The organism is Bacillus sp. 2B09 (assembly GCF_003946835.1).
Taxonomy (GTDB): Bacteria; Bacillota; Bacilli; order Bacillales; family Bacillaceae; genus Bacillus; species Bacillus altitudinis.
This window is the reverse complement of sequence record NZ_RPSG01000003.1, coordinates 1-57,671: the sequence shown is the minus strand read 5'-3', so window position 1 is coordinate 57,671 and position 57,671 is coordinate 1. Positions and strand designations below refer to the sequence as shown.

Genomic DNA, 57,671 nt, shown 5'->3' with positions numbered 1-57,671 from the left:
AAAGATCAGCATACCGCAAAGCTTGAAAATGAGATTGATCTATATAAACAAATGCTCGATTTAATTGATGTTGGGGTTCACGCCATTGACGAAAATGGCAATACCATTGTTTATAATAAAAAAATGATGGAGATCGAATCTTTAAAACGTTCTGATGTCCTTTATAAAAATGTCTTAGACCTCTTTGTGTTTCAGGATGAGATGCACAGTACACTTGTCCAAGCGCTGCGAACCGGGAAACAGACGGTTCATGCAAAGCAGACGTATCACAACTACAATGGTAAAGAAATCACAACGATTAACCATACATACCCGCTCGTACGAGACGGTCTGATTCAAGGAGCGGTTGAAATTTCGAATGATGTCACGAAACTGGAACGGCTCATTCATCACAATATGAAGAAAAAAGGAAACACACGCTTTACATTTGATTCAATCATTGGGGAAAATCCTGCCTTTTTAGAAGTGATTGAACATGCGAAACGAGCCACACGTACCTCTTCTTATGTGCTGATTGTTGGTGAGACAGGCACGGGGAAAGAGCTATTTGCACAAAGCATTCATAATGGCAGCAGCCGTTCATCTGGACCATTTATTACGCAGAATTGTGCAGCACTGCCTGATAACCTCATTGAAAGTCTGCTTTTTGGAACACAAAAAGGGGCTTTTACAGGGGCAACAGATCAGCCCGGTCTATTCGAACAAGCACAAGGAGGTACACTGCTTTTAGATGAGATCAACTCATTACACCCAGCTCTTCAAGCAAAACTATTGCGCGTCTTGCAGGAGAAACGTGTGAGAAGGTTAGGTAGTACAAAGGAAATCGCCATTGATGTGAGAGTGATTGCTAATATGAATGAGGACCCTGTAGATGCGATCGCAGGTGGACGGATGCGAAAGGATTTATTTTACCGGCTTGGCATTGTCACCTTGTTTATCCCGCCACTCTCTGAGCGAAAAGAAGACATCCCCACATTTGTCATGCATTTTATTCAAAAATATAATGAACTGTTTCAAATGAATGTGAAGGCGGCTGATGAAGAGGTACTTGCCCTGTTCCAAACGTATCATTGGCCGGGCAATGTAAGAGAACTGGAGCATGTGATTGAAGCCGGAATGAATATGATGATGGACGAAACATACTTAAGCATGCATCACCTTCCTTACCATTTCCGTTTCAAGCAAGGAGAAGGACGTCCTAGTGAACACATGCAGATGAGTCCGCTTAATCTAGCAGCTGCAGCTGATACGTTTGTCTACACGAGCTCAGATCATACAACTGATTTCCAAACCCAAATGGAACGATTTGAAAAACAATACATCGTCCATTACTTAAATAAAATGGACGACAATATTTCACAGACTGCAAAGATATTGGGCATGAGCAGGCAAAGTCTGCAATATCGAATGAAAAAGCTGCATATTTCTCTTCAATAATAGAGCTGTGCCGTTATGCGGCACAGCTTATTGTATATCTGGCTTTCCTTCCTGTTCTTGCAGCACCTCACCAAGAAGTTGTTCTACTTTTTCCAAATGTGTAAGCATCGCCCTCTCCGCTTCTTCTGGCTGCTTGTCCATGACAGCTTGATAAATACGTTCATGGTCTTTATAAAGCTGACGTATGGACGCTTTTCTTGAAAATAACACGATTTTTCTCGTTTCCCGCATCGTTTCCATTAATAAGGATGAGACCTGATTCATTAACGCCGCCAGTAAATGATTCTTTGAGGCTTTAGCGATGGCAAGATGAAATGTGAGGTCTGCCTCCTCACCAATTTCTTTATGCGCTTCTGCACGCTTCATTTGTTCTAGTGCCTCCTGCAGTCGATGGAGGTCATCGTCTGTCCGCAGCAATGCTGCCTTTTTGACAGCACCTGATTCAATGATTGATCTCACTTCAAGAAGCTGCACGATATCCTGCTGCTTCATCAAAAAAGCAGGAGATAAACAAAATGTGAGCTGCTCAGGATCGAACTGCTTCACATATGTGCCTTCTCCTTGCTTCATCTCTATTAATCCGATCGCTTTCAGAGCGGACAGCGCCTCTCTCACAGCGGAACGGCTGACTTGAAAATTTTCAGAAAGTGCTTGAACCGAGTCTAATTTTTCGCCTGGAAGAAGCTCCCCCGTTCGAATGGATTCGACTAATGCGTCCGCAATTTCTTCATATATTTTTTTCGTTTTGATTTGTTTATATTTCAATTGGTCTCACCTCATCACTGTTGTCTACCCTATCGGCTCATGCCCTATCTTATACTTTACCCCAAAATTCAGATCACACGTCTTCCCTTTTTTCAATTCTCAAGAAATCTTCTATCACTCTTCCACTCATCAAAAAAGAAGCACATGCCATTGTTTCTGGCATGTGCTTCTTTTTAATCATATCGCTTCCGCAGCGTGGAAGACGGAAGGTTCATTTGTTCACGATATTTGGCAATGGTTCTGCGAGAGACGCGGATACCAAAGGTTTGCTGAAGCTGCGTCATGATTTGCTGATCCGAATACGGTTTTTTCTTATTTTCTGATTGAATCAGCTCCGCAATGTGGGTCTTCACTGTGTAGCTGGATGCTTCTTCGAGCGAATGCCCTTCTAGTTTCGCTTGGAAAAACTGTTTCATTTCCATTAATCCGTAAGGGGTCTGCACCATTTTCCCTTTGACTGTTCGACTCACTGTCGACTCATGCACTTGTAATATATCTGCAATCCGCTTCATCGTAAGCGGTTTCATTTTATGCTTCCCTGTCAGGAAAAAATCAGTCTGTTGTAAGATAATCTCACGAACGACATTTGTCATCGTTTGTTTTCTCTGCTTCAGCGCTTGAACAAGCCAATTGTACTGCTGCTGCTTTTCCTTTAAATACGTGTATGCTTCATGCCGCTTTTGATCTTGAATCATGGCGAAATACCCTTCATTCATTTCAATGTCCGGAAAAGCACGCTGGTTCAGCTCGAATGTGATGTGACCTCCCGTAGCTGTAATCAACACATCTGGTTCTATATACACATCCTCTTCTTCATAAGAGAAATGAAGGCCTGGTCTTGGTTCGAGAAGCGACACCTCATCTTGTATGGCCTGCAAGGTTTTCAAAGGTATACCTGTTTTTGCCGCGATTTCCTTCCAAGCCTTCCTTGCGAAAAGAAAGAAATGCCCTTCGATGATCAGCTCTGCTTCATACCAACGTTCCTTTTTTCGTCTAAGCTGGAGCAGGATACATTCTTGCAATGATCTAGCGCCAATACCGGCAGGCTCTAATGATTGAAGCTGATGAAGAACAGCTTCAACTTCTTCTGCCGAAGCCTGTAAAACAGCGGCCATTTGATCAACCGGTTCATTTAAATAGCCATTGGAATCAATGGACTCAATCATGAATTGAAAAATCCTTTGATTCTTTTCACTTAAATTCAAATCAATGGCCTGTCTCTTTAAATACATTTGCAGGCTTTCTTTTTGATGCGTACGATACGGCTCTGTCATTCGATCTTGCGTTCTTTTATGATAAACTGGTTGATAGCTGTCCGTGTCTTTCCGCTCAATCAGAGGGTTCTCAAGCGCTAACTGATCAAGATACTCACCCAGCTCTGCACAATTCAATTGCAGCAGCGTAATCGCCTGCCTGAGTTCTTGCGTGAGTACCTGCTTTAATACTAGTTCTTGTTGCAGTTTAAGGCTCATTGTCTCCCCTCCCTCTCATCATTTTACATGAAGATTGACGGACCGTATATACGAAATAGGAGTGATTTCCATGTCTGAACTTTTTTCCGTTCCATACTTTATCGACAACTTAAAACAGCACATTGCCATGAATCAACATGAAGACAAGATTCATGCCATGAACGCTTATTATCGTTCGGTGGTTTCTACACTTGTGCAGGACCAATTGACGAAAAATGCTGTTGTCTTGAAGCGAATTCAGCATCTCGATGAAGCGTACCAAAAGGTGAAAAAAGAAGGCGAATAAATGGACGACAAACAACACCCTTTCTCATGATTGCAAAGGGTGTTTTTCATGCAGGAAAAGCTTTTGATCCAGCTTTGATTTGTACATCATCAAAAAGCCTGACCGTCCTAAAGTATAAATGATAAAGGCAAACCATAGTCCGTGATTGTGCCATATCGGAATGACTGCCGCCTGAACAGCCACAAACAAAATCATCGCAAACAGCATTGAATTCCTAACAGGAGCAATTTCTGTCGCACCTGTGAATACACCATAAATCACCAAACCAAAACAAGCAGCGAACGGATAAAGAACGAGCCAATCGGCATATTGCAGTGTCACATCAAGAAGCTGAGGCAAATTTGTAAACAGGCTCAAAATCGGTACTTTAAAGAAAAAGTAACCTGCCGCAATGACACATGCCATCACAACTGCCCATTGTCTCGAAAGGGTTAATGTTTTATCATAAAGCGCTCGGTCGTTCGCACCTACTGATCTACCGACAAGGATGCTGGATGCATTGGCAAATCCATCGAACAAATAGGCCATGATGTAGTGAATTTGAAATAAAATGGCATTCGCCGCCAATTGCTCCGTTCCGAAAGACGCTCCCTTCGCTGTAAACATGTTGATCACGACAAGCAGACAGATCGTTCGGATAAACAAGTCTTTATTCACATGAAACATTTTCTTTACTGCACGTGTGTCCATCACCTGCTGAAGAGACGGCATCCGAAAACCGTTTGATGTATGCTTCAAGATGATCCAGGCCCCTAACACAAAAGCAGTGAGTTCAGAGATCAATGTCGCCGCTGCCACACCTTTGACGGCAAAAGAAAACGCATGAACTAAGATCAATGCCAAGATCATATTCATGACATTGATCAAAATTTGTAAAGAAAGGGCTTCTTTCATTTTTGCCATTCCCATCAGCCAGCCGAGTATGACGTAATTCATCAAGGTAAATGGCGCTCCCCAGATCCGAATATGAAAATAGTCCGCTGCATATTCGCGCACATCAGCAGCAGGAGAGATGATCCATAATGCGGATTGAATAATGGGCCATTGAAGAGCAATAAAACAAAGCCCGACGATAATAGCCAGCAAAAAAGGCCTTAGAAAAGCAAGAACACCCTGCTCCTCGTTCTGCGCTCCGTTTGCTTGGGCAGCAAAAGCAGAAGTACTTACCCGCAGAAAACCAAACAGCCAGTACAATGTACTAAAAATGAGACTGCCGACTGCGACGCCTCCTATATAAGCGGGGTTGGCAAGCTGGCCAACAACTGCTGTATCGACAGCTCCAAGTAATGGCGTGGTCATCGTTGAAATGGTTAAAGGGATCGCCAAAGCTAAATATGCTCGATGGTTCACGATGCCACCTGCCTTTCATGAAAAATAGCCTCTCTTAAAAGAGGCATTGAGGGAATGAAAAAGTTAACGAACCGGCCTGCCAATCGTTCGAGACAAAGGGTGGCTGGCGAGCGTTGCCTCCTTCATTTTCAGCACAGCTTCGTGCTCTGATATAAAGAAATCATCCTTCGATTGAAACTGAGCCACAAGCTCACCCTGATCAAGAATCGCTAATTGATCACTTAAATGATAGGCCGCTGTCAAATCATGTGTAATAAATAAGTATGCAAACTTCAGCTCTTTCTTTAATTCGACTAACAAATCTAAAATGACTGCCTGCGTAACCATATCTAAGCTACTGACTGATTCATCCAGCACAATGAGCTTTGGCTGAAGCACCAGTGCTCTGGCGATGTTGATCCGCTGTAGCTGGCCGCCGCTAAATTGGTATGGGTACTTGGACAAATCCTGCTCACTGAGCCCTACTCTTTCTAACCAGTGAATGAGTATATGCTGACGTTTTTTTCGGGTCATTGGTTCATAGTTTTCAAGCGGCTCAGATAAGATTTGTTCCACTGTCCACCTTGGATTCACCGCTGAATATGAATCTTGAAATACCGCTTGTACATGTCGGCGGAAATGCTGATGTGTCCGCTGATCTGCACGAATGATATCCTGACCTTCAAACAGAACTTGTCCGCTACTCGGCTTCTCTAGTCCAAGGATGATGCGGCCGAGTGTACTTTTCCCTGCACCACTTTGACCTAATAACCCAAGACAAGTGCCTTCTTCAATGGTCAAATGAACGTTTTTCAGGACAGGGGTTCTCCCTTTTGTCCTCATCAGAAACGATCGGTTGCCATAGGAATGACTCACTGCTTTCACTTTTATTAAATGCAACGGTCTTTTCACCTCAAATCGGGCAAACAGCTGGAATGGATGGACGAGCTGCTAAAAGTTTCTTTGTATAATCATGCTTTGGGTGTTCAAAAAGCTCAAGAACTTCAGCCTTTTCAACGATTTTTCCTTGTTTCATCACCACGACCTCGTCTGCCATTTCTGCAATCACACTAAGATCGTGGGTAATGAGCAAAATCGCCGTTCCGTATTCATGACGAATTTGATTCAAGTGCTCAAGCACCAGCTTCTGATTGTGTACATCTAATGCGGTTGTCGGTTCATCTGCGATGATCAGAGGCGGATGCATACAGGCAGCCATAGCAATCATGACACGCTGGAGCATCCCCCCGCTTAATTCAAAAGGGTACTTACTCAGTAATTGATCTGGATGCGGCAGGTTCATTTTCTCTAAGGCTTTAATTGCCTGGACCCGTGCCTGCCTTTTACTGACAGCTGTATGCCGGCGGATTGTTTCAATCAATTGATGTCCAATCGTCCATACAGGCGTAAAGCTATTCATTGGATTTTGCATGATATATGAGAGATCTTTGCCACGAATAGACCGCATATGCTGTTCACTCAAACCGATCAATTCTCGACCTTGTAGAGTGATACTGCCAGTCACTTCCGTTGTTTTTCGATCAAGCATGTTTAAGATCGACATACTTGTCACCGTTTTTCCGCATCCGCTCTCACCAATTAATCCAACAATTTGACCGTGCTTTACCTCAAATGCTATTTCCTGAACGAGAGAAATGGTTCCTTGCGGCGTTTTCGTATGCACATGCAGGTTCTCTATGTTTAAAATAGACTCTTCCATCTGACTCATTCCTTTACACACGACGTTTGATGCCATATTTCTCTGAAAGGGCTTCTCCCAGTAAGTTGAATAGAATGACCACAGCCATAATCACAAGACCCGGATAAAGCATCAGCTGAGGATTTGTTTGAATATAAGATTTTCCTTCATGGATCATCGCTCCCCATTCAGGCATAGGGGGCTGAACCCCTAAGCCTAGAAAAGACATGGCGGAAATGTCCATAATCGCCCAGCCCATTTCAAGTGTGCCCACAACTGCGAGTGGCGGCAGTACATTCGGAATCATATGCTTTCTCATGATATTCCAATGGGAAGTACCACTAATCTTCGCAGCTGCAATAAAGTTTTGTTCCTTTAAACTAAGCACCATCCCTCGAAAGACGCGGGCGTAATACACCCACTGCACAAGCATCAAAGCCAGCACCACTTGAGAAAGCCCTGGTCCAAAAATACCGACTAATCCGAGGATCAGCACCAAATTTGGAAATGCCATGACCCCGTCGCACAATCTCATCAATACGTGATCGATCCAGCCGCCTTTATATCCAGAAATCAGCCCTACGATTAAACCGATAGATAGAGAGGAAACAAAGATTAACAACGCACATCCTAGTGAAATACGAGCACCATATAGAATACGAGATAAATTGCATCTTCCCAATTGGTCGGTGCCTAGAGGATACTCCCATGAAGAACCCTTTAGCTTCATTGCAAGATTAACCGCCGCCGGGTCATGCGGAGCGATCCATGGTGCACATATCGTCACAATGAGCAGGAGACCGAGCAGCACCACACAGATCGAGATCATCTTTTGATGATAGAAGAGGTGTTTTACTTTTGTCATCATGGCTGGCGGCCTTCCTTTCTAGAAATACGGGGGTCAATGAGCAGCTGAAGAAGATCCACTATCAAACTGCTTAAGATAAAGATACACGCCGCCATCAACACATAAAATTGAATGACCGGCAGATCCCGGTTAAAGATCGCTTCAATAAAAAATCGTCCAAATCCAGGCCATGAAAAAACAGCCTCTACAATAATGGTCCCTGTGAGCAGCTTGCCAAGATTCACGCCAAGTCCTGTCAGCATCGGTGATATCGCCATTTTGAAGACATGTTTGAACATAATCGATTGTTCCTTTAACCCTCTCATTCTCGCATATTGAACAAAAGGCTCGTGAAGCGTCTCACTCACACTCGCTCGCAATAATCTCGTATACATCGCAATTAACGGCACAGCCAGTGTAATGGATGGCAGTACAAGATGTTCCCATGTACCAACACCTTCAACAGGTAAAAGATCGAGTTTCACTGAAAAAAAGAAGATGAGCAAATACCCCAAAACAAAGGTCGGGATAGATGCTCCTAGGAAAGAAATCATCCGGCTCACATGATCTACAACGCCATTTTTTCTCACCCCGCTGAAAAAGCCTAGTGGAATACTGACACAAATTGCGATCAGCAGACTAGTGAACGCCAATTGAATCGTCGCAGGTATTCGATAGATTACCTCATCAAGCACAGGCTGATTGGTCATATACGACCGCCCAAAATCAAGACGGACGACTTTTTCAATCGTATGAAGGTACTGTATGTAAAAAGGTTCATCTAAACCAAATTCACTTCGTTTTTGGGCTAATACCTCATCAGTAGGCTGAATATGAGCCGCTGCTAAATATGCCTCCGCTGGATCAACTGGTGACAGATGAATCATGCCAGTTGTGAACAGTGTGGCTAGTAGAAATACAGGAATGATAGATAACATTCGTTTGATGATATAGCGGCTCATTTGCTTACCTTCCTTCTGTTACTTCAGCTTGATGCCTGTGAAAGGGTGTTCATCTCGATTCGCAGGGAAATCAAAGTCCTTCACATCTTTTTGATAAACAGCTGTCTTTTTAAAATAAGAGATTGGCACAATCGCCCCTTGATCTTGCAAGGAAGATAAGACGGACGAATAAAGTGCTTTGCGTTTGTTTTCATTTGTTGTCGATGGAATCTCCGTCATTTCTTTGATCAGCTTATCTTTATTCGGATACGCTGAGATCGCCTCTTTGAATCCAAAACCATCTGATGAGACAACGTTCATAAATGTATGCGGATCATACGGCGCTCCGTAATTGCTAAAGAAGTTCATATCAAATTTGTTCGCTTTAAACCGCTGAACCTGCGTCGCCAGCTCGACACCTTCAAGTTTGACGCCAACGCCAATGGCTGCCCATTCTGCCTGCAGTGTTTCAGCCATTGTTTTTTGAATCGATTCTGCTGAGTCATACATCATACTAAACTCAAGCGTTTTTCCGTCTTTTTCGCGTATGGTTTTTCCTTTTGGAAGCGTCCAGCCCGCTTCATCCAGTAAAGCCTTCGCTTTGTCCACATCATACTGGAAAGATTTCACCCGGATGCCTGACGTATATGGCATGTTTGTCGGCAAGATGTGATCTGCTACATCCTCTAAGCCAGAGGTCACACCTTCCACCAATGATGTTTTATTGATCGCATACTGAAGGGCGTGACGCACTTTCTCATCTGACAGCTGATCGACTTTTGTGTTCATGACAAGCTGTCTTGTGGCTACAGGCTCTGACATCTTCGTTTCATACTTGCCGCTCGCCTCTAGTTGTTTAAAAGCATCAAGGCTAATCGTTCCTTCTCCGTAAAGTAGATCTACATCGCCTTTTTCAAATGCCATCACTCTTGTTTCGGCATCTGGAATGACCTTCACTTTGATTTCTTTGACCTTTGGTTTCTCTCCCCAGTAGTGGTCATTTCGTTCAAAAATCGCGTAATCATCTTTTTTGTACGTCTTTAATACCCAAGGACCTGTTCCCACTGGTTTTTCGATTCCTTTTGATGTATCTCCGTTTTTCGGAAAACCTGCTTCTCCTAGGAAACGAACGGGGCGCACAACAGCTAACTCTTGAACAGTTGGATAATAAGGCTCAATTAATGTGAGTTTAAACGTTTGCTTGTCCACTGCTTCTGTCTTTTTGATTTTCTTTATGACACCTAACCAGCTATGTACTTCTTTGTTTTTTAAAATCGTATCAAAATTCTTTTTCACAATGTTCGCATTAAATTTAGATCCATCTGAGAACGTGACATTGTCTCTAAGATGGAACGTATACACCTTGCCATCCTTTGAAACATCCCATGATTTTGCTAATTCAGGTTTAAGCTTTCCATTTTTTTGATAGCTCACCAATGGTTCGTAAATCATGGATTGGGCAAACAATTGTGATGGATTGTATATGTGTGGATTCATTTCGCCAATATCTCTTGGCCATGCCATAGTGATCATATCAGGATGATCCTTGTCTCCACCTGCTCCATTATTTGCTTGAGAACAGCCTACTAGTAAGAAGATCAGTAGGATAGGTAATATTGTATTTATTTTAATTTTCGGAAAATTACTCCAAATAGACATAAGTTGCTCCTCCTAATTGATGCTGATAATCATTTTCATTTTAAGGAGGAAGGACTCTGTTGTCAATATCATATTTGAAACGAAATGACAATATATATTCCTTATTATTCCACAAATTAAGGGATTTGTTAAAAAGAGAGGCAGGCTGCTGATGAACGAGCAGCCTATGAGGAGGGTAATGCTTTCTTTTGCAGGGCGTTGTACAGTGTATCAATGACAAGCTCCTGTTCCGCGTCTGTCATGCTTGTACCAGATGGCAGGCAAAGACCTGTCTCAAATAACAACTCAGATGCAGGGACTTCATCGGCTGTTGTATAAAAAGGATAACCATGAAAGAGCGGCTGCTGGTGCAGTGGCTTCCATACACGCCTTGCTTCGATCTGCTTTTGTTCTAAAGCATCTATCATCTCTACTGGAGACATCTGTGCATGATGATCCATGGTGAATGTGGTCAGCCAGCGGTTTGATGTGGTTTCTTGATATTCTGGCATAAATTGAAGGCCTTCAATATCGGCTAAAGCATCTTGATAACGCTCGAAAATGCGGCGTTTTTGCTGAACACGCTCCTCTAACACTTCCATTTGTGCAATTCCTACACCTGCGAGCAGGTTGCTCATCCGATAGTTATATCCCTCCTCTTGATGTTCATAGTGTAGGGCATGTTCTCTTGCCTGTGACGCGAGAAATCGGCAGCGGTCGATGGCTGCTTCATCATCACTGACAAGCATTCCGCCTCCTGATGTTGTAATGATTTTATTTCCGTTAAAAGAGTACACACCGAACCTGCCCATTGAACCGCTTTTTCTTCCTTTATATATACTGCCTAACGATTCAGCCGCATCTTCAATGATTGGCACATCATATGCCTCACACACCGCTATGATTTCATCCATTTTCGCACTTTGTCCGTATAAATGAACGACAATAACCGCTCGGGGTCTTTTCCCAAGTCGTTTTGTTTCAGCGAGGGCTTTCTCTAACGCCAGCGGACACATATTCCATGTCTCTTTTTCTGAATCAATAAAAACAGGCGTCGCTTGTTCATATAAAATAGGATTTGCACTGGCAACAAATGTGAGAGTGGAGCAAAAGACCATATCTCCCTTTTGAACGCCAATGAGTTTTAAGGCAAGGTGAATGGCTGCTGTCCCAGAAGATAATGCTGCGCCCCTCTTCACCCCTGCATAATCCGCGACCACTTGCTCAAATTCATTTACAAGCGGTCCTAATGGTGCAATCCAATTGCTTTTAAATGCCTCCTCTATTTTCATCTGTTCTTTTCCACTCATATGAGGAGGAGATAAGTAGATTCGTTTCCTGTCTCTCATGATTTCCCACCTTCTCTTCGATCTTTGATCTCAATTGCAGGAACGCCTACAGCGACTTTCTGATCATGTATATCTCGGGTCACTGCCGCTCCTGCGCCGATTACTGCCCAGCTTCCAATGGTTCTGCCAGGTATGACAGCAGCCCCAGCTCCAATATGAGCACCCTCTCGCACAGAGACACAGCCGGTGAGCACAGCTCCCGGGGATAGGTGCGTAAAGGATTCGAGAAAGCAGTCATGCTCCACGATAGAACCGGTGTTGATAATGGCATGCTCACCAATCACTGCATCTGCTTGCACAACAGCCCTTGCCATCACAACCGTTCCCCGGCCAACCTTCGTTGACGAGCTCACAACTGCCTCTGGATGAATCAGTGTGGCAAATGCCCTCTCTTCAAATGCGAGACGTTCTTTGACCCTCTGTCTGATTTCGTTTTGCCCAATGGCAACCAGCCATTGCATATCAGGTATTTCATCTCTTACCTTTTGACTGATAGAAATCGGACCATGCAGAATGCCGGTTTGAGTGTCAGCTTCCTCAAATCGATCGTCTAATACCGCACACAATGAGTAATCAGGATGCAAAAAAATCAACTCCTGAATGACCTTGCTGTGTCCGCCAGCCCCTATTAAGCCAATGGGCTGCTCTTTACGTATCGGTTCCTTTGAATTTTTCAGCTGTTGCATGATTTGGCTGCTGCACCCCTTCTGTTTTGATGACTTTCAGCAAGGTCATCCATAAGATTTTCATATCGAGCCAAAACGATTGGTGCTCTACATACCAGAGGTCATAGATGAATTTCTCCTCCCAAGAGAGAGTATTTCTCCCATTCACCTGGGCCCATCCAGTGATACCAGGCTTCACAAGATGACGCTTCGCTTGCTCCTCTGTGTACATTTGTAAATACTCCATTAAAAGCGGTCTTGGTCCAACGAGACTGATTTCCCCTTTGAGTACATTGACAAGCTGCGGCAATTCATCAAGACTGAGCTTGCGAATAAAGGCGCCGGTTTTTGTTAATCGAAGATGGTCTGGAAGCAGTACGCCATGTTCATCGCGTTCCTCGGTCATCGTTCGAAATTTATAAAGCATAAACGGCTGTCCGTACAGACCAGGCCGCTTTTGTCGAAACACCACAGGCGCTCCGATTTTCCACCGAATGAGTCCATAGATGAGAAGGAAAAGAGGACTCCCTGCGATGAGCAGTGTCAGTGCCACGACCACATCTATTATTCTTTTCATCATTGCTTCTCCTTTCCACACTAGCGGGAGACAGCTCGTTCAATAGCAGCTTGTTTCACCTTACGCATGAGCTGTATCCGCTCTTGTTTTGTTCCTGCAAATTGATACAAATAGCCTAAGTAGAGAACGAAACATATTCCGCCAATACAAAATAGCTCCCACCATCTCGTCACATCATACACAGCCTGAATGCCGGCACAGATCCCCCATATGAACAGAGCCCCAAACAGCGGAACGACTGTATGTTTGTAAAAGATGGTACTTGTCTGTTTCGTGATCTTGGCTGTATACAATGGGAGAAAGACGATATTTTTCATCAATAAAACAACGGCCCCTGCTGATGCAATGCCATATAACCCAAGCTGAAGTAGGTGAGTCAGTCCATAGGCGAACAGGACATTGGAACCGCCTAATATGAGTGTCACAACCGCCGGCACTTTAAATCGGTTAAAGGCAGTCGGTACATAGGTCAGCGGTAAAAACATCAACGTGAAACACAAATAAGCCGCATGAATCATCAGCAGCCATTTCAGCTCCTCAAAGGCTGGTCCAAGCCATAACAGCATGAGCGGACCGGCAAGACCTCCTAACAGAGCCGCGGGGAATGCCACAAATAAACCACTCCATTTCATGGCTTTGGCAGCGTATTGAATGAGCCCCTGCTCGTCTTGATTTGAATATAATTTTGTGATCGTTGGCGCAAACACAACCGCAAGTGTCCCTGCAAGGGTGCGCAATAATAATGGAAATTGTAAAATGGCGGCATACTGTCCAGTCGCTTCTGCCCCAATCAGTAAGTTGGTCATCAATAAATCGATTTGTAAAAACAACAAAATGCCCATTTGTTCAAATGAATGCCACACCCCTGATCGAACCAGCGTGAGACTTGAAGATAAAGAAACGTACCGCCACTTAAACGAAAACCAAGGAATGAGTTTCTTAAAATAATAGAGACCCATTCCCAAAGCGGCGAGACTCCCTATAACGGCTGCAAGCGGAATATGCCAAATGGCTGGTGTTGTCACGGTAAATAACAGAACAATCACAAGCGCCCTGCCAAACATCTGAATGGCCTGTCCAACACTCGATACATATAATTTGTTCGCATAAAATGGTGCCGCCCCAATACCAGACATGACGAAATTGAGCATAAATAAAAGACCCCCTAACACAAAGGCGATCTGTGTATCTTTTGCAAGATGAGCAGGCACATGGAGCCAGTCAACCAGCTGCTGAGACATGAATAGACAAAGTAAAAAAAGACAGATGGATAAAAAAAGAGAACTGACAAAATAGGAAGCGAGATAGCGCTGCGCTTGTTCCATCTCTCCTTTATGAGCGGCAACAGAAAAAAAACGCACCACCACAGCACTTAATGAAGCCGTAATGACCGATAAATAATTGATCATATTTTGCGTCAGATGAATCAGACCAAACGCTTCCACTCCAAGTGTATGAACAATGTAAGGCGTTAAACAAACAGACATCAGCATCATCAAGATAAACGTCATCACATTTGCACTAACATTGTAAAGAAACGCACGGTTCATGGTGATTTCACGCAGTGTTTAAGGGCCTTCATCCAGCTTCCTCTCCCTTTTGTCCGCTTGTTTTCATATGCTGATGAACGGCCTTTTTCACCGCTTCCTCCGTTGGTTCCTTCAACAGGGTCATAAACGGCAAGTGCGCTACCCATTCATATCCTTCCATGACTTTATGATCAAATGACCTGATGACAACACACGGTGTATGTGTGATCGCACAAAAGATCATGCCATGCAGTCGATCTGTCACGACGACTTGTGCCTGTCTCAACTGCGTCCATAACGTGGATAATTCCTCTAAACGAGTCGTTCGATTCACTCGCTTACCAATGGTCGTTGTGATAAAACCAACTTGATCATACGTTTCTTTGATATGCTCCTGCAGTTGTTCTCGTTTCTCTTTCGTGAGATATGCCTCCTTATCCTCACGCAGACAAAGCAGCACACCTTCACGGGTTTGACTCTTTGATGTTTCGTCTAATGTCAGGACCATATCAGGCTGTTTCCACACCTCTTTATTAGGAAAATGCTGCTTCATCCATTGATAGGTGGTTTGATCTCTTGCCATCAAAAGAAGCCTCGGGTGTTGCTGATATGCTTGAATAGCGCGGCGTTCTTCTCTTTTCCCTCTCTTTGTTTCTGTAAAATGAGCAGTAGCGGGCAGCTGAATGACGGAATAGGACTTAAAGGCATTCATGATAAATTGTCTTGTCCATTCTTCATATCGGTATAAATCGCCCATGTTGCCCCCGCCGATGATACAGACAATGTCCTCTGGGTGCCGCGCGTGCTTCAGCGGACGTGCTAGACGATACATCTCCTGCATGTCTACTTCTATGATTTGATAGTCTGGAAAGTGCTTTTGTAAAAAACAGCAGCTGGCATAGGCAATCGCATGATCACCTAAGTTGTCATGTGCCGGCAGCAGCGTGAGAATGATTTTCTTCTGATGACGCAGCTCTGGCAGTCTTTGGCGGCTCAACCTATATTGAAGTGGATACTTGACCTTTAAGAGCAGCCACTCTGCGGCATGTGCTTTTAATTGCTGCAATGTCACACTCATCACCCCGATTTTCTCGTTTGATATTCAATCCATTTTTGATAGCTTGAAGCTGCGGCAGAGAGCGGATACACCCACTGCAGCCTAGCAAGGAATAAGATCATTCGCTTTCGCACAGTCAGCTTCGATGGTTCCACTTGTTTCACAGCCTTCCGAAAAGCTTCATGTGTCACCATTTCACGCATATGACCAAGCTTTTTTTGAAAGGACAGGGAATTTTGGCTCTTCCATTCATTGAGCATACAATGCAGCGTATGATTCACGATAAAAAAATAAAAAGCCTTCTCATATGGTGTCAGCTCATCATGCTCTTTTAAAAACAAACGTTGCGCGTCATAAAACGCCAGTCCATGCTGAAAATACTGCTTTTGATATCGCTGGACAATGGATGACAAATGAACCCGGTAATAATAAAGCGGCTCATGAACAAAGGCAATGACACGTGATAAAGAAAAACAGCGCAGCGTGACATATTGGTCTTCAATATTCTCAAGCTCACTTCTCAACGGAAAACGGATATGATGCTTTTCGATAAATGCCCGCCGATACAGCTTATTCCATGAGAATCCCGTGATCTCACCATGTAATAACGATTCTATTAAACTTGTCTTATCGGCTTTCTGCTGAGCTAACAGCGTCGTCGGTATGATCCTTTTTGACTGTTCAAACTGAATCCAATATTCACTAACAACAAGATCGGCACCAGTGTTTTCGGCTTCTTGATATAAAGCCTTACAGTATTGAGGAGCGAGAACATCGTCTGAATCAACAAAGGCAAGATACGTTCCTGTTGCTTCTTCTATGCCCCTGTTCCTCACCGCTCCCAGCCCTTGATTGGTTTGGTGAATCACCCGAAATCGCTCATCACGCGCAGCAAACGCTTCAAGGATGTCTCCACTGTGATCGGTAGATCCATCGTTAATGAGGATGACCTCTATATCTGAAAAGCTTTGGTCTGCAATCGATTGAAGACACTGCTCCACATATTGACTAGTGTTATAGACTGCGACCAATAGACTGATAGCTGGCATGACAGCAAGCCCCACCTTTCTTCAAATCTACTTTGTAAAAATCGTTCGGTACGGTAAAACAGAAGAATCAAACGGCATCAGCATGATGCTGTACAAAATATAGCAAACCGCAATTCCGATATACATAAAGAAATTGGTTCGCTGATCAAAAATCCGTGTGAAATAAGGCAGTAAAATGAGCTGATACAGACCAAAGTAAATATGAAATCTTGCATAAATGACATCCTTCGTTGCAAGGATGCCAAACAAAAATCCAAGCAAGCAAAAATTCACAATATAATCACTCTCTGGCGTCAGCTCACGAAGTCGTTTTCGACAAAAGAACGCAAGCAATAACGGCAAAATCAAGACACCAATTTTCGTCACATTCATTCCATTCGTATTCGTTGTCAGCCACTCCTCGTAATGACCATAAGAACTCCCTTGCAGCATCACCACAAACACGGAGACAAAGCGGTCATACAGAGCGGTTAAGCCTAGAAAAATCATACATAACACAAGCATCATCCAAGACCATGCCTTTGTTCTGACGATGAAATAGACTGGAATCATAATGAGTGCCGATGAATGAAACAGCGCACATACAAGCACGAGCGGAAAATACCATTTCCACTGACCTTCGATGACAAATCGGATGGCATAAAAAAGAATCGCCGCCACCATATACTGCCGCATGCCATTAAACGAAGCGTAATAATGAAATGTGCCGAGAAATAGCAGCATACTAAGCTCAAATGGCCGTCCATATCGCACAAGTGTTTTGATAATAAAAAAATAGGTGATGATCCCAACTGTGATATACATGATTTGCGGCTCATGTGACAGTTGATTGAGCATCCACAAGATCAATGTAAAGCCCGGATCAGTGGCGGCCTTGTCTACACCGAATCCGAAAATATGCCAAGGCTTGTCATAGTTGACGGAGAACTCATACATTTGTCCATAGGTGACGAAATCAGTTCCTACTTTGTAGCGTATGCCCGCCACAATACAAAGAAATAAAAATGGAAAAAACACCAGAAGCTTGTTCGGCCGCCAGCCGCTTTGTATGGTATCATCACGTCTGCCATAAAATGCAGCAAAGCTCGACCATAAATAGACCATGATCATGTTCACCAAATAAACCGCCATCTGCCAATCCTTCCTTATAATCCATACACATTCATCACACGGGTGATGTTCTGTTTCACATCAAATCCTCTAATGCCAAGCTGAGAAATAATCGTCTCCTGAAGAGGAGGGTCTGCATGGTAAGCTTCTAGTATGGCTTTCATCCACTCATGTGCTGAATCTTGCAAGGATTTCCTTTTCACAAGCCCACAGCCTAAATCGACTTCCTTTGTGATATGATCTGAAATCACACATGGGAGTCCAGATGCCTGCGCTTCCACTAATACGAGCGGAAGACCTTCAAACAAAGACGGCATCACAAACACATCAAATGCTTTCATATACTGCGGAACCTCTGAGACAACGCCCGTAAACACAATGTCTTCCATTAATCCTGCTTTCTCTGCATACGATTCAACCACTGCCCGGAGCGGCCCATCTCCTATGAGAACTAGCTGAAAGGAGACCCCTTGTTTTTTCAGTGTCTGCGCTAATTCGATGAAAAAAACATGATTTTTCTGCTCATGAAATCGGCCAATATGTCCAATGATCAGTTTTCTCTCATGAAGATGGAGGTCTTTTTTCATCATCACCTTCGCTTCTGGCTCCAACTGAAAAAAAAGGTCCAAATCAATCCCATTTGGTAAAATGTCCACTCGTCCATCGTGCATTCTTTTTTGTCCAAATAAAAAGACACCGGCATCTTCACCGCATGCAACGAGCTTCGTAGAAAAGGCAAAGATCAGCTGACGAAATCCTTTGAGCATCAAATGATCCACCCGGCTAGGAGACTGTTTCCAAGCCGTATTATGTGAATGGCAAATGCGTATCTTCACACCTGCCAGTTTCGCAGCAAGGGCAGAAAAGCCCGTTTGAAAATCTGTATGTGCATGCACCGCCTGATAAGGTCCCGTTTGCTTAATCGTCTTCGTCAACGTTTTGACAAATGTCCATGGAGAGGACGCTCCAATACTTGGGACATAAAAAATCCGCCCGCCAAGCTGACGAATTTCCTCATCGTAATCACAGACATCCTCTCGGTGGGTAATGAAATCAAATTGAAGAACATTTCGGTCGATTGCACGATAGATGTTCATGATCATCGTTTCTGCACCGCCTCTGTTCATTCCGCCCACAACATGAAGTACACGCTTTGGCTCACTCATCCCGAATCGTCCTCCTTTTCACCATAGATCCTCCAAGTTTCCGCTGATGATAAAACCTCATGATCTTTGGTGACATACAGGCACGGATGACCGGCTTAAGCGCAAAGAGATAATCAAACGGCGACAATTTTAATTGCTTGCATGCTTTTAACACAAGCCAGGCATTGTCCATTGAGTATCGGAATTTCCGGCGCTGAAAGGCCGCTTCATCCTCCCTTACAAGGTATAAGGGCTCTTGCAGATTAAAGCCTTTTCTCCCCGCAGCAAAAAAACGAATCCAAAGATCGATATCTTCCATCCGTCTGGTTGTTTTGACAGAACGATAGCCATTTAAAGCCTTGTAGGCAGACGCTCTCATCATAATCGTCCCATGACAAAAAGGCGTTCCTCTTGCTAGCACCCTTCGATCAGGCTCTGAGACAAGTGCTCGAACGCCCTTCGTCCCTGACTCATCAAACACCGTCATCGCCGTACCAACTACATCATATTCCGGATGTGCATCAAGGAAACGAACCTGTTTTTCTAATCGTGTAGACACCGATATATCGTCGCCATCCTGTCTTGCAATCAGTTCTCCATTCGTTTCAGTGAGACAACGATTTAAACTGGCGGCAAGTCTTTGATTGTGTTCATTTCGGATGAGGCGAATTCTATCGGGTTCACGCATGGTATAGTGCAGCACTTTTTCATAGGTGCCATCTGTTGATGCATCATCACATATGATGAGCTCCCAGTTTTCATAGGTTTGACGGAGAATCGATTCAATGCTTTCTTCTACTGTCTCTTGGCAATTGTAAACACCCATGATAATCGATACTTTCGGCTGACGCATGCTCACATCACCTTCTCTTTTTGGTCCATATACGTTGTGTAAATTTCCTCCATTGCACTTACCGTCTGCTCCTGTGCAAATGCGTGAGCCATAGAACGTCCCGCTTTCCCCATTAGGTGAAGCTGGTCCTTTTTATGATAGAGCTGCTGTAAATAAACGGCTAAACCATTCACATCATGCGGTTTGACTAAAAAGCCGTTCACTCCATGTTTGACGAGCTCACAATGCCCTCTATTTTCTGTTGCAATCACCGGCTTTTCAGCAGACATCGCTTCAAGAAGATTCATCCCAAGTCCTTCTCTCAAGCTGGTTGATACACATACATCGCTCAGATGCATCCACTCTTCGATGTGTTTGCAAAATCCCGCAAACTGTACATGTTCCTCAAGATTCAGCTGACAGACCAGCTTTTCATAGGACGACCGACTCGTCCCTTCTCCAGCAAATACAATTTTCACATGTGGTATATTCCGATACACCTGCGCGCAAGCTTTTATGAGCATTCCTTGATTTTTATTGTCATTTAATTCACCCGCACACAGCACGATAAAATCTTGCGTGGTAAAACCATATGCTTTGCGAAGGCGGTCTTTTTCTGTGTCATCAACTGGTGCAAATCGCTTCATATCGACACCCATACCGGGAACATAATGCACAGCCGCCTTCTCTTTTGACAGACGATCGGCTCTTTCATAGTCTTCTCCATTAATGGTGATGAGTGCATCTGTATATTGAACGAGCCATCTCTCAACTGGATAATAAAGCAGCCAATTTTGAAGCGGTGCCCCCTTCCAAAAGTGAAAGCCATGCGCTGTGTAAAGAACTTTCGTCCCTTTTTTGCGTGTTGTTTTCGCCGCTAGCCTGCCAATGACACTCCCCATCGGTGTGTGACAATGGATGAACTGATAATGCTCTTTTTCTAACAGCTTTTTCAGCTCCACATAAGCAAGCCGGTTTTGCAAATGAAAAGGGGAACGCTGAATCGGAATGGAATGCGCTTGATCCACATACGGCAGCTCCAGCTGGCCATTTGCCGCTGTATGCACTTCCCATCCTTGTTCCTGAAACCACCTGAAATACGGGAGATGGAACGCCTTAAAATGATAATCAACCGTTGCGCAAAACAAGACTTTTTTCTTCATTGGCAAGTGGCTCCTCCTCTCGTTCCATCGGTTCAGGCAATACATCATGCGACTCAATGGCGGCAAACAAGGCCTGTCTTAATTGATCGTCACTCATCATGTTAAATTCGTGAATAAAGCGGTTCAGCACATACGGATCTCCATCCAAGGCATGCCCGATATGGATTTTCGGGAAAATTTGCTCCTGTGCTTTTTCATGCTGGTTGAGTAACTCCTCGTACATTTTCTCTCCGGGACGAATCCCCGTAAATGTGATGGGAATCTGGTCTGTGGTGTAGCCTGAGAGGTGAATGAGGTTTTCTGCGAGGTCGACAATTTTGACTGGCTCCCCCATATCTAAAACAAAAATCTGCCTTCCTTCTGCTAGTGCACCAGCTTGAATAACAAGCCTTGATGCTTCTGGTATCGTCATAAAATACCTTGTCATGGCTGGGTGCGTGACAGTCACTGGTCCACCTTTTTCAATTTGTTTTTTAAAGATTGGAATGACGCTCCCCCTGCTTCCGAGTACATTCCCAAACCGGACGGCGACAAATTTCGTTTCACTGCTTGCCCCCATTTGCATAATCACCATTTCAGCAAACCGCTTTGTCGCTCCCATCACATTGGCAGGATTGACCGCTTTGTCAGATGAGATGAGGACAAATGTTTCAACTCCGTGCTCATGTGCAGCTTCTGCCACATTTTTTGTCCCGATAATATTGTTTTTCACCGCTTCTTTCGGGCTAATTTCCATGAGCGGGACATGTTTATGCGCGGCGGCATGATAAATCATATCCGGCTGAAAATGACCAACGATTTCACTCATTTTTTGTTTATCTTGAATATCCGCAATTTGTGGATATAGGCTAATGCTATCTCCATACAATTCTTTCAGCTCTAGTAAAATAGAATGAATGCTAAATTCTCCATGTCCCACAAGCACAATCGCCCGAGGGGCAAATACACAAATTTGACGACAGATTTCTGACCCGATAGACCCGCCAGCTCCTGTCACCATAATCGTTTTTCCTTTTAGGTGAACGGATAGACGGCTTGTATCTAATTGAATCGGCTCTCTTCCAAGCAAATCCTCTGGCTGTACATCCCGCAATTGATTCAGCGCATGGGTTCCTTTTAAAATCTGTTCCATTTCCGGCATAATCTGTGTTTTGATTCCAGTCGCTACACATTCCTTATACAGTCCTTTTAATGTGTGACTGCTTTTGGATGGAATGGCGATAATGATTTTTTGAATATCCATCATCGCAACAGCCGTTTGAATATGTTCTTTTCCCCCAAGAACAGGCAGCCCCATAATTTCAAGCTTATGCTTTGTTTTGTCATCATCAATGAAAGCGACCGGCTCAATATGTACATCACTCGACTGCTGAAGCTGACGAACGATAATGGTCCCGGCTGATCCAGCGCCAATGATTAGTGCCCGCTCCTTTTCAACTTGATACCGCTTCGCACCATCATGAAACAGCCTGGATGCCATACGAGATGTACCGATGAATAACACATGGAAAAGCCAGACAATGAATAAAAAGCGAAATGGCCATGTCTGCACAAAAATGTACAGCATTGTCATGGAAAATAAAAATGAACACGCAAAGGTCTTCATTAAAGAAAATAGCTCTCTAACCCCTGTATAGGCCCATACTTGCTTGTACACGTGAAAAATATACGAAAACAAATGGTGCCCGATCAGTAGACTGAGCGAAGAAATGACGAGCATTTCAAATGTATATACGGTTAACGCTGCCTCTTGGACAAATTGAAAGCCAAAAAAGACGGCAACTAAAATGAGATATGAATCTAGTGCCACGATGATTGATAATCTTTGGGCGTAAGTCAACGCTCCTCCCCCTTTTTAAAGCATCACTATTCTTACATAAAATGGGCATCAAACCCGTCCTCACATCCCACTACCGATGACGAGCATCTAAGGCATATGTCATGCCCACAGCAGGATCGAGTGCCTCCGTTGTTAAAGATTAGGAGACATCACCTATCAATCTCTTTAATACATATAGTGCCTTCCCTTTTTCACTTTCTTGCCATTTAGCATCGCTCCAAGCAGTTTCCCTGTCGTACCCTCTAATACTTCTTTTGATTTCTTCACAGCGGCAATCTTCGTTTTACCGCTTAACACCACAAGAATGCTTCCATCCGTCCGGTTCGCTAATATTTTTGCATCGGCTACAGGCAGAAGCGGTGTGGAATCCACAATCACCATGTCATACTGCTGCTCAATCTCGTAAAATAGCTGCTTCATCACAGAGGAGGAAAGCAGCTCAGCGGGATTTGGCGGAATGGTCCCACTCGGAAGCAGCTCTAAATGCTCAATCGGAGTAGGCAAAATAGCTTCCTCCAAAGTGCAATTATTTAATAGCACATTGGTCAATCCGGTGTGCGGACTCAGATCAAAATATTCATGAATAGCTGGTTTACGTAAATCAGCATCCATGAGCAAAACCCGTTTATTCTGCTGAGCAAAAACAGCTGCCAAGTTTGCAGCCGTAAATGATTTTCCTTCCTTCGGCAAGGAGGATGTAACCAATATCGACTTCAGCCTCGTTTGAATCGACGTGAATTCGATGTTCGTTCGGATCGTTCGGAATTGTTCCGCAATGACAGAGTGAGGATTTAATACAGAAATACAGGATAAATCTCTTTTTTCTCGTTTTTTCCTCTTAAAAATCAATGTTCTGTCCTCCCGTTATGACGGACTGCTTGTCTTTTTTTGCCCTCCTGTCTGCATGCATCTGATAGACACTGCCGAGCGACGGCAATCCGATCTCTTCTCTTATTTGATGTGTTCGTTTCACCGTATCATCGAGTAAATTCATTAAGAAAATGAGTGTCATTCCCCCTAATACAGAGGCGCCTAGTGCCAGAACAATGTGAACGAATTTACGTGAGTTCATCAGTATCGTGTTGGACAGCTTGGCTTCAGACAAAACATTAATGCGATCCATATTCATGGTTTTTTTGATTTCTTCTTGCAGCACCTCTGTGGCTGTATTCGCAATGGCTACTGCCTTCGCGCGGTCCTCATCTTGTACAGAAATATTTATGACCTCTGACTCATTTTCTGTACTTGTGGCAATTTTGTGTTTTAATCCTTCAGCCGATTCTGTAAGATTGAGTGTTTCTTTTACTTTTTCAATAACGATTGGACTTTTTAATAGGACTTGAAAGGTACGTGTATATTGAAGGTTCATCTGAATATCGTTTAAATTCGCTTGTGCATCACTGCTTCGTTTATGAACAAGAATTTGAGTGGTTGCCTGATATACAGGAGTCGAGACATAGAACTGATAGTAGGCTGAAATGCCCGTTACGATCAGGACAATCAGGATCAGAAGGGCCATTTTCTCTTTTATGACAGAAAACAGCTGCTTAAAACCTATATTCTCATTCATAGATACCTCCCGATTTCATCATAAAAAGGTTATATATGGTTTCTTTTTGTTAATGATTGGATTATAAAAGATAATACCCGCAAAGAAAAATGTCATAATAGGTCTTATAGTTCTTTTTAAAGAACGAAATCGTTCGTTTTCTTTTGTTTACTTCCTGTTTCTTACGTTTTTGAATTTTATAAAGAACAATTTATTTCTTATAATGAACGAAAAGGTCGCAGAACGATTCGCCGGGGAGAAGGGAGATCATATATCGAATGATAGGCAAGGTGATACGAATTTACCGAAAGAGGAAAGGATACTCAATTCAGCAGTTGGCAGAAGATGCCCATGTCTCTAAATCGTATTTGAGTAAAATTGAGCGTGGTGTCCATCGTAATCCATCTGTCCAGTTTTTAAAAAAGGTATCCTCATCACTAGACATTGATTTACAAGAGCTGTTTGATGCAGAAACGATGATGTTTCATTACGCTGAGGGCGGTGAACAGGAGTGGCGGGATCATATCGTTCATGCCGTCCAATCCGGCATGCCTAAAGAAGAACTGTATCAGCTGCTCCAAACCTACAGAAAGGAGCAGGAAGGAAAGACGTTGCATGTCAATCAGAGAAAGCTGACCGACTCAAATATGTCAGAATGGAAACGTCTCATGAGTGAAGCAAAGGCCATTGGCTTAACCATCGAGGAAGTGAAAGCGTTTCTTACCAATATGGGAGAACACCGGGCGTAAGCCACTGAGATAAAACCAATTTGCGGGGAGAAGCGCTTGTCGCTTCGATGAAATAGAGCCTTTTTGCATGAAAAGGCTCTATTCAGTTTATGGACAAAAAGCTAAAATGAACTTGATTTTAGCCCTTTGTCTTCTTTTCAGCGTGATAGAAAACCTTTGCAGTCTAGGAAGGACGAGCACCGGAGCGGAGCGAATTTGACATTCGTGAGCACCGAAGCGCAGGACTGACACCGAATGCGAGGGTTTTTCTACACGCTGATAGCCTTTTTGCATGAAAAGGCTCTGTTTTCTGTTATTCTTCTTTTTTGGTTCGTGCTTTTTTCGTAATATCATTGTTCTTCCAATAGGCCCATAGTGATGTGATGCCAAGAAAAGCTAACGTAATGAATTGCTGCACACCTTCTTCATCAATTGGAATTGGGCTTTTTCCTGCAGCGGTGAGAGCGCTGTTCACAAGTGCCAATAAAAGCAGCACAAGCCTCGCAATAGTGCCTGCACTAATTTTTTGAACCTTCAACTGTAACCCCTCCCCTTGGACGATACTGCTCGTTCCCTCTCATATGTATGCAAAAAGCGAATGAATAGAAGAATGAATCAAAAAAAGAGACATCATTCCTAGATGCGGAATGATGCCTTGATTTATGTGCTGATTATTTAGAGAACATCTTTTTTGCTTCATCCATTGCCATTTTGTTGCCTAGAGCTGAATAATCTAGCCAGGGCTGATCGGCAATCGGATACACTTGGTTTTTCTTCACAGCTTTTAGGCCTTTCCAAATCGGCGTCTGCTCTAACTGTTTGAATGCCTGTTGCGCCTTATCATCACGATTCACGACGACAAAAATAGCATCTGCATCAAAGTCAGGAAGCACTTCTTGAGAAATGACTTCAAATGGACGTTTGCTGTCCAGTTTTTTCACACCATCTACAGGTGTCAGTCCTAAATCATCGTATAAAATTGGCCCCATCGGACGTTTCATACTAAATACTCGAAGCTCTTTTGCTGTTACACGAATCGCCATCACTTTTCCATTTCCAATCTTTTTCTGGATGAGTGATTTGACTTCTTTTGCTTCTTGATTGTAGTCCTTAATATATTGATCGGCTTCTTTTTCTTTATTGACGAGCTTGCCGATTTTTTTCAAATGATCACGCCATGTGCCATCATTTAAATTAAACACTTCGGTTTTGGCGATTTTCTTGTATTTTGATAAGTCTTGTCCAGCCAGTTCTTCATCGACGTAAATGACATCTGGTTTTAAAGCAAGCAATGACTCCATATCAGGATCTGCTGCGATGCCCAGCTTTTTCGTTTGGCTAAGCTGCTTTTTCGCATGTGGAAGGAAATCTTTTAAGTCTCCCCCTACAACAGAGCCAGCAGGTTTTATCCCGAGTGCTAATAAGTCATTTGTTAAATGAATCGACAAGGACGCAATCTTAGGTGTTCCGTTTTCATCTTGATTTGTTGTCTTCTTTGTTTCCTGTTGACCACAAGCGGCCAGAATCAAGAAACAGAGCGTTAAACCAAACACAAGTACTTTTTTCATGATGAGTTCCTCTTTCTTATTTTGTTTTTGTTAGTAAATAGAGAAAATAAGGTGCTCCGATAAAAGCCACAACCACACCCGCTGGGATGGCATTTGGGGCAAATATGGAACGTCCGAGTGTATCAGCACTGACCAAAATCAACAATCCGAGCAAGGCGCTCACTGGTAAAAAATATTGGTGCAGTGAGCCGACAAGACGCCTTGCCAAATGAGGTGCAACAAGGCCAATAAAACCAATTCCGCCTGTCATCGATACACTTGCACTCGCTAGACCAACAGCTAAGGTGAGTAGCAACAGACGTTTACGCTGTACACGTACGCCAACACTTGAGGCGACGGCATCACCTAACGTTAACGCATTGAGTGTGCTGGACTGCATGAGCGTAAGCGGGACAAGACATACGATCCAAGGCAGGAGCGCAAGTACATGAATCCAGTCTCTTCCCCATACATTTCCCACAAGCCACCTTGAAGCGAAGGTATATGTATCTTCATCCAGTTTCAATGACAAATATAACGTCAATGCACTAAACCCCGCAGCTACGGCAATTCCAACAAGGATCAGCCGGATAGGCACAAGCCCTTCATGCCTGTCGTACGCAAGAAGAACGATGACTGCCGCCGCAAGTAGGCCTCCACCAAACGTAAAGAGCGGAATGAGTAAAGATGGATTTCCTTCTAGTACGTGAAAATACGTCACAAAGATGATTAAGCCGAATGCGGCTCCTGCATTCAGACCGATAATCCCAGGATCGGCAAGTGGATTGCGGGATAAACTCTGCAAAATGCCACCTGCGATACCTAGACCTATTCCAGCTAGTATCGTCACGACGATTCGAGGCAGACGATAATCAAACAGCACCGTCTCACTTTGGAAATCTCCAAAGCCAAATAACGTTTTGACAACAACGAGAGGACTGAGTTTCAGCGTGCCGGTATTTAAACTATACAGCACGACAGCCGCACTCAGACAAAGCAAAACGGCTGTCACGACAAGAGCACGCCGTTTCTCTTTCATGACAGGTTCCTCCCTTCTTTTCTGGCAATATATAAGAAGAAAGGAACACCAACAAGTGCCACCATGACGCCAATGGCAAGCTCTCTTGGCGGATTTACTGTCCGGCTGGCAAGATCAGCGAAGACGAGAAGTATTGCGCCTAAAATCGCTGACATCGGAATGACGAAACGATAATTGACCCCAACCAGCTTTCGTGCAATATGCGGAATGACAAGCCCGACAAACCCAATAGACCCAACCGCCGATACAGACACGCCTGCCAGCAGAACCGCAGCAGCCATACCTAGTATTCGCACTTGCCTGGTTTTCACCCCTAAATTCGCAGCTACATCTTCACCAAGTGATAATAACGAGAGGGATCGTCCTAATAACATCGCCCAAACGATGACAATGAGAATGACTGGAGCAAGGATCATCAGCTGCGGCCATTTGACACCTGCCACACCCCCTGCATACCAAAAAGCCAGATCCTGACTGAGATCAAAGTAAATGGCGATACCCGAGCTTAGCGCATGCAGCAATGCGGCAACAACAGCTCCAGCTACAGTGAGCCGAAGTGGGGTCAGCACGCCGCCAGCCGCCCCAATGGCAAAGATCAGCAGCGTACTGAGAACGGCCCCAAAAAAAGAAAATAACATCAATGCGGAATAAGGCATTCCTGGAAAAAAAGCAAAACAGAGAGCGACTACAAACATCGCACCGCCGTTAATGCCTAATATCCCGGCATCTGCCAGCGGATTTCTTGTAATGCCTTGCATAAGCGCACCTGCCACAGCAAAGGCCGCTCCAACAAGTGCAGCTCCTAGCACACGCGGAAGCCTTATTTCATGAATGATCTGCTGCTCTGTCACATGAGACTGATAGTCAAACACAGCTGTCCAGACCGTTTGCAAAGACAATGACTTTGCACCGTAGGAAACAGCCAAAAACATAGCCGCCAATAAACCAATGACAGCGAGAAAAAACAATAAAAAGAACAAAATAGGTGATGATCGTTTTTGTTGAGATGTTCGCTTATCCGGCAAAATCGGTGTCATCCTTTTCTTCATTAAAAGTCAGTTTGAAAATGAGAATCATAATCATCAAAATTATAGCCGTCAGCCTCTGAAAAATCAATGTACGGCTCATTTTTTTTATTATTGAAGGTATTGGTAGACGGCAAATAAGAGAATTCTTTCCTTCTGCTTTTTCTCGTTGTGAAAGACCTATCAATTTTTACAGTATTTTAATAGGAAAATAGTTGACATTCCGCATGAAAATCCCCTAAAATTACAAAAGTAAGTCAATTGTTATAAAAATATTACAAACAGATGTCAAAGGAATAAAGAATGACCCGTCATGAGAGGAGAATTGAAAGTTGTGTCAGTAAAGGGAAAATGGAGTATCATCCTATTTGCGCTTGCCATCGTCATTGGAGCAGTTGCATTCTTTCAAAATCAGCAAGCAAGCGGTACAGAGAAGAAAAATGTGAAGCAGGATACGAATTATAAAAATGTTGAAATTGTCACTCTTGTAAATGACGGGAAGTTTATGAGATATGCGGTGAACTATCCACTTTTTCATCAAAAAAAGCTAGATGACAAGATTCAAAGCTATGCGAATTCAGCATTAGAACATTTCAAAAAGACATTTAGTGAAGCAAAGGACATTGATGAAAACAAACGGTTTGAACTGAATATTGACTATGACATGGTGCACTATGCAAAACAATCTGCGGCCATTTATTTTACGACCTACACATATACAGGTCAGCAAAATGGGACCACTCATCACGTCACAATCAATTTTGATTTTCAGAAAAAAGACTTTCTTGACACAAAAGATTTATTTCAACCCAAAAAGGACTATTTGAAAAAATTATCCTATATTACATACACGGAGCTTAAAAAAGATAAAACCTTGTCTAAGGATCTATCACTCCTTCAAAAAGGAACAGCCCCTACTGATCAAAACTTCAGTCAATTCGCCTTAAAAGAGAAATATATAGAGTTCTATTTCCCAGCTTCTCAAGTAGCTGCAAAGGACTTAGGTCCGCAAACGCTGGCGATCAAAAAGACGCTGCTAAAAGATATCTTGAAGCCGGAATACATGAATAAGACCAAAAATCAGAATGAAATCAAAGAACCGAATCCAAAAAGAAAAGCCGTCAAGCTGCCGCAAAAGCCAAAGCTTGATCCGAATAAAAAAGCCATCGCACTCACATTTGATGACGGTCCAAACCCAGCCACAACTTCAACCATTTTAGCAGCGCTGAAGGAAAATAAAGGACACGCCACCTTTTTCGTATTAGGAAGCAGGGTTCAGTATTATCCTGGAATGCTTGCCGACATTTTAAAGGGCGGAAATGAGATCGGAAACCATTCATATAACCATCCTTTATTAACGAGACTCCCTCTAAAAGAAGCGGTCAAACAAGTAAAAGACACGCAGAAGCTGATTAAAAAGGCTAGCGGTTATACTCCTACGCACTTTAGACCGCCATATGGAGGAACAAATCCCGACATCAATCAAGCGGTTGGCATGAACGTTTCATTGTGGGATGTCGATCCTGAGGACTGGAAAATTCGCAACAGCCAGCAGATCACAAACCATGTTCTCTCACATGCAGCAGATGGCAAAACCGTACTCATGCACGATATTTATGACAGCTCTGCTCGAGCAGCAGTGAAGATCATACATGAACTCACCAAACAAGGCTACCAGCTTGTCACAGTCAGCGAACTTGAACAATTGAAAAAAGAACGAAACGAACAAACCCCTGTGCAGTAAACACAGGGGCTTTTTTTATGACTCTAACAACTTCTTTCTTTTTAACAATGCTTGAAACGTCTCTTCAAGCTCCCGAGAAGGCTCGATGCTTAAACGACTGAGCACTTCAGACAGCTGCATATCAATCAGCAGGAGCTCTTCTTCTTTCTTTGTAGCAGCTGGCTTTTCTTCCTTTTGTTTATATTCTTCATAGGTGCCATCAAAGCGTTCAATGGTTCCCTCGTGCACATGAAGAATACGAGTAGCCACCTGCTCAATGAGCCTCCTGTCGTGGGAGACAAACACGACTGTGCCCGGGTAATCTTTTAAAAGTTCTTCAAGCGCTTCTACTGCCGCAAGGTCTAAAAAGTTCGTCGGTTCATCAAGCATCAGAACATTGGCATCACTGACGAGCAGCTTTGCAAGCATCGTCTTCACCCGTTCCCCGCCGCTTAATACGTTCGTCAGCTTGTACACATCGTCTCCCCGAAACCCAAGTCTCGCTAAAACGGTGCGAACGACAGTCTCATCTTGAATCGCCTGTTCCAGTGCATTTTGTAAGATCGATTCATCTAGATTCAGTTCTGAAAGATCTTGGCTGAAATAACCGATCTTCACGGCTTCTGAACGAAAAATCCCGGGATTTCCGTTTACAAGCATTCGGAGAAATGTCGTTTTACCGCTCCCATTCTTCCCAATGATCGCGACTTTGTCTCCGCCTCTTACTTCTACATTCGCCTTTTTCCAAAGGACTTTATCTCCTGCCATGCCATCTACATGTTCGACACGAAAAATGGTGCGGCTTGCCACTTCCTTCATGGTGTGCTGCGTCATTTGAAGAGGCTGGGCTTCCTTTACCTTCTCCACCTTTTCTAATTTTTCCATTCTTGTTTCAATAGATTTGGCTGTTTTTTGAAGCTTTTTTTGCTTGTTTGCATAATAAGGCTTTGCAATTTTAGGCCCTGAGGATTTCAGCTTTGGAGATGGCTTTGTCGCTTTGTCGGCTTTTTTCATTTTCTTTTGCAGTGCATGTTCTAACTGTTTTTTCTTCTGGGTATACGCCTCGTACGCCTCCACTTGCTGACGATGTTCGAGTTCTTTTTGCCGGGCAAAATCGCTGTAGTTGCCTTTGTATGGTTTGAGTTTCCCATCCTCCAATTCCCAAATGTCTGTACATAACGCATCTAAAAAAGCACGGTCATGCGAGACGACAATCAGAGCACCTTGATGATAACGAAGCTTTTCTTCTAGCCACTCAATATGCTCCGTATCTAAGTGAGTCGTGGGTTCATCGGCTAATAAAAGGGCAGAAGGCCGGCTTAAAGCTCTTTCAATATAAGCTTGTGTCATCTCTCCGCCACTTTGTCTGCCATCTCCTGTCTTTAGTTGAGGAAGCAGGGTACAAGTTGTAGTGTGTGCAAATGTGCCGCTGTCTGGTTTTTCCCTCCCCGCCAGTACATGGAGCAATGTCGTTTTCCCACTGCCATTTGTCCCTACAAGGCCGATTCGGTCCCCTTGATGAATGGCAAGCTCCTCTATATCAAATAACAAACGATCCTTTCGAAATACTTTTAATTGGTGGGCTCTCAGTAACATCCAACCCTCTCCTTTCGTATCAGGAGACATGAAAAAGCCTCCCATTCTCAGAATAGGAGGCAAAATGGTGTACAAAAATAAGCGTATCGATACAGAATGACATGCGGTTCATCAAATGAGCACACATCTCCCCCGTATCCATCACTTCAATCTTTGATTCCCAAGCTGTACCATCCTATTCCGAAGCTAAAAAATGAAAACGCAGCAAACATAGCAACACATATCGTTTGCTCACTGCCTTCGTTCTTTCATTTTGCTTACAGGTCATAGGATTAGTACTTCATTGCATTGGGTCACCCTTCCGTCATTTGTTACGTATACGATAAAAGATTGGTTATTTTTTGTCAAGCTGAAAAGGCATGAGTGAGTCTATTAGCTTGAGCGTAAATGGATGAGTCGCTTCAAACAGCTGGTCATTTTTACATTCTTCCACAAGTTTTCCCTCATGTAAAAAAAGAAGTCGATCACATAAATAAACGGCTGCCTCTAGATCATGGGTAATCATGAGAATGGTCATATCTAACTCTTGCTTTAATGTCTCAAGAAGCTCCAATATTTGAACTTGGACAGAAACGTCAAGTGAGCTAAGGACTTCATCTAAGATGAGAATGGCTGGATTCGTCGATATGGCCCTTGCTATGCATACACGCTGGAGCTGACCGCCGCTTAGTTGGTGAGCATATTGATTTAGCAAAGACGATGGAAGTCTTACTTGCTTGAGCAGGGACAACACTTTTTGGTTCACATCCATGTTTCGCTTTATTATTTGCATGGGTTCTGCTATGATCTCTTTCACTGTAAAGGAAGGATGGACAGAAGAAAGATAATCCTGAAAAACAACACTCATTTTCCCCCGGTTCATCTTACGCCATGTATGAGCTGGCCATCCACCTATCTTTATCTCTCCGCCGTCTAATGTTTCTAAACCAAGCAGCGTACGTGCTATTGTACTTTTACCACTGCCGCTCTCACCGACTAACCCGACACATTCACCCTCTCCAATCTGAAATGAAACCTGAGCTATGCGTGCTATGGATTCCTCTTTATGAAAAAAGCGCCCTTTACCTTCTCCATGTTTAAGTAGTTGATTTGCTGTGATCAGCATGGGAATGCCCTCACTCTCTTCTGCTGCCTCAGTGCTTCAAGGGGGGCCGATAAGCGAAGCCTCGTTTCTAGTAAATGCCTCGTTTGAGGATGCTCAGGTGATGTAAATATCTCTTTTGCATGACGATGCTCAAGCATCTTCCCTTGGTGCATCACCAACAATTCATCAGCGATTGCCTGAACGACGCCTAAATCATGCGAAATGATGATCAAGGCAGCTCCTGTTTCTTCTTTCAGCGTCTGTAATTGCGTGATGACTTCACGCCGGTTATATGCATCTAATGACGCTGTAGGCTCATCGGCAATGATCACGTCAGGAGAAAGCATGATCGTAATGGCAATCATGACACGTTGAAGCATCCCTCCCGACAGCTCATGAGGATATTTTTTCATTAACATATGCGGATTGTTTAAATGGACACGTTCTAGCCCAGTGATCGCATGTGCTGTCCCTTCTTTTCCACGTAAACCCAAATGCCGCTGGAACGTTTCAAGTATTTGATGACCAATTGTTTCAATTGGATTGAACGCATTCATAGCATCTTGTGGAATGTAGCCAATTCGCTTTCCTCTCCACTGCTGTGAAGTCTGACTTGTCAATTTTTCACCGTCAAACAAAATGGTCCCAATCATCTCTAGCGAAGGAGGGATAAGGCCAATTAATGCTTTTGCAACGGTTGATTTTCCGCTTCCACTTTCTCCAATAACGCCTAAACAACGTTGTCTATGTAATGTAAACGTGATATTTGCCACTAAATCCTTTTGTTGAATCGGATCATGTACGGACAGATTTTTTATCTCGATGAAAGGCAAACCGTCTCCCCCCTTTTTTGTTGGTAAGGTGCATGGCAGGGTTCATGACCTGCTGAAGACTGTCTCCTAAAAAATTCAGTGCCATGACCACAAATAAGATCGCAAGTCCAGGCGGGAGCATATGAGCCGGGTGCGTCACCATGACATTCTTCGCCTCGTTGAGCATCATGCCCCATTCCGGTGTAGGTGCACTCACACCTAATCCAAGAAAAGACAGAGCAGAAATATTTAAAATGACCCAGCCTGCGTCAAGTGTAGCAAAGACAGCAATCTCTCCTGAGATGCGAGGAAATAGATGTTTTCGAAGGATATAAAAAGGTGAACCCCCAGATACTTTCGCAAACTGAACAGATGGTTCATTCGTATATTGCAGGACTGACGAACGAATCATCCTTGTATACCAAGCCCATTTTGCAAGGACATTGGCCAAAATAATATTGAAAAGCCCAGGTCCCATAATGCCCACAACGGCCAAAATCATCACCTCTGCTGGAAATGACAGCATGACATCACATATTCTCATTAGAGCTCCATCAACTTTCCCTCTAAAAAAGCCAGCTACAAGTCCAAGTATCGTACCAATGAACATCGTGATACACATTGTCAGCACGGCAGCAAGCATCGTTGTCCGAATACCATATAAGAGCCGGGACAATACGCATCTCCCCAGCTGATCGGTTCCGAGGGGATATGTTAGACTCACACCAGCATATTTTTGAAGAATGTTCGTGTCAGTTGGGTCATGCGGCGCTAGAAACGGTGCAAACAGCCCAGCTAATGTGACAAGTACCAAAAGCCAGATAGACAGAATAGCCATTCGATCTTTTCTTAATTGATTCCATACGATCAAATTTTTTAGACCTCCTTTCTTAACTGCGGGTTCATGATCATTTGTATGACATCAGCAACAAGGTTGCACACAACGAACAGGCATCCCATCACAAACAAATAGGCTTGAATAATAGGGAAATCGGCGTGAAAAATAGCTGTTACACACAAACGGCCAACCCCTGGCCAAGCAAAGAGATTTTCAATAATAACGGTTCCTGCAATGAGCTTTGGTATTGACATACCGAGTGCTGTTACCGCTAGTTGAAGGGCATGTCTCATCACCTTCAATTGAATGGTTCGTTCCTTTAAACCACGAGCTCTTGCATAAAAAACAAAGGGCTCGTGCTGAAACTTTAGGATTTGATTTCGAATGAGTCTCACATAGGTCGATAAGTAGCCAAGTGATAAAGTCATCGCTGGCAAAAGAATCGATTTAAATCCTTCCATTCCACTCGTGTTGACCCAGTTAAATTTGACTGAAAAAAGCCAGATAAACAAAATGCCCAACCAAAAACTAGGCATGGAAGCTGCAATAAACACAAATGCTCTCACGATTCGATCCAACCATGTATGTGCCGCATATGCACACACCATTCCGAATAACAAACTCAGCACAATAATAAACAAAAGGGACATCCCTGCAAGCTGTAAAGTCGCAGGAAGTGCCTCCATCATCAGGTCAAGTACAGGCTCATGTGTGACATAACTACTGCCAAAATCACCTGTTAATCCGTCTTTAAGCCATGTGACATAGCGTATGAAAAACGGTTGATCTAAGCCTAGCTCTTGACGCATAGATTCAATCATCTCTTCCGTTGGGGTTACTTGGTTCACACGTAAAGCGACCTCAGCTGGATCACTCGCACGCATCGCAAGTAGCACAAACGCAAAAAACGTAATGAATACAATGAGCGGCAAAAGAAGCAATAATCGTTTTATGATATAGCGTGTCATGTCTCAGCCTCCGATTTATGACGAAAAATACATTCGATCAAAGGGAATTTCATACTGAGATACATGAAAATCTACACCTTTGAGGCGCTTATTATAAACGGCCTTTGTCACAGAATAGGAAATAGGGATATACACATTTTCATCATGAATATACGTCAAAATATCTCGGTACATTTGTGCCCTCTTTTGCTCATCCGGCTCCACCAATACTTTCGTAATGGTCTCATCCAGCCACTTTTTCTTTTTCAATCCTAACTGAGCTTGATAATCAGCATGGGATGCAACACGAAATGAAGAGACGTATGTTTGAGGGTCATAAGGAAGTCCCCAAGATAGAGAGTACATAAGATCAAACTTTCCTGTTTTTTGACGATCTAAAAATGCCTGTTTTTCTTCACCTCTAATATCCAGCTTGATTCCAACCTGCTTGAAGTCCTGCTGAATCGATTCACTAATCGTTCTTTCACCTGCATTATCCGAATTATAATAAATGGTCACGCTGAGCGGCTTGTCTTTTTGATAGCGATAGCCGTCTTCTTTTAGCTTCCAGCCTGCCTCATCTAATAATGCCTCTGCTTTCTTTTTTTGATAGGTTTTCTTTTTAAGCGGAATATTTGCGTAAGGGACTGATGGGGCGAGCAGTGTATGTGCCACCTGTTCAGTTCCATTTAAAATCCCTTCTGTAATCATCTCTTTTTGAATGGCATATTGAAATGCTTCTCTTACTTTTGGATCTTGTGTTATTGGTTGATTGGAGTTGATCACAATAGATCTTGATCCAACAGGAGGACTCACGGTTACCCCATATTGACCAGCTTCTTTTAAAGCCTGAAATGAATCTCCGTCGATCATGTCACCATCAGCTCCAAATAAGAGGTCGATCTCCCCTTTTTGCAGAGCGAGTAAAATCGTTTGGTGATCCGGCATGACCTTCCATTTCACTGTTGAAATCTTTGGCTTCTTTCCCCAATAGTGATGATTCACTTCAAAAATGGCATATTGATTTTTCTTATGTTCCTTTAACACATAAGGACCTGTACCTGCATAACCTTTGACGCCTTTTGATGTGGTGCCATCAATAAAGCTTTTGGGAGAAATAAAACGGAATGGACGTGTTAAACCAAGCTCTTCTAATGTTGGATAATAGGGCTCCTTCAATGTGAGAACAAATGTATGTTCATCTACAGCCTTTGTGGATTTAATTTCTGACACGAGATTGAGCCAAGCATTTTTTTCAATATTTTTGACAACTGCATCAATATTCATTTTGACAGCCTTCGCATTAAATGGCTCACCATCTGAAAAAGTCACGTTTTCTCGAAGATGAAATGTGTAGGTTTTTCCATCTTTAGAAATATCCCAGCTTTGGGCCAGGGCAGGTTGAATGCCTTTTTCCGTATTCACAACAAGCGATTCAAACACCATATTTTGAGCGGCCATCTCCCCGCCATATAGATGGGGATTAATGTCTCTTATATCTTTTGTACTTGCATACACCAGTTCATCATCTTCTCTTCCACTTAAACTGGAAGAGGTCTTATTTTCAGAACAAGATGCCAATAGAAAACAAGCCATGACTGAAAACAACATCAAGGTATATGTCACAAAGGACTGCTTTTTCTCGTCCTTTTTCTTTATGTAAACAGGTTGATGATTCATATGTACTTCCCCCAAATGTTCATTTTATCGTAATCATTACGATTATCAATCGAAATGATTACGAATTGAATATTAGCATACAGATCTGGGAAATACAATGTCTTTTTTCACCGAAAAAACAGACTCATGATTGAGTCTGTCAGGTTGTTGACAAAGAGCTAAAATGATCTTTATTTTAGCTCTTTGTCTTCTTTTCAGCGTGAAAGAAAACCTTTGCAGTCTAGGAAGGGCGAGCACCAGCGCACAGACCTGCGGGCGAATTCGAGGGTTTGTCTACACGCTGAGAGACTCATGATTGAGTCTGTTTCGCTTGCATAAACTGATCAATGACACGTAATGCTTTTTCTGTTCCACCTGCTGTTTGGAAACTTTCTTCAATCTTTTCAATTCCAGCACGGTACGTGTCACTTCCCAGTACACTTTCTACAGTATCTCTCAACTGCTTTGCTGTCAGCTCGTCTTTATCGAGTGCACGAGCAGCAGAGAGATCCGTCAGTCTTTTTGCCACCATCGGCTGATCTTTGTCAACTGGGATGACAACCATTGGAACATGATAATGAATACCTTCATTGACACTATTCATCCCGCCGTGGGTCACAAACACATCTGTCAGTTCAAGGACTTCAAGCTGCGGCACATAAGGCTCGATGAGAAAATGAGATGGCGCTTCTTTTAGGAGAGACATGTCGATTTTTTCACCAGTTGCGAGAATCACTTTTCCATCAAAGTCGGCAAAGGCATCAATACACATATTAAAGAATGCTTCAGTATCTCCAAGAACCGTTCCCATTGAAATAAAGACGACCTTCTCTCGCTCAAGCGTTTCTAACGGAAAATCATGCTGGTCAGCACGTTTTAGAAAACTCGGTCCAATGAAAACAAACGAATCATCCAATGCATCAACAGACGGCTGAAAATATTCACTTGTATACACCATATTCAGCTCTCCACGGTTTTTCATGAATTGCATCAAATAATTTGGCTGAACGCCAAAACGTTCATGTATTTCTTCTAACAGATGAGCCGCCTTCTCATCCTTTCTGTATAAAGGTGTATCAAAATGCGCCTCCTGCAGCACAAAAGAAGGATTTGAACCAATGCCTGGAATCTGTAAGTAATCCCGCACAAGCTCACCTGCTCCAAACATATCAAAATAGACCAAATCAAATGAATGCTGTTGATAAAGAGTTTCCACCACTTCTAAAATGTCTAATGACGTTTGCAGCATGGCATGGAAAAATGGCTGCATGGATTCCAAATCGTCTTCTTCCACACTTAATGTCCGAATATAATCTGGATGTATATGTATGTGAGCGCCTAAGCGTTTGATCCGCTTTTGATAATGTTCAGTTGTGACCACATGCACTTCATCACCTCGATCAACAAATGCTCTTATCATTCCTAACATTGGGTTCACATGTCCTTCAGCTGGGAACGTAATCATTAAAACCTTCGCCACAAGAATCCTCTCCTTATTGTCAATTCCCTTCCATGTTAATCTTATACAGTGATCGGGCTCAACAAATACGCCTGAAAAGGGGATAAATGAGTCTTATGACTAGTATTTTAAGAGGATAGCAGATAAAAAGACAAAGTCTCCTATTTAAGTGCTTTGTCTTTTTTCTATTAATTTTTGAGCAGCATTTGTTTAAACGCAGCAGACTGTTTTTCTATTGAAATCGGATCAGCATAGATAAATTCATTGATTGAATAGGATAGAACATGTCCTTGTTTCACTGCTTTATTTTTCTTCCATACCCCGCTGCCTGTGATATCAGGATTCGGTGCTTTTCCATCCTTTGTTGGTACAAGTAAATAGTCACCTGTATACTCATTCATCTCTTCTAATGAAATACCGAGATACCCTTCTTTCGGAAGAGCCTTATCCGCTTTTTCAGGCAGGCTAAATCCATACCCTTGATAGATGACCTCCTCACCGCGGCCAAAGTCTGTACCAAATAAATACACTTGCTTAGGCTGGACATCCATGATGGAGAACGTCTTGTCTTCACCAATTTTTGCTTTGACCTCTTTGCCGTCTTTTTTCAGCTGCTCGTCCATTTCTTGTATTTGTTTTTTCGCTAACGATTCTTTTCCAAGAATCTTTCCGATTTCAATATGCATCTCTTTAAAGCTATGTTCACTTGTTGTGAAAGTGATTGTTTTTGCGATCTTTTTATATTTTTCAACTTGATCATTTTGTGAATAAGCAATGATGAGATCAGGCTTCAGTTTGGCGATTGCCTCCACATTTTCTATCGGCACCCTCTTCACACCTGTTTCATCTAAAAAGGATGATTTAGGATAAACATCTGTCATGCCAACAGGTGTCACACCTAACTTTTTAAAATTTCCAAGCTGTGCTGTTAACACAACAATTCGTTTAGGCTTGTCAGGAATGGTGATCTCCCACCCGATTCCGTTGTATATGTACGTGTAATTGCTGATTGCTCTCTATCTTCTTTCTGCCCGAATGCCACTAACAAAAGTTCAAGTAAGCTGATCAACCAGATCATTTTTTCAAATATGAAACCACCTTAAATTGAGAATGGTAATCAATTATAGAAATGCTTAAAAATATTCTTTTTGTAAAAAATTACACATTAGTGTAATATTATGTATATGGATAGTTCTATAAGACTATCTAAATAATAATTGAGGTGAGATTAATGTATTATGCTACGCTTCGGCAAAAACAAGGGGAGAGGAGGGCTTTAAAGCAGCTTGTGGAATTCGGTAATGACGTAACAAATTTCGTACCTAATATTATAATTAAAGATGCTGATCAAAATAGTCTAAACGAAATACGTGCTAGTTATAATAACTTTGTTTTACTAGATGTGAGAGAACTTGATTCAGATGACATTGACTCATTGGAGGAACTGTTAGAACTTGATCAAAATGATAATTTCGACATCATGTATCCCGTTGAATATATTTTGAATAATAATAGTAAGAGAGAAAAAAATTATGTAAGAATTGATAAAAATGTAGTTAATTCTTTTTTCATTCAATGGTTAAAAGAACAACATAATAGTTTACCTAAAGGAGTTATGTTAGATTTTGAATATATTGATAGTGTTAATACTGAAATAGTCTCAAAATTTAAACCGATACTCGAAATATTAGATAATCATAAAATTATTATTATGAGTGGTGCCGTTCCACAAGTACTACCTGTTTCCTCTGAAGAAAATTATAGAATAAGTCGAATTGAAAAAGAATTATTTCATGAAATTAAAAATCATGCTAATAAAACATCTGATTTGTTCTTCGGTGATTATGCTTCAGTTAGCCCAAAATTAACAACTGGAGGTAGAGCTATAGTTCAAATAAAATATACTTTGGAGACAGAGTATTGGTTTGTAAGAAATGGGCTACGCCGAGGGAATTATGATTTTGTTAGAGTTTGTAGAGAGATATCAAGTGCAACAAATTTTGACCAACATAGTTGTTGGGCTGATTCATTCATACAATCAGTTATTAATAATAATGAAAATAAGGGTAATCCTTCTGTATGGAGCTCTATTGGGATCAATAAGCATATAGTAGTTTGCTTAGATGAATTATAATACAGAAGAGTATAATAAAACCCGCACTTCAATGAGTGCGGGTTTTATTATACTCGTGTTTAAAGGAAACATACTTAAAATTCAACATTCTTAAGTGAGTATCTCACTTGATTTTTAAGCTTTTTTCTTAGAGAGGTAGGCACAGTCTCATCTAGCTTTTTGATAACCTCTTGTTTAAAAAGTAACCTTATTGTACTCTTTGGCAATCGTTTTCCTAAATATTCGTCAGATTGTGCGATTCTTTTTATGTCTTTTGAAGTTAATAGTGATAAGAAATATTGCATTGAAAGGTTGGGATTCAATTTTGCTTTTCTTAAAAAAGATAAACGCACAGTATTGATTCTTGTTTTCTCAGCAACTATAATTCCCCAGTGTTCTGGAAGTATTTTATGAATAGTTCTTGAAAATTTTAGACCAACAACGATATAAATCATTTCAAAATTTTTATCGTATTCGGGAATTTGATTTGAGAGACGCTTAATTGAATCAAAATCACTTTTTATTTCATAAGCAACCACATGTCCATTTATAGCGACTATATCTGCTCGAGCTTTTCCTGACGGCAATGTCATTTCTTCTAAAACCCTACAGTTTTTATATTTAGATAGCCTAGAAATAAGAGATGAACGAATCTCTTTATCATCAAGTTTCTTCATAATACAATCACCTACTAAATATTCTATTTCATTGGCTCAAATTTATCAATTCCTTAACCTAAAGAACACACAAAAATAGTACGATTAAATTTTAACTAGAATGTACAAAAAACATCAAGGCTACTGTATGTATCCTTGATGTTTTTTGTACGCGCTCGGAGGGATTCGAACCCCCGGCAGACGTGGTACCGGAAACCACCGCTCTATCCAACTGAGCTACGAGCGCACGATATGTTTTTTGAACGTCAGCATATCAAATTATAAGGGAAATGCTGCAAGAAAGCAATGATTAATCGCCAGCCCTGTCGATGTATTTTCTTCATTCCCATACATATACTCATATGATGGTTTGAAGTGAAAGGATTTTGGGGAAAATGGATAGGGGTATTTGATTTTAGGTCAGCATTTTGTTTGACCTTTATTGACCAAAAATGTATCATTGAATTACATACTTACCTAAAAGGTGAAGGAGGAACATTATGAATTTAATACCTACAGTCATTGAGCAAACAAATCGTGGGGAAAGAGCTTACGACATTTATTCTCGTCTTTTAAAAGACCGTATTATCATGCTTGGTTCTGCGATCGATGACAATGTTGCCAACTCCATCGTATCACAGCTTCTCTTCTTAGAAGCCGAGGATCCAGAAAAAGATATCTCTATCTACATTAACAGCCCTGGCGGTTCGATCACAGCTGGTATGGCCATTTACGATACGATGCAATTTATTAAACCAAAGGTATCAACTATTTGTATTGGTATGGCTGCATCTATGGGTGCGTTCCTGCTTGCTGCTGGTGAAAAAGGTAAGCGTTATGCCCTTCCAAATAGTGAAGTGATGATTCACCAACCACTAGGTGGTGCGCAAGGTCAAGCAACAGAAATTGAAATTGCGGCAAAACGAATCCTTTCTTTACGCGATAAACTGAACCAAGTACTTGCTGAACGTACTGGTCAGCCAATTGAAGTCATTGAGCGTGATACAGATCGTGACAACTTCAAAACAGCGGAAGAAGCACTTCAATACGGACTCATTGACAAAGTCTTGACCCGTAATACAGAAGAACAAAAATAATCACAAAACAAACCGTCTGCTCTTTGAACAGACGGTTTTTTGTTATGCATCTATTTTAAGACAGCTCCGTCCATTTCTGCTGAAGAGACGGTGTTTGATAGGAAGCCATCTGTGAAATCAATTCTTCCGGTTCTCCAGAGGCATGTAGCAATTGAAGGTGTGATTCATTCGAAAAACCTTCCTGTACACTAAACTTCACCATGTCTATGAGCGGATTGAAATAGTCATTCACTTGATACAATCCGATTGGCTTTTGATGGATGCCAATTTGCGCCCAACATAGCACCTCAAATAATTCTTCATATGTACCAAAACCACCTGGCATGGCAATAAATCCATCGGCCAGCTCGCTCATTTTCGCTTTTCGTTCATGCATCCCTTTGACTTCAATGAGTTCAGTGAGCTCTTGATGCACAACTTCTCCTCTAAAAAGCCCTTTTGGCATGACTCCGGTCACTTGCCCGCCGTTTTTTAATACCTCATCCGCTATAGCTCCCATTAAGCCAATTCGTGAGCCGCCGTATACAAGGCGGATTCCTTGCTCTGCCATATAAGCCCCTAGCTCGACAGCTTTTTGTTTGTAGATGTCATTCACACCTGGATTCGAACCAGCAAACACACAAATCGTTTTCATCAAAACAGCTCCATCTCTCTCTATGATTACTTCACCCACTCATTCTACTATAATTATTTGTAAAGAAACAGCCGCTCTATCTATATATAGTGTAAAATCAGAAGGTGAACACCATATAAGGAGCTGTATAAAGAGAATGCAAACAACTGAAATGGAAAAATGGATCAAAGATTTCTACAAAATGAGAAATTGGACAGAATACGGGCCGTTTATCAGGTTAGGTTTCCTGATGGAAGAAACAGGTGAACTCGCTCGCGCAGTCAGGGCGGTCGAAATTGGACGCGATCGACCTGATGAGAAAACACAGGAGGACGCTGCGTTAAGAAAGGACCTTATTGAAGAAATGGGAGATGTCTTAGGAAATCTACTTGTTCTAGCTGATCTCTATGATGTAACAGTAGAAGAGGTCTTCTCTTCCCATCAACAGAAACTCACACAACGGTTTTCTAGTGAAAAAGAGCAGGTAAAAAGCACGTGACCGACATGTCACGTGCTTTTTTTAGCCTTTTATAGCTGCTGTGGTGAAATATCATCCGTTCGTTCAAAGAAATGCTGCTTTCCAATGTGATGGAAAAGACCGGTACGATGCAAAAGCTCTTTTGGCTGTGATTGAAGCCCTACAATCATCAATTTTCCATTGTGATGCTTTAAACGATTAGAAATGTTCATCAGAACCGCTTCTGCTGAGGTGTCCATATAATTCACTTTGTTCATAAGCAAAATGAGTGTTTTCGGCTTTGTCTGAACATGATCCAAAATCGAATTTTCCAATGAATCGGTTGTACCGAAAAAGAGTGGCCCTTCAATCGAATACATACTAATCCCTTTCTGATCGGTCTCCCTTTCTAAGGCAGCTGCGGTTTCGATTTGAGGAACAGCAACATTTGAGGAAATATTCGTTGTCTGGCTCATTTTTTTGATAAAGGCGATAAACGCTAAAATGAGACCTGCAGTCACCCCTATAATCAAATCACCGATGACCGTTAGCAGGAAGGTCACGACAAGCACAAGGGAATCCGCATTTTTGACTTTGACAATATTGATAAACTCCTTTTTCTCACTCATATTCCACGCCACAAACATCAAAATCGGTGCCATGGCAGCAAGCGGAATCATCGATGCATATGGTGCAAATAACATTAAGATGAGCAAGACGACGACACCATGCACGACTCCTGAAATAGGGCTTACTCCACCATTTTTAATGTTTGTTGCCGTACGAGCAATCGCTCCAGTCGCTGGGATCCCTCCGAAAAGCGGTGCCACCATATTGGCAATTCCTTGTCCGACGAGTTCTTTATTGCTGTCATGTTTAGAACCTTTCATATTATCAGCTACCATCGCGGACAAGATCGACTCCACGCCGCCCAAAAGCGCAATGACAATAGCCGGCGGTAGCAGATACATCATTTTTTCAATCGTCAATTCAGGAAAAGCGAAAGTTGGCAGCTGACGAGGGATTTCGCCATATGCAGAGCCGATGGTTTCAACTTGTCCTTGAAAAAAGAGAACAGCTATAAATGTTGAAACGAGTAGACCTAATAGAGCACCAGGTATTTTGGGAATGTATTTTTGTGCCGCCAAAATCACGATGAGCCCAACAATCGCTGTGAGAATGGCGAGACTGTTTGCGGTACCGAGATGGACCACGATTTCTCTCATATTGAGGAAAAAGCTTTCATGCTTTTCAACACCCTTTAATCCGAGGAAGTTGGCAATCTGTCCTGAAAAAATAATGACAGCAATGCCGGCAGTAAAGCCGATGATAACCGGACGAGGAATAAATTTCATGAGCTTACCTAGTTTGAATATTCCGAATAAAACAAGCATACAGCCTGCCATAAAACCAGCAATGAGTAAGTTTTCAATACCGTACTGACTGACGATCCCGAATAAAATTGGAACAAATGCCCCGGTCGGTCCGCCGATTTGATACTTTGAACCACCAAACAATGAAATCAAAATGCCGGCAACGATGACTGTGTATAATCCGTATTCTGGTCCGACACCAGATGCAATGGCAAAAGCCATGCCTAAAGGAATTGCCACAACGCCCACGACAAGCCCAGCGATTAAATCGCGTCTAAACTTTGATGAATCATAACCTTCAAATCTTCCATAAAAACGCATGGTATGTGTTGGCCTCCTTCAAGTATGTGTAGATGATTTAGGTATATTGCGGGTCGATCTGTTTATCTTTTATAACGACATCCAGCTTTCCTGTTGCCGGATGAATCACTAGTCCATGAACAGCTACATCACTTGGCATGAGCGGGTGCTCTTTGACTAATTTCACACTTTGAGATACGCTCTCTTCCACTGAATCAAATCCTGTCAGCCAGCCCTTTAAATCGACACCTGCGCTTTTCACAATGCTCAAACACTTTTCCTCAATTCCCCGTGCTTTTGCCTTTTCAAGTAAAGGGTCTGCCGCAAGTCCTGCCATTCCGCATTCATGATGTCCGACAATGCATACTTCCTCTGCTTTCAGCTCATAAATGGCTAGTAAAATACTCCGCATGACACTGCCAAATGGATGTGTGACGATGGCTCCTGCATTTTTAATGATCTTCGCATCACCATTACGAAGCCCCATGGATTGCGGTAATAATTCCAACAGCCGTGTATCCATACAAGTTAATATAACCAATTTCTTCTCAGGAAATTTTCCCGCCTTGAAAGGCTCATACTGTCGCTCTTTCACAAAATCTGCATTGTGCTGAAGAATCTGTTCTAATGTTGATTCTATCCTGTCATCTCCTATCTTTTTTAAGTGATTGTAACGCCTTACCTGGCCTCCTTTTCCCTTGTGTGTTCTCAAGCATAGAGAAGAAAAATGATAGAAAAAAAAGAAAAAAATGAGAAAACGATGAGAGAATATGTAAACATTTTCTCTATTTTGCTCTTTGTTCCGCTTCAGCACAGGGGATATGCGGCTTTTGCTTACAAACGATGGCTCTCATTTCACCAAAAGACGATGAAATGGTTTAGTAGAAAATGACCATCCCGTTTAATACACTGCAAATATAATAAATTTTCTATCAAAAAATCTCGATCTATTTTCCAGTTTGTCAGATTATCTCTCGAAACATCTAGCATTTTTCTATGACTCATCTACTAATCACTCGTTTTTCTACATCATAAAAAGACATCAGATGGCCATGTCATTTACTCTTTCACTATAAAAATCTCTCCTTTTCCGTTATTTCAGTATATTAAATATTGAGCAGCTCATATTCAAACGTGTACTGCCAAAATGGTTGCTTTATAATAAAAAGAGAAAGATGACCATGTGAAAGGAGCGAGTTGATGATGAAACCACATATTTTTGTCGCCAAACCCTTACCTGCCGCTTTTGAAGACATGTTAAAAGAACATTGTACATATGAGGTATGGCAGTCAAAGGATCCGATCCCAAGAGATCTATTATTTGAGAAGCTGCAGAAGGCTGATGGCCTTTTAACATCTGGTACGAAAATTGATCAAGATTTATTAGATCATGCACCCCAACTCAAGGTGGTGAGCAATAATTCAGTCGGCTATGACAATTTTGATCTAGAAGCCATGAGACAAAGAGGCGTGATTGGTACGCACACACCTTATACACTCGATCATACCGTTGCTGATCTTGCCTTTTCGCTCATTCTCTCTTCTGCGAGGAGAATTGCCGAGCTTGATCGTTTTATCCGCAAGGGAAAATGGACAAAATTTGTTCAAGAAGAAGATATATTCGGCATTGACGTCCATCATCAAACGCTTGGGATCATTGGGATGGGACGAATCGGTGAGCAAGTAGCCAAACGAGCCGCTCATGGTTTTGATATGAACGTCCTCTATCACAACCGGAGCCGGAACGAGAAAGCCGAATCGGCATATGGCGCTGTATATTGTGCACTGGATGACTTGCTGAAGCAAGCTGATATCATTGTGTTAATCACACCACTGACGGATGAGACATACCATATGATAGGAGAACGGGAATTGAAATTAATGAAGCCGACAGCTTTATTCGTGAACATCTCCCGCGGAAAAACCGTCGATGAGAAAAGCCTCATTCAAGCACTGCAGGAAGGGTGGATTAAAGGAGCTGGTCTGGATGTGTATGAGCAAGAACCGCTTCAGGAAGATCATCCTTTCAAAGAGATGGACAATGTCACACTTGCCCCGCATATCGGTTCCGCTACTGAAACGACAAGAGATCTTATGCTGAAACGAGCCATTCATAATGTGATTCATGGAATTGACGGCAAAGCCCCTATTGATATTGTGAAGGAGCTTGCCTCATCTTAATTGAAAAAAGGCGCAGGGAACTGCGTCTTTTTGTTTACGTCATCTAGAGACAGTAGGTCAAAAAGCCTCATTTTTTCCAATCTCCTGATTCTTTACATTCTCTTCATATGCCGGTGCTATAATATGAGGTAGACAAGCATCAAGAGGACGGCATCCCATTTCCTTTTGAGGAGGATCAAGATGAAAAAAATAAGTTCGATTTTTACTCTGTTCGCTCTGATTGCTGCCATTCTGTTTTCTGGATTTATCCCGCAGCAAGTCCATGCAGAAACACCACTTACTCCAACAGCCACAAATGAGACTGCTTCCGTACAGCTTGCACCAGAACTTCGTACCCTTGCCGTCATTAATACCTTTGATGGTGTAGCAGATTACTTAATCCGCTATAAACGACTACCTGATAATTACATCACCAAATCACAAGCGAGCGCCCTCGGATGGGTGGCATCAAAAGGAAATTTAGCTGAAGTCGCGCCGGGCAAAAGCATCGGTGGAGACGTATTCTCTAATCGGGAGGGACGCCTTCCATCCGCTAGTGGCCGTACATGGCGTGAAGCCGACATCAACTACGTATCCGGTTTCCGTAATGCTGACCGCCTTGTGTATTCAAGTGACTGGCTCATTTATAAAACAACCGATCACTATGCGACATTTACGAGGATTCGTTAATCATTATAAAAAGACAGCCCTAAGTCAATAGGGCTGTCTTTTTTCATATTGTTTACGGAAGCAGTTTTTGTACGTACTCCTCAAACGGTTGTGAGAGTGGTTTCTTTGATACTTCGTCCTGTTCATGTATCGTGACATGATCCTCTGTCACGATCACACGACCTGTTGGTGTCAGTTTGGATGCAAGCGGTCTTTTGTTAAAAGGAGAGGCTTCATTTTCATAAATCTCATGCCTCAATTGCACAAGTGTATCTTCACCGACTTCTTTTAATGTGAAAGCATAACCTGTTTCAGCACCCGCTCCCCTATCCAATTGGAGTAAATGGGTTCCTTTTTCTGTTTCCTCTGCGTTCACTCGAAAACGAAGGGACGGTGCTTCCACCCATTCACCTGTAAAAGGGACGGGCTGAAGGGGTAAATTCACACCAAATCCTGCATCAATGAGGTAGCGCTCATGGTGATGTTGAAGGACGATGGCTACATGCGTCCCATCCAGTGCCCACTTCTCCGCTTCTTTGTTATATACGGTCCCTTGAACGAGCTGTACAGCGAGACCTGCCTCTTTTAAGACATAATATAAGAGCGGATTGAGGTCATAGCAAAGCCCACCTCTGCTGCCTTCCAGAAGATGATGCTTCAAACCTTCTTGATCCAAAGCATAGGCGTGTTTACCCACCACAGATCTATTTTCAAAAGGAAAGGTATAAGCCATCCTCCTTAGTAAATCTGGCAATTGATCAAACGTAATGGACGAAGCTTCGTATCCAATTTTCTGTAAAAAGGCTGATTGAATCACAACTTTCCCTCCTAAAAAAACTGAGCCCTTGAAGAGACTCAGTTTTCTTGATTGATAAAATCCGTTAACGCATCGATGGCTTCTTGTTCATCTGCTCCATCAGCTATTAGTTTGACGGTGACCCCAGAGCTGATCGCAAGACTCATCAGTCCCATAATACTCTTCGCATTGACCTTTTTCCCATCTTTCTCTAGAAAAATATCAGCACCAAAACGATTGGCTTCTTGAACGAACAAAGCAGCCGGACGTGCCTGCAAACCCGTTTTCAGCTGAATTGTGACCGTTTTTTCCACCATATGATCTGCCTCCCTTTTTTATTTCCCTATTTGAGTGTAACAGCTTGTCCGTTTCTTAATTGTTCTGCAATTTGATCTAGCTTTCTTAAACGGTGATTAATGCCTGATTTGCTGATCTTGCCGCTTTCCACCATTTCGCCAAGTTCCTTTAGTGTGACTTCTTGGTAGTCAATACGCAGTTGCGCAATTTCACGCAGCTTATCTGGCAGGGCGTCTAGTCCAATCTTTTCGTCAATGAATTGAATATTTTCAACCTGGCGCAGTGAGGCACCGATCGTTTTATTCAAGTTTGCTGTTTCACAATTGACGAGCCGGTTCACTGAATTCCTCATATCTCGGACGATGCGCACGTCTTCAAAACGAAGCAATGAGTTATGAGCACCCACAACACTTAAGAATTCCGTAATTTTCTCCGCTTCCTTCATGTATGTGATAAAGCCTTTTTTGCGTTCAAGTGTTTTACTATTTAGATGGAATTGATTCATGAGCTCACAAAGGGCATCATTATGTTCTTTGTATAGTGAAAAAATCTCAAGGTGATACGAAGAGGTTTCTGGATTATTCACAGAACCTCCTGCTAAAAAAGCACCTCTCATATAGGAACGCTTGCAGCATCTTTTCTTCACAAGTTCTTCTGAAATGTTGCGTTCAAATACAAATTGTTCACCTAATATCTTTAGGTCCTCTAAAATGGTTTTCGCTCGTTCTACCAGTCTGACAATATACACATTATTCTTTTTTAATCTCATTTTTTTACGAACGAGCAGCTCGACAGTCACATCGTATTTCTTTTTCAAAAGGGTATAAATACGTCTTGCAATGGCTGCGTTCTCTGTCTGTATATCTAAAATCAATTTTCGATTAGAAAAAGATAATGAACCGTTCATACGGATGAGGGCAGAAAGCTCTGCTTTTGTGCAGCAGTCCTTCACTTCCAGATTAGTCAGCTCTTTTTTTGTTTCGGATGCAAATGACATCCTTGCCACCCCCATTCCTATTTTTTCTGATGCAGCAAATCGACAAGCAGCGCAGCTACTTTCAGCGTGTCATGACGAATCACATGCTGGTCATATGTAATGATTTCCCCAGGGATGACTTCTAGTCCCATGGCTTTGAGTACATCTGTGTCGAATTGTACAGGCTGCGCCTGCTCTTCTGCATATTTTGCTTTGATTTCTTCTGGAATTTCTTTATTGTTCACAAATATCGTATCGATAAATGGTCGGTCCATATGATCGTTTAGTGCCTGCACATGATCAGCTGCACTGTAGGAAAGCGTTTCCCCCGGCTGTGTCATGACATTGCAAATATAGACTTTTTTCGCCTTAGAACGAATCACTTCTTCGCCAATATGCGGTACAAGCAAGTTTGGCAAGATACTTGTATACAAGCTGCCAGGTCCAAGGACGATCAAGTCGGCTTCACGAATGACTTGAATCGATTCTGGTAGCGGCTCTATCGTATCAGGTGTGAGAAACACTCGTTTAATCCTTTCACCGTAGGTCGGGATCTTTGATTCTCCTGTTACCACTTGCCCATTTTCTAATTCAGCATGAAGAACAACACTTGAATTCGCTGCTGGCAATACTTTTCCTCTCACATTTAAGACCTTGCTCATTTCTGTGACAGCATGAAAAAAATCACCGGTTATATTCGTCATAGCCGCAAGAATGAGATTGCCGAGAGAGTGGCCTGTTAAGTCATTCCCTTTATTAAAACGGTGCTGAAATAAATCTTCTACAAGCGGTTCGACATCAGAGAGTGCCGCAAGTACATTTCGAATATCGCCTGGAGGCGGAATATTCAAATCATGCCGCAGTCTGCCTGAGCTGCCTCCATCATCAGCAACCGTTACAATAGCGGTAATATCCACTGGCTTTGTTTTTAGCCCTCTGAGCAAAACAGATAAGCCAGTGCCCCCGCCAAGAATGACCACCTTTGGAAGTGTCGTCATCTATTTTCTGCTTCTCTTTTCAATGTCCCGGTGAGTGACATGTGTATAGTAATCATTTTTAAAATGCTCCGATAAGTAGTTCGCTAGCGTCACTGATCGGTGCTGTCCGCCTGTACAGCCAATAGCGATCACCAGCTGACTTTTCCCTTCTCGTTTATAGGACGGAAGCATAAAGCTGAGAAGGTCAATTAGTTTCTCTGTGAATTTTTGTGTCTCGCTCCATTTCATGACATAGGAGCGCACTTCTTCATCGTTTCCGGTCTGTGGACGCATACTCTCAATATAGTAAGGATTCGGCAAGAATCTCACATCAAATACAAGATCAGCATCAATTGGCAGACCGTATTTAAAGCCAAATGACATCACATTCACTGTAAACACTTGCCCTTGGCTTGTGGCAAAGTGTGCGACAATTTTTTCTCGAAGCTGTTTCGGTTTTAAATCCGATGTATCAAAAATCATTTGAGCCCGGCCTTTTAACTCTTCTAACAGAGCGCGTTCCATCTCAATTCCTTCGAGCGGCAAACCTGTTGTCGCAAGGGGATGAGAACGTCTCGTTTCTTTATATCTTGAGACAAGCACCTTATCGTTTGCATCTAAAAATAGAATCCTTGGTGTGATCCAGCCGATATCACTCATCTCATCTAAGGCAGCAATTAAGCTATCAAAGAATTCACGTCCTCGCAAATCCATCACAAGGGCCACCTTGCTCATCTTTGAATTGGATTCCTTCATGAGCTCTAGAAACTTCGGTAAAAGTGATGGCGGTAAGTTATCCACACAAAAGTAACCTAAGTCTTCAAAGCTTTGGATGGCAACGGTTTTCCCCGCACCTGACATCCCTGTAATAATCACAAGCTGAATATCATCTTGTTTGTGCGTATTCATGCCTGCTCCCTCTCCTTCTTTATGAAAACGGTTCATTTATTAGTCTCCTTGAGGATCTAATCGATAAGCAATCAGCTCAAAATCTGGTGTATACGTAAAAGTGCCGTGGAGAAGTCCTTTCCCTTTCAACATGAAGTCAAGAATATGGGAATCTCCTGGAGCCATCGGCAAGCTGGGCACATCTTTTACATCATGCCATTTTAAAATGCCTTCCTCCGACTCTGATACGTTTTTTCCTGTAAAGGAATCTGCCATAAAGGTGAACATCATCCACTCTTGAACGATTTGATCGCCTTCTTTTATGATAAAGGTAAACACGCCTTTTAGCTGAGGATTTAAAATATAAATGCCTGTTTCTTCTCTAAATTCTCGAACGACTGAATCCTTGACCGATTCTCCGCTCTCCATTTTGCCGCCAGGTGCTACCCACCAGCCTCGTCTTGGCTTTTGCAGCAAGAGAACTTGATCTTCGTGATGCAGCACACAATTGGTTACTCGTTGCATCAGCTGTCACCTACTCTTTTATGTCTTTTTCTTATTATACAGGTTCATCATGACTCCCACAATGAACATGCCCGTTCTTCACTGAAAACAGACAGGTTTTCGTATGAATATGGCGACGGGCACTTTCTCTATTCTTTATTTTACAACATGTAACGGTTCTCCATGCGTCATTTGTGAACATCTCGTGAATTTCTGATTTTAAGCAAAAAAAAGGACACGGATTCACATCCGTGCCAAACATGTATTCCTTATAAAAGGGGGTCAATTACTAGTTTCATCATAACGGATAATTATTTCACCCGTGTTACATTCCAGTTAAAAGCCCGTGACGCAATATTAAGGATTTACGACAGCTGTTTATTTCATTGCTTTTAGCTTTTCAGCAAGCTCTTCTACATAATGCTGTGCACTCTGTGCTGCAATACTTCCATCACCTGTTGCTGTGACGATTTGACGAAGGGTTTTTTCACGAATATCGCCAGCTGCGAAGATTCCTTCAACTTTTGTTTCCATTCTTTCGTTTGTCTCGATGTAGCCCTCTGCATTTGTAATCCCTAGATTTTCAAATGGTTTAGACAGCGGCAGCATACCGATGTAGATAAAGACGCCGTCTGTTTTGAAGTCTTCTTCCTCACCTGTCACGGTATCAATTAATGTCACACTGCCGACTTTCCCGTTCTCTTCATTGATTTCTTTGACGGTTTTGTTCCACATAAAGTCGATTTTTTCATTATCAAATGCACGTGCTTGTAAGATGCTTTGGGCACGAAGTTTGTCGCGTCTATGGACAATTGTGACTTTAGACGCAAAGCGAGTGAGGTAAACACCCTCTTCTACTGCTGAGTCTCCTCCGCCAATCACGACAAGCTCTTTGTTTTTAAAGAAGGCACCGTCACATACAGCGCAGTATGATACGCCGCGGCCGCCAAGTTCTTTTTCGCCTGGTGCACCGATTTTTTTGTATTCAGCACCTGCCGCAATAATGACAGAGCGTCCTTTGTATTCTTTTGAACCAGCTTTGACGGTTTTGTACTCTTCACCATCTACAATTTCTTTAATATCGCCATACGCATACTCGGCACCGAATTTCTTTGCATGCTCAAACATTTTATTTGAAAGTTCCGGCCCTAAGATGCTTTCAAAGCCCGGATAGTTCTCGACATCTTCCGTATTCGCCATTTGGCCGCCTGGAATTCCTCTTTCAATCATCAGTGTTGAAAGATTTCCCCGTGATGTATAAACAGCGGCTGTCATTCCGGCAGGACCCGCTCCAATGATGATCGTATCGTAGATTTTTTCTTCTGACACAACTGTCACTCCCTCTTCAATTGCTGCTAGCATTTCTTATTAGAATGCCCTTGGGTGATGCTTCCATTCATGACAGAGAGCATCATTTCCACTCTTAGCTTTTATTCCTTACCCATATCCTATTAAATCTGCGGATAATAAGCGAATCATTTGCTCATATCTTCAAAAAAAGAAAAAGCTTCCTTAAACTGCTGTTTAAGGAAGCCTGTTTACGGTTATATAGTAAGTAATGATTTATTCAACGACTCTTCTTACAACGCCTTTGAATGCTTTTTTCCAGTAAACGTTGCTCATTGAGTCAACTGAAACACCGCGAGAGCTGTTATCGTTCAAGAATGTACCGTTTCCTAAGTAAATACCAACGTGTCCATTTACTTTATACGTATCAAAGAACACAAGGTCTCCGCGTTTCATGTCAGATGCACTTACAGCTCTTCCTTTACCTACAAGCGTATCTGTTGTTGTACCGCCAACTGGTCCAAGGTTGATGCCTGCTGATGCAAATGCCCAGCGAACGAATGAAGAACAGTCAAAACGACGTGCGTCAATATCGGCTTGTGATCTGCCACCGCCCCATTTATATGGAGATTGTCCTACAATCGTAGAACCTGTGCTGATTGCACCTTCGATTCCGCCTACGTTATTGCTGACAGGTGATCCACCGCCAGAAGATGGCTTTTTGCTTGGTGAACTGCTGTTGTTGTTATTATTTGAAGATCCACTGTTATTTGAAGAAGAACCGCTGTCGTTATTAGAGCTGTTGTCTTCTGCTTGAACACTAGCTTGACGTTGCTGTTGTCTTTGTGCTTTTTCTTCTTTTGCTTGTTGAGCAGCTTCTCTTGCTTCTTTTTCAGCTTGTTTTTGAGCAGCGATTGTTGCGTCTTTTTCAGATGCAATGCTGTTTGCCTCAGTGTTTAACTCGCTGATTTGAGAAGAGGCACTTCCTTTTTGCTTTTTCACTTGCTTGAATAGCTTGTCTTTCTCATCAAGCTGTTTATTTAAGTCTGTTTGAAGTGTTTCAAGCTTTGCAAGCGTCTTTTGAACATCTTCAAGCTTTGTGTTTAATTCGTTTTCAGACTTTTGTAATTCCGCTTTGTCTCTTTCTTGTTCTTTAATGATTTCGCTGTCTGCGTTGATTAATGTAGATACAGCACCTGCACGGCTGATGAAATCGCTAAAGCTTTTTGCTCCTAGTAATACATCTATGTATTTCGTAGAACCACCGCTTTCTTGAAGCGCACGTACACGCTTTTTCAAGAATTCGTTTCTTTCTTCGATACGTTTTTCTGTATCAGCAATTTCTTTTTTCAGTGCTTTGATTTCTTTTTTTGTTTTTTCGTTTTCTTTTTGTTTTTCTTCGATTTGATCACTTGTTTTTAAAGCTTTTTCGTCAATTTCTTTTAGCTTTAGCGCAAGTGCCTCTTGTTTTGCCTCAAGCTTTGAAAGCTCTTCTTTTTTCTTTTGAAGATTCTTGTTTACCTCTGACTGCTTGCTGTCTAGTTCTTGTTTCTTTTGTTCAAAGTTCTGTGCATTTGCTTCATGAGTAAATGGAATAAATAAACCGCTCGCTCCAATCACCGAAGCTAAACCGAAAGTAATAAACTTTTTCACGTATAGTTCCTCCTTTGACAATTTCCCAAGCGACATGAGAAAGCAGCAAATTCTCTGCGACCAATCTGTGCTTCCTGTGTCTTTCTTCCTGATGATTCAGTCAGATGTTGACCAGATTGTTTCTATCACTAGGTGTTGCATTATGTATAGTAAAATATTTAAATATATATCTTTGTTTTAATCCACGAGTTTCATTATACATGACACATCGACAAAATGAGCTAATATTTTTATTACATTTATGTTTCAAATAGATGTCGAGATTGTCATACTTCGCCAAATCCTAGCAAATCCCACCTTTTTATCCAAGAAAAAAAGCATGACCTTTTCGGCCATGCTGCTGTTATCTGATTCTATTTACCTATTCAAACCATGAACGCACAAATAACATTCTCATATTTTGACAGCGTTTGAACGCTGATCTGAAAAGAAGCTGCGATCTCTTTTTTGCTGACAGCTGATTCTTCTTGTTCATTCATCCATAGATAATAAGAAGCTGCTGCCCATGCAATGGCATTTTTCTTCTCTACGCCTGAAGCACGTGCTTGCTGAATAATATGGAATAACCAAAAATATGGCATGTGGCTATCAGGATTCACCGCTTCTTCCAAAGCAGATGCCGCCTGTTTTGCGAAGACCGCATCTGCTGAAAACGATCGTTCTTCCATTTGATCTTCAAATAAAAGTAACTCAATAAACTGCTGTTCAAAGGCCGTTTTCGCAGCGCGGGAATCAAGAACAGATTGCAAGACGTCACGTTCACCTTTTTGTTTGCTGACATAGTAGGCAGTGAGTCGTTCCTCAATTGAAACCATTGGCTCAGACTCCTCTGGTTTATCTTGCCACGGCTTGATTTCATCTGCATCAATATCTTCTTCCACCATCTTATCCCAGACGGTTTGCGCCAGCGTTTTGTGGCCCGTATAATAGGCTGCACTTGCCAGCCAGTATAAAAACGTACTATCACCTTGGAAACCTGTTTTATACAAAGAATAAAGCCATTTAAATGCCCATTCAAATTCTCCAACAAGGGCAAATGTTGCGCCAAGCTTATAACGCTGTTCACTTAATATTGGATACACGTGCGTTAATTGCTTCGCTAACAGATTGACCTTTTCTTCTTCTTTTTCATAATGATAGAAAACAAGCTGATTACAAAGGGCATGCAGATTACCGGGATTTTCATGAAGGACCCGGTTCAACATTTCTTTTGCCTGATCGATTTGGCCAGAATAAAAATAGGCCAAAGCGAGATTATTATACGCTGACCAAAACTCTGGATACTCAACAATCATCTGTTCCAGCATCTCGATTGCTTCATCCAGCCTGCCGCTTTCTAGCAAATGGTTGGCTTGATCCTGCTTTACAATCAGATCATCCTGATCATAAGGAAAATCTTCATCAACATCGTCACTCATATCAAGCAGATCGAGGAGATCGTCATTTTCATCTGCAAATTCCCCGTCTTCTTCCAGCGCAGCATAAGCAGTGGCGCATCTATATGCCTCTTGAAACAAACCGAGATTCGCATAATTATTGGCTTTAAAGTAGTGACACTCTGACATATTCTCATCCAAGTGTTCAAGGATAAAATCAAGCAGTTCATTTGATTGTTGGTAATGACCCATTTCAGTATAAATAATGGCAAGCTGCGACAGCATTTCTACATTTTCAGGCTCAAGTACGATGGCCCGCTGTATGAGCTTACTTGCCCTAGACAGATTTCTTTCTCTATATGCTTTTAGACCTTTATGAAAAAAGTAATGCCCATCTTGGAATAGCTGGACGACTTGTGTGTGATTATTTTGAGAAGTGTATTTACTCACCGATACCCTCCATTTCGAACAGTGTACCGTGTGTAGTATAACATACTTCATGAGTCGTCACATAGAACAAAAGGAAAGGAAGGATTTGTTTTTCATTTAAAAGCAAAAAGCTGGGGGTACCCCCAGCTTCAGGCTGTCGAGAAAATCTCGACAGCTTTATTTTTTCCCTTAAATTTTCCACTATCCCATTTTATAATAGAGAAAAGCATACTAAAGGAAGGTGTTTTTCTCATGTTCCACACTAGAAATTCTTCTCAGCACGAAGCCGAATTTGTTTTGCTAGATCAATTGGT

55 protein-coding genes and 1 tRNA gene (1 of these 56 running past the window's edge) are annotated in these 57,671 nt (G+C 42.3%); 9 read left to right on the top strand and 47 right to left on the bottom strand.

Annotation, left to right across the window (positions count from 1 at the left end; all coding sequences use genetic code 11):
• Window positions 1-1,437 carry the 3' portion of a sigma-54 interaction domain-containing protein gene (locus EBQ12_RS07805; RefSeq protein ID WP_125589632.1) on the top strand. The gene continues 6 nt to the left of window position 1, outside the view, so only the last 1,437 of its 1,443 coding nucleotides appear in the window; its start codon lies beyond the left edge, outside the window; it ends in the stop codon at window positions 1,435-1,437.
• A 27-nt stretch (window positions 1,438-1,464) separates the two neighbouring features.
• On the opposite strand, the gene EBQ12_RS07800 is transcribed toward EBQ12_RS07805, so the two are convergent.
• Both EBQ12_RS07800 and rpoN read right to left on the bottom strand, forming a co-directional pair.
• On the bottom strand, window positions 1,465-2,202 hold the full coding sequence (locus EBQ12_RS07800) for a FadR/GntR family transcriptional regulator (RefSeq protein WP_125589629.1): 738 nt from the start codon (window positions 2,200-2,202) through the stop codon (window positions 1,465-1,467).
• Window positions 2,203-2,375: 173 nt separating this feature from the next.
• Window positions 2,376-3,674: an RNA polymerase factor sigma-54 gene (rpoN, locus tag EBQ12_RS07795; protein ID WP_125589627.1), complete on the bottom strand. Its 1,299-nt coding sequence runs from the start codon at window positions 3,672-3,674 to the stop codon at window positions 2,376-2,378.
• Window positions 3,675-3,744: 70 nt separating this feature from the next.
• Between rpoN and yvfG the strand changes: the two genes are divergently transcribed.
• The gene (gene yvfG / locus EBQ12_RS07790) at window positions 3,745-3,960 is read left to right on the top strand and encodes a protein YvfG (RefSeq protein WP_008347725.1); all 216 of its coding nucleotides are present in this window, start codon (window positions 3,745-3,747) and stop codon (window positions 3,958-3,960) included.
• Window positions 3,961-3,984: 24 nt separating this feature from the next.
• On the opposite strand, the gene EBQ12_RS07785 is transcribed toward yvfG, so the two are convergent.
• The 19 genes from EBQ12_RS07785 to EBQ12_RS07695 form a co-directional block, all read right to left on the bottom strand.
• Complete coding sequence (locus EBQ12_RS07785; protein ID WP_125589624.1) at window positions 3,985-5,310, bottom strand: MATE family efflux transporter; 1,326 nt, start codon at window positions 5,308-5,310, stop codon at window positions 3,985-3,987.
• 63 nt (window positions 5,311-5,373) lie between these two features.
• On the bottom strand, window positions 5,374-6,189 hold the full coding sequence (locus tag EBQ12_RS07780; protein ID WP_125589622.1) for an ABC transporter ATP-binding protein: 816 nt from the start codon (window positions 6,187-6,189) through the stop codon (window positions 5,374-5,376).
• Between the two features lie 13 nt (window positions 6,190-6,202).
• Window positions 6,203-7,009, bottom strand: coding sequence for a nickel import ATP-binding protein NikD (gene nikD, locus EBQ12_RS07775; protein ID WP_125589619.1), 807 nt, complete (start codon window positions 7,007-7,009; stop codon window positions 6,203-6,205).
• 13 nt (window positions 7,010-7,022) lie between these two features.
• A complete protein-coding gene (gene nikC, locus EBQ12_RS07770) occupies window positions 7,023-7,856 on the bottom strand; it encodes a nickel ABC transporter permease subunit NikC (protein WP_125589617.1) in 834 nt (277 codons plus the stop codon).
• On the bottom strand, window positions 7,853-8,797 hold the full coding sequence (gene nikB / locus EBQ12_RS07765; RefSeq protein ID WP_125589615.1) for a nickel ABC transporter permease subunit NikB: 945 nt from the start codon (window positions 8,795-8,797) through the stop codon (window positions 7,853-7,855). The genes nikC and nikB overlap by 4 nt, the downstream gene beginning before the upstream one ends.
• An 18-nt stretch (window positions 8,798-8,815) precedes the next feature.
• Window positions 8,816-10,435 carry a nickel ABC transporter substrate-binding protein gene (gene nikA / locus EBQ12_RS07760; RefSeq protein ID WP_125589612.1) on the bottom strand — a complete coding sequence of 540 codons (1,620 nt, stop codon included), beginning with the start codon at window positions 10,433-10,435 and terminating at the stop codon, window positions 8,816-8,818.
• Between the two features lie 164 nt (window positions 10,436-10,599).
• The gene (locus tag EBQ12_RS07755) at window positions 10,600-11,763 is read right to left on the bottom strand and encodes a DegT/DnrJ/EryC1/StrS family aminotransferase (protein ID WP_125589609.1); all 1,164 of its coding nucleotides are present in this window, start codon (window positions 11,761-11,763) and stop codon (window positions 10,600-10,602) included.
• The gene (locus EBQ12_RS07750) at window positions 11,760-12,449 is read right to left on the bottom strand and encodes an acetyltransferase (RefSeq protein ID WP_125589607.1); all 690 of its coding nucleotides are present in this window, start codon (window positions 12,447-12,449) and stop codon (window positions 11,760-11,762) included. The genes EBQ12_RS07755 and EBQ12_RS07750 overlap by 4 nt, the downstream gene beginning before the upstream one ends.
• Window positions 12,412-13,005 (bottom strand): sugar transferase, encoded by a 594-nt coding sequence (locus EBQ12_RS07745; RefSeq protein ID WP_125589605.1) that lies wholly within the window; start codon window positions 13,003-13,005, stop codon window positions 12,412-12,414. The genes EBQ12_RS07750 and EBQ12_RS07745 overlap by 38 nt, the downstream gene beginning before the upstream one ends.
• Window positions 13,006-13,025: 20 nt before the next feature.
• Entirely contained in the window at window positions 13,026-14,555 is a 1,530-nt protein-coding gene (locus EBQ12_RS07740) for an MATE family efflux transporter (protein ID WP_125589603.1), read from the bottom strand.
• Between the two features lie 28 nt (window positions 14,556-14,583).
• Window positions 14,584-15,612, bottom strand: a complete 1,029-nt coding sequence (locus tag EBQ12_RS07735; RefSeq protein WP_125589599.1) for a polysaccharide pyruvyl transferase family protein — start codon at window positions 15,610-15,612, stop codon at window positions 14,584-14,586.
• The gene (locus tag EBQ12_RS07730) at window positions 15,612-16,640 is read right to left on the bottom strand and encodes a glycosyltransferase family 2 protein (RefSeq protein ID WP_125589596.1); all 1,029 of its coding nucleotides are present in this window, start codon (window positions 16,638-16,640) and stop codon (window positions 15,612-15,614) included. Before EBQ12_RS07730 ends, EBQ12_RS07735 begins: the two co-directional genes overlap by 1 nt.
• Window positions 16,641-16,667: 27 nt before the next feature.
• Window positions 16,668-17,771, bottom strand: coding sequence for an EpsG family protein (locus EBQ12_RS07725; RefSeq protein WP_125589594.1), 1,104 nt, complete (start codon window positions 17,769-17,771; stop codon window positions 16,668-16,670).
• Window positions 17,772-17,785: 14 nt separating this feature from the next.
• Window positions 17,786-18,916 carry a glycosyltransferase family 1 protein gene (locus EBQ12_RS07720; protein WP_125589591.1) on the bottom strand — a complete coding sequence of 377 codons (1,131 nt, stop codon included), beginning with the start codon at window positions 18,914-18,916 and terminating at the stop codon, window positions 17,786-17,788.
• The gene (gene epsE, locus EBQ12_RS07715; RefSeq protein ID WP_017368088.1) at window positions 18,909-19,748 is read right to left on the bottom strand and encodes a glycosyltransferase EpsE; all 840 of its coding nucleotides are present in this window, start codon (window positions 19,746-19,748) and stop codon (window positions 18,909-18,911) included. The genes EBQ12_RS07720 and epsE overlap by 8 nt, the downstream gene beginning before the upstream one ends.
• Window positions 19,749-19,750: 2 nt before the next feature.
• Window positions 19,751-20,890, bottom strand: coding sequence for a glycosyltransferase family 4 protein (locus tag EBQ12_RS07710; RefSeq protein WP_060832672.1), 1,140 nt, complete (start codon window positions 20,888-20,890; stop codon window positions 19,751-19,753).
• The gene (locus EBQ12_RS07705) at window positions 20,856-22,730 is read right to left on the bottom strand and encodes a polysaccharide biosynthesis protein (RefSeq protein WP_046344521.1); all 1,875 of its coding nucleotides are present in this window, start codon (window positions 22,728-22,730) and stop codon (window positions 20,856-20,858) included. Before EBQ12_RS07705 ends, EBQ12_RS07710 begins: the two co-directional genes overlap by 35 nt.
• Before the next feature lie 165 nt (window positions 22,731-22,895).
• Window positions 22,896-23,579, bottom strand: a complete 684-nt coding sequence (locus tag EBQ12_RS07700; RefSeq protein ID WP_125589588.1) for a CpsD/CapB family tyrosine-protein kinase — start codon at window positions 23,577-23,579, stop codon at window positions 22,896-22,898.
• Window positions 23,569-24,300, bottom strand: a complete 732-nt coding sequence (locus EBQ12_RS07695; RefSeq protein ID WP_007500132.1) for a YveK family protein — start codon at window positions 24,298-24,300, stop codon at window positions 23,569-23,571. Before EBQ12_RS07695 ends, EBQ12_RS07700 begins: the two co-directional genes overlap by 11 nt.
• A 257-nt stretch (window positions 24,301-24,557) precedes the next feature.
• Here EBQ12_RS07695 and slrR point away from each other — a divergent pair, with 257 nt between their 5' ends.
• Window positions 24,558-25,028, top strand: coding sequence for an HTH-type transcriptional regulator SlrR (gene slrR / locus EBQ12_RS07690; protein ID WP_017368091.1), 471 nt, complete (start codon window positions 24,558-24,560; stop codon window positions 25,026-25,028).
• A 292-nt stretch (window positions 25,029-25,320) separates the two neighbouring features.
• Here the strand turns inward: slrR and EBQ12_RS07685 are convergent, their stop codons facing one another.
• The 4 genes from EBQ12_RS07685 to EBQ12_RS07670 form a co-directional block, all read right to left on the bottom strand.
• Window positions 25,321-25,545: a phage holin gene (locus EBQ12_RS07685; RefSeq protein ID WP_008347764.1), complete on the bottom strand. Its 225-nt coding sequence runs from the start codon at window positions 25,543-25,545 to the stop codon at window positions 25,321-25,323.
• A 133-nt stretch (window positions 25,546-25,678) separates the two neighbouring features.
• Complete coding sequence (locus EBQ12_RS07680) at window positions 25,679-26,575, bottom strand: iron-hydroxamate ABC transporter substrate-binding protein (RefSeq protein ID WP_007500130.1); 897 nt, start codon at window positions 26,573-26,575, stop codon at window positions 25,679-25,681.
• A gap of 16 nt (window positions 26,576-26,591) precedes the next feature.
• Window positions 26,592-27,593, bottom strand: coding sequence for a FecCD family ABC transporter permease (locus EBQ12_RS07675; RefSeq protein ID WP_017368092.1), 1,002 nt, complete (start codon window positions 27,591-27,593; stop codon window positions 26,592-26,594).
• Window positions 27,590-28,525, bottom strand: coding sequence for a FecCD family ABC transporter permease (locus tag EBQ12_RS07670; RefSeq protein ID WP_412674628.1), 936 nt, complete (start codon window positions 28,523-28,525; stop codon window positions 27,590-27,592). Before EBQ12_RS07670 ends, EBQ12_RS07675 begins: the two co-directional genes overlap by 4 nt.
• 427 nt (window positions 28,526-28,952) lie before the next feature.
• On the opposite strand from EBQ12_RS07670, the gene EBQ12_RS07665 reads away from it, so the two are divergent.
• A complete protein-coding gene (locus EBQ12_RS07665; RefSeq protein WP_048001963.1) occupies window positions 28,953-30,362 on the top strand; it encodes a polysaccharide deacetylase family protein in 1,410 nt (469 codons plus the stop codon).
• 15 nt (window positions 30,363-30,377) lie between these two features.
• Here the strand turns inward: EBQ12_RS07665 and abc-f are convergent, their stop codons facing one another.
• The 8 genes from abc-f to EBQ12_RS07620 form a co-directional block, all read right to left on the bottom strand.
• Entirely contained in the window at window positions 30,378-31,937 is a 1,560-nt protein-coding gene (gene abc-f, locus EBQ12_RS07660) for a ribosomal protection-like ABC-F family protein (RefSeq protein WP_206428019.1), read from the bottom strand.
• A 334-nt stretch (window positions 31,938-32,271) separates the two neighbouring features.
• Window positions 32,272-33,042 carry an ABC transporter ATP-binding protein gene (locus tag EBQ12_RS07655; RefSeq protein WP_125589583.1) on the bottom strand — a complete coding sequence of 257 codons (771 nt, stop codon included), beginning with the start codon at window positions 33,040-33,042 and terminating at the stop codon, window positions 32,272-32,274.
• Window positions 33,036-33,854: an ABC transporter ATP-binding protein gene (locus EBQ12_RS07650; protein ID WP_125589581.1), complete on the bottom strand. Its 819-nt coding sequence runs from the start codon at window positions 33,852-33,854 to the stop codon at window positions 33,036-33,038. Before EBQ12_RS07650 ends, EBQ12_RS07655 begins: the two co-directional genes overlap by 7 nt.
• Entirely contained in the window at window positions 33,817-34,704 is an 888-nt protein-coding gene (opp1C, locus tag EBQ12_RS07645) for a nickel/cobalt ABC transporter permease (protein WP_035389463.1), read from the bottom strand. Before opp1C ends, EBQ12_RS07650 begins: the two co-directional genes overlap by 38 nt.
• Window positions 34,705-34,709: 5 nt before the next feature.
• Window positions 34,710-35,639, bottom strand: a complete 930-nt coding sequence (gene opp1B, locus EBQ12_RS07640) for a nickel/cobalt ABC transporter permease (protein ID WP_008347783.1) — start codon at window positions 35,637-35,639, stop codon at window positions 34,710-34,712.
• Window positions 35,640-35,654: 15 nt separating this feature from the next.
• Complete coding sequence (gene nikA, locus EBQ12_RS07635) at window positions 35,655-37,298, bottom strand: nickel ABC transporter substrate-binding protein (protein ID WP_048001958.1); 1,644 nt, start codon at window positions 37,296-37,298, stop codon at window positions 35,655-35,657.
• Between the two features lie 289 nt (window positions 37,299-37,587).
• Window positions 37,588-38,757: a macrolide family glycosyltransferase gene (locus EBQ12_RS07625; protein WP_017368100.1), complete on the bottom strand. Its 1,170-nt coding sequence runs from the start codon at window positions 38,755-38,757 to the stop codon at window positions 37,588-37,590.
• Between the two features lie 167 nt (window positions 38,758-38,924).
• Window positions 38,925-39,617 carry an ABC transporter substrate-binding protein gene (locus EBQ12_RS07620; protein WP_234935689.1) on the bottom strand — a complete coding sequence of 231 codons (693 nt, stop codon included), beginning with the start codon at window positions 39,615-39,617 and terminating at the stop codon, window positions 38,925-38,927.
• Between the two features lie 350 nt (window positions 39,618-39,967).
• Between EBQ12_RS07620 and EBQ12_RS07615 the strand changes: the two genes are divergently transcribed.
• Window positions 39,968-40,870 (top strand): beta family protein, encoded by a 903-nt coding sequence (locus EBQ12_RS07615; protein ID WP_125589579.1) that lies wholly within the window; start codon window positions 39,968-39,970, stop codon window positions 40,868-40,870.
• Between the two features lie 74 nt (window positions 40,871-40,944).
• Here EBQ12_RS07615 and EBQ12_RS07610 read toward each other — a convergent pair whose 3' ends face one another.
• The gene (locus EBQ12_RS07610; protein WP_125589577.1) at window positions 40,945-41,526 is read right to left on the bottom strand and encodes an MmcB family DNA repair protein; all 582 of its coding nucleotides are present in this window, start codon (window positions 41,524-41,526) and stop codon (window positions 40,945-40,947) included.
• Between the two features lie 150 nt (window positions 41,527-41,676).
• A tRNA-Arg gene (locus EBQ12_RS07605) sits at window positions 41,677-41,752 on the bottom strand.
• A 253-nt stretch (window positions 41,753-42,005) separates the two neighbouring features.
• Between EBQ12_RS07605 and clpP the strand changes: the two genes are divergently transcribed.
• On the top strand, window positions 42,006-42,602 hold the full coding sequence (clpP, locus tag EBQ12_RS07600; RefSeq protein ID WP_007500118.1) for an ATP-dependent Clp endopeptidase proteolytic subunit ClpP: 597 nt from the start codon (window positions 42,006-42,008) through the stop codon (window positions 42,600-42,602).
• 55 nt (window positions 42,603-42,657) lie between these two features.
• Here clpP and EBQ12_RS07595 read toward each other — a convergent pair whose 3' ends face one another.
• Entirely contained in the window at window positions 42,658-43,236 is a 579-nt protein-coding gene (locus EBQ12_RS07595; protein WP_125589575.1) for an LOG family protein, read from the bottom strand.
• Window positions 43,237-43,372: 136 nt separating this feature from the next.
• Here EBQ12_RS07595 and EBQ12_RS07590 point away from each other — a divergent pair, with 136 nt between their 5' ends.
• Window positions 43,373-43,714, top strand: coding sequence for a MazG nucleotide pyrophosphohydrolase domain-containing protein (locus EBQ12_RS07590; RefSeq protein ID WP_017368102.1), 342 nt, complete (start codon window positions 43,373-43,375; stop codon window positions 43,712-43,714).
• A gap of 29 nt (window positions 43,715-43,743) precedes the next feature.
• Here the strand turns inward: EBQ12_RS07590 and EBQ12_RS07585 are convergent, their stop codons facing one another.
• Together EBQ12_RS07585 and EBQ12_RS07580 are read right to left on the bottom strand one after the other, a co-directional pair.
• Window positions 43,744-45,366 carry a SulP family inorganic anion transporter gene (locus EBQ12_RS07585; protein WP_125589574.1) on the bottom strand — a complete coding sequence of 541 codons (1,623 nt, stop codon included), beginning with the start codon at window positions 45,364-45,366 and terminating at the stop codon, window positions 43,744-43,746.
• Window positions 45,367-45,403: 37 nt separating this feature from the next.
• Entirely contained in the window at window positions 45,404-45,985 is a 582-nt protein-coding gene (locus tag EBQ12_RS07580; protein WP_017357909.1) for a beta-class carbonic anhydrase, read from the bottom strand.
• A 563-nt stretch (window positions 45,986-46,548) separates the two neighbouring features.
• Here EBQ12_RS07580 and EBQ12_RS07575 point away from each other — a divergent pair.
• Both EBQ12_RS07575 and EBQ12_RS07570 read left to right on the top strand, forming a co-directional pair.
• Complete coding sequence (locus tag EBQ12_RS07575) at window positions 46,549-47,526, top strand: 2-hydroxyacid dehydrogenase (protein WP_241215623.1); 978 nt, start codon at window positions 46,549-46,551, stop codon at window positions 47,524-47,526.
• A 180-nt stretch (window positions 47,527-47,706) separates the two neighbouring features.
• Window positions 47,707-48,195 carry a ribonuclease gene (locus EBQ12_RS07570; protein WP_008348122.1) on the top strand — a complete coding sequence of 163 codons (489 nt, stop codon included), beginning with the start codon at window positions 47,707-47,709 and terminating at the stop codon, window positions 48,193-48,195.
• Window positions 48,196-48,247: 52 nt separating this feature from the next.
• Here the strand turns inward: EBQ12_RS07570 and EBQ12_RS07565 are convergent, their stop codons facing one another.
• From EBQ12_RS07565 to EBQ12_RS07525, 9 genes are all read right to left on the bottom strand, one after another.
• Entirely contained in the window at window positions 48,248-48,991 is a 744-nt protein-coding gene (locus EBQ12_RS07565; RefSeq protein ID WP_125589570.1) for an arylamine N-acetyltransferase family protein, read from the bottom strand.
• Between the two features lie 38 nt (window positions 48,992-49,029).
• Window positions 49,030-49,287, bottom strand: a complete 258-nt coding sequence (locus EBQ12_RS07560; RefSeq protein WP_008348124.1) for an HPr family phosphocarrier protein — start codon at window positions 49,285-49,287, stop codon at window positions 49,030-49,032.
• Window positions 49,288-49,313: 26 nt separating this feature from the next.
• A complete protein-coding gene (gene whiA, locus EBQ12_RS07555) occupies window positions 49,314-50,264 on the bottom strand; it encodes a DNA-binding protein WhiA (protein WP_008348125.1) in 951 nt (316 codons plus the stop codon).
• A gap of 17 nt (window positions 50,265-50,281) precedes the next feature.
• On the bottom strand, window positions 50,282-51,241 hold the full coding sequence (locus tag EBQ12_RS07550; RefSeq protein WP_008348128.1) for a gluconeogenesis factor YvcK family protein: 960 nt from the start codon (window positions 51,239-51,241) through the stop codon (window positions 50,282-50,284).
• Window positions 51,242-52,129: an RNase adapter RapZ gene (gene rapZ / locus EBQ12_RS07545; RefSeq protein WP_164511642.1), complete on the bottom strand. Its 888-nt coding sequence runs from the start codon at window positions 52,127-52,129 to the stop codon at window positions 51,242-51,244.
• Window positions 52,130-52,168: 39 nt separating this feature from the next.
• Window positions 52,169-52,633 (bottom strand): 8-oxo-dGTP diphosphatase, encoded by a 465-nt coding sequence (locus EBQ12_RS07540; RefSeq protein WP_008348133.1) that lies wholly within the window; start codon window positions 52,631-52,633, stop codon window positions 52,169-52,171.
• A 357-nt stretch (window positions 52,634-52,990) separates the two neighbouring features.
• Window positions 52,991-53,941, bottom strand: coding sequence for a thioredoxin-disulfide reductase (gene trxB / locus EBQ12_RS07535; RefSeq protein ID WP_029575420.1), 951 nt, complete (start codon window positions 53,939-53,941; stop codon window positions 52,991-52,993).
• 234 nt (window positions 53,942-54,175) lie between these two features.
• Window positions 54,176-55,552 carry a C40 family peptidase gene (locus tag EBQ12_RS07530; protein ID WP_017357905.1) on the bottom strand — a complete coding sequence of 459 codons (1,377 nt, stop codon included), beginning with the start codon at window positions 55,550-55,552 and terminating at the stop codon, window positions 54,176-54,178.
• A 365-nt stretch (window positions 55,553-55,917) separates the two neighbouring features.
• Window positions 55,918-57,378, bottom strand: a complete 1,461-nt coding sequence (locus tag EBQ12_RS07525; RefSeq protein ID WP_125589566.1) for a tetratricopeptide repeat protein — start codon at window positions 57,376-57,378, stop codon at window positions 55,918-55,920.
• Between the last annotated feature and the right edge of the window lie 293 nt (window positions 57,379-57,671).

Excerpts from the sequence above, each read along its gene's own strand:
- rapZ (WP_164511642.1), bottom strand. The coding sequence starts at position 52,129 with ATGAATACGCACAAACAAGATGATATTCAGCTTGTGATTATTACAGGG.
- EBQ12_RS07560 (WP_008348124.1), bottom strand. The coding sequence starts at position 49,287 with ATGGTGGAAAAAACGGTCACAATTCAGCTGAAAACGGGTTTGCAGGCA.
- EBQ12_RS07595 (WP_125589575.1), bottom strand. The coding sequence starts at position 43,236 with ATGAAAACGATTTGTGTGTTTGCTGGTTCGAATCCAGGTGTGAATGAC.
- EBQ12_RS07590 (WP_017368102.1), top strand. The coding sequence starts at position 43,373 with ATGCAAACAACTGAAATGGAAAAATGGATCAAAGATTTCTACAAAATG.
- rpoN (WP_125589627.1), bottom strand. The coding sequence starts at position 3,674 with ATGAGCCTTAAACTGCAACAAGAACTAGTATTAAAGCAGGTACTCACG.
- EBQ12_RS07655 (WP_125589583.1), bottom strand. The coding sequence starts at position 33,042 with ATGCTGATCACAGCAAATCAACTACTTAAACATGGAGAAGGTAAAGGG.
- clpP (WP_007500118.1), top strand. The coding sequence starts at position 42,006 with ATGAATTTAATACCTACAGTCATTGAGCAAACAAATCGTGGGGAAAGA.
- EBQ12_RS07740 (WP_125589603.1), bottom strand. The coding sequence starts at position 14,555 with ATGAACCGTGCGTTTCTTTACAATGTTAGTGCAAATGTGATGACGTTT.
- EBQ12_RS07670 (WP_412674628.1), bottom strand. The coding sequence starts at position 28,525 with ATGTTTTTGGCTGTTTCCTACGGTGCAAAGTCATTGTCTTTGCAAACG.
- epsE (WP_017368088.1), bottom strand. The coding sequence starts at position 19,748 with ATGCGTCAGCCGAAAGTATCGATTATCATGGGTGTTTACAATTGCCAA.
- EBQ12_RS07615 (WP_125589579.1), top strand. The coding sequence starts at position 39,968 with ATGTATTATGCTACGCTTCGGCAAAAACAAGGGGAGAGGAGGGCTTTA.
- EBQ12_RS07610 (WP_125589577.1), bottom strand. The coding sequence starts at position 41,526 with ATGAAGAAACTTGATGATAAAGAGATTCGTTCATCTCTTATTTCTAGG.
- EBQ12_RS07730 (WP_125589596.1), bottom strand. The coding sequence starts at position 16,640 with ATGCCAGCTATCAGTCTATTGGTCGCAGTCTATAACACTAGTCAATAT.
- abc-f (WP_206428019.1), bottom strand. The coding sequence starts at position 31,937 with ATGTTACTGAGAGCCCACCAATTAAAAGTATTTCGAAAGGATCGTTTG.
- EBQ12_RS07550 (WP_008348128.1), bottom strand. The coding sequence starts at position 51,241 with ATGACGACACTTCCAAAGGTGGTCATTCTTGGCGGGGGCACTGGCTTA.
- EBQ12_RS07540 (WP_008348133.1), bottom strand. The coding sequence starts at position 52,633 with ATGCAACGAGTAACCAATTGTGTGCTGCATCACGAAGATCAAGTTCTC.
- EBQ12_RS07585 (WP_125589574.1), bottom strand. The coding sequence starts at position 45,366 with ATGCGTTTTTATGGAAGATTTGAAGGTTATGATTCATCAAAGTTTAGA.
- EBQ12_RS07725 (WP_125589594.1), bottom strand. The coding sequence starts at position 17,771 with ATGGCGGTTTATTTGGTGAACATGATCATGGTCTATTTATGGTCGAGC.
- EBQ12_RS07575 (WP_241215623.1), top strand. The coding sequence starts at position 46,549 with ATGAAACCACATATTTTTGTCGCCAAACCCTTACCTGCCGCTTTTGAA.
- nikA (WP_048001958.1), bottom strand. The coding sequence starts at position 37,298 with ATGAATCATCAACCTGTTTACATAAAGAAAAAGGACGAGAAAAAGCAG.
- EBQ12_RS07620 (WP_234935689.1), bottom strand. The coding sequence starts at position 39,617 with ATGACAGATGTTTATCCTAAATCATCCTTTTTAGATGAAACAGGTGTG.
- nikA (WP_125589612.1), bottom strand. The coding sequence starts at position 10,435 with ATGTCTATTTGGAGTAATTTTCCGAAAATTAAAATAAATACAATATTA.
- EBQ12_RS07735 (WP_125589599.1), bottom strand. The coding sequence starts at position 15,612 with ATGAGTGTGACATTGCAGCAATTAAAAGCACATGCCGCAGAGTGGCTG.
- EBQ12_RS07695 (WP_007500132.1), bottom strand. The coding sequence starts at position 24,300 with ATGAATGAGAATATAGGTTTTAAGCAGCTGTTTTCTGTCATAAAAGAG.
- EBQ12_RS07755 (WP_125589609.1), bottom strand. The coding sequence starts at position 11,763 with ATGAGAGACAGGAAACGAATCTACTTATCTCCTCCTCATATGAGTGGA.
- nikD (WP_125589619.1), bottom strand. The coding sequence starts at position 7,009 with ATGGAAGAGTCTATTTTAAACATAGAGAACCTGCATGTGCATACGAAA.
- EBQ12_RS07710 (WP_060832672.1), bottom strand. The coding sequence starts at position 20,890 with ATGAAGAAAAAAGTCTTGTTTTGCGCAACGGTTGATTATCATTTTAAG.
- whiA (WP_008348125.1), bottom strand. The coding sequence starts at position 50,264 with ATGTCATTTGCATCCGAAACAAAAAAAGAGCTGACTAATCTGGAAGTG.
- nikC (WP_125589617.1), bottom strand. The coding sequence starts at position 7,856 with ATGATGACAAAAGTAAAACACCTCTTCTATCATCAAAAGATGATCTCG.
- EBQ12_RS07675 (WP_017368092.1), bottom strand. The coding sequence starts at position 27,593 with ATGAAAGAGAAACGGCGTGCTCTTGTCGTGACAGCCGTTTTGCTTTGT.
- opp1B (WP_008347783.1), bottom strand. The coding sequence starts at position 35,639 with ATGACACGCTATATCATAAAACGATTATTGCTTCTTTTGCCGCTCATT.
- yvfG (WP_008347725.1), top strand. The coding sequence starts at position 3,745 with ATGTCTGAACTTTTTTCCGTTCCATACTTTATCGACAACTTAAAACAG.
- nikB (WP_125589615.1), bottom strand. The coding sequence starts at position 8,797 with ATGAGCCGCTATATCATCAAACGAATGTTATCTATCATTCCTGTATTT.
- EBQ12_RS07745 (WP_125589605.1), bottom strand. The coding sequence starts at position 13,005 with ATGAAAAGAATAATAGATGTGGTCGTGGCACTGACACTGCTCATCGCA.
- EBQ12_RS07750 (WP_125589607.1), bottom strand. The coding sequence starts at position 12,449 with ATGCAACAGCTGAAAAATTCAAAGGAACCGATACGTAAAGAGCAGCCC.
- EBQ12_RS07720 (WP_125589591.1), bottom strand. The coding sequence starts at position 18,916 with ATGAGTGAGCCAAAGCGTGTACTTCATGTTGTGGGCGGAATGAACAGA.
- EBQ12_RS07570 (WP_008348122.1), top strand. The coding sequence starts at position 47,707 with ATGAAAAAAATAAGTTCGATTTTTACTCTGTTCGCTCTGATTGCTGCC.
- slrR (WP_017368091.1), top strand. The coding sequence starts at position 24,558 with ATGATAGGCAAGGTGATACGAATTTACCGAAAGAGGAAAGGATACTCA.
- EBQ12_RS07680 (WP_007500130.1), bottom strand. The coding sequence starts at position 26,575 with ATGAAAAAAGTACTTGTGTTTGGTTTAACGCTCTGTTTCTTGATTCTG.